We start from the raw sequence: 55,911 nt of genomic DNA on the forward strand, positions 1-55,911 counted from the left end.
CGCTCCATCGAGACGAGGCTCTCGCGCTGCTTCGAGATCAGGTCGCCGTGGCGCCCGAGCGCCCGCAGCGTGTCCTGGAGGGCTGTGTTGCGGGCGCTCGGATCGTCCTGCACCTCGAAGATCTTGGCTGAGAGCCGGTCGATGCGCTCGCCCTGGAGCTGAAGCACGTCGGCCGCGCGGTCGATCACCGCCTCGATCAGCCCGGCGAGGATGGTCTCGCCCGACGGCGTGACCGCCGGGCCGTTGCCCGTCGTCCGGCCGGCGCGCTGGGTGTACATCCGGAACGCCTGCGGCTCCTCGTAGCGCACGGTGACGAGCTTGCGGCCCTGCAGGATGAAGGTGATGCCGGCCAGCCCCGGGTCCTCGGAACCGCTGATCTTCGAGAGCACGCGGCCGGTCATGTAGCGGGCGCCGTCCTCGACGTAGAGCAGTTCGGACGGCTCGATGTCCTTCATCTCCTCGCGCGTCGGCACCTGCACGCCCATGAAGGCCTCGACCTTCATGTCCTCCTCGCGGCTCGGCCGGACCAGGTCGAGCCAGACCGTGTCGTCGGGGATCGCGTCCTGAAGGTCGAGGCCGCGGCGCTCCAGCAGCGTCTGGCCGGTGCCGGTCACCGGCTGGTGGATGAAGATCACGAAGGGCTGCTCGCAGGTCGGCGCTCAGTCGAGCGCGTGAGGCGGGGGCGGGCTTGCATCCGGCACGAAGAAGTCCGGCGCAAGGGGCACGCCCGCCGTGACGCGGTATTGCGCGAAACCGGTGACGCCGTTCTGCGACAGGAAGGTGTCGTCGATCAGGAACTGTCCGGTGATCTCCTGTGCCGGGGTCACGAACAGCGCGTGGGCGGCATCCGCGATGATCTCGGGCTTGCGGCTCGCGCGCATCAGCGCCTCGCCGCCGAGCAGGTTGTTGACCGCGGCGGTGGCGATGGTGGTGCGCGGCCACAGCGCGTTGACCGCGATGCCGCGTGGCCGCAACTCGCCCGCGAGCCCGAGCACGCACAGCGACATGCCGAACTTCGCCAGACTGTAGGCGAGATGCGGCGCAAACCACTTCTCCGCCATGTCCAGCGGCGGCGACAGCATCAGGATGTGCGGGTTTCCCGCCTTCTCCAGGTAGGGGATCGCGTATTTCGAGACCATGTAGGTGCCGCGCGTGTTGATCTGGTGCATCAGGTCGAACCGCTTCATCTCGGTCTGCACCGTAGGCGTCAGCGAGATGGCGCTGGCGTTGTTGACGACGATGTCGATCCCGCCGAACGTGTCCGCTGCGCGCGCGAACGCCTGCCGCACCGAATCCTCGTCGCGCACGTCGACCACCAGCGGCAGCGCCCGGCCGCCGGCCGCCTCGATCGCCGCGGCGGCGGTATGGATCGTGCCCGCGAGCTTCGGATGCGGCGTGTCGGTCTTGGCCGCGATCACCACGTTGGCCCCGTCGCGCGCCGCGCGCAGGCCGATGGCGAGCCCGATGCCGCGGGACGCGCCGGTGATGAACAGGGTCTTCTTCGACAGCGTGGCATTCATGGTCGTCCTCCTGTCATGGACGGAAATTCCGCGCGCATGTCCCCTCCCCTATGCGGGCTGCCATCCACCCATCTCGCGGCGCGTTCGCGCGATGCGTGGTTTCCCCTCCCCCGCAGAGGCTTACAGACGCGCACATCTCACCAGAGCCGGACGAAACACCACAGATCCACCCCCAACCCCGTCATTCCGGGGAGCGCCGGAGTTTATGTGAATCCGCAAGCCCGCAGAGGGTGGAGGGCTCCGCGAGGAACGGGGTTCTTTCGATCACATGGCGTGTCATATCGGGATCGTCATCCACCGATGCAAAACCGCTTCGGCTGCGTCCCGTCCGCATCGGTGAAGCCGTATTCGCCGGCGATGTCGCCGGCATGGACCACCTGCCCGGCCCGCGCCATCACGTCCGGATCGGCCGCGAGCGCCGCCAGCGCCCGGCCGGCGTAGATCGGGCTCTCGGTGGCGAGGTCCGCCTGGCCGAGGTCGCAGACGCGCTCGGTGCGGACGAAGCCCGGCGAGAGCGCGAGCGCGGTGACCCCGTGCGGGCGCAACTCCTCGGCCATGCAGAGCGCGAGGCGGTTCGTCGTCGCCTTGGCGAGGTCGTAGTAGATGTCGCCGAGATAGCCCTCTCGCGTGCCGAAGGAGACCAGCGCGATCAGGCCCGACTTCGCCGCGACCATGGCCGGCGCCACGGCGCGGGCGAGCAGCAGGCCGGGATAGGGGCCGACCCGCGCGAATCCGGAAAAGGACGCGGCCGAGCGCCGCCAGAACGGGGTGCCCCAGCCGGCGCCGTCCGGGTAACGCTCGCCGTCGTAGCCCTCGTTGCCGCCCCAGACGCTCGACACCGCCACGTCGATGCGCCCGAACCGGCGCAGCGCCCAGTGGACGAGTTCGTCGACGGCCCGCTCGCTGGTGTGGTCACAGAGGTAGTGATGGCCCTGGCCGCCGGCCGCGTCGACGTCGCGGCTGGCATCCTCGATCGATTCGGCGCGCATCTCGGTGCGCGGGCCGGTCTCGCTGGAGCGGGCGGTGACGATCACGGTCGCACCCGCCTCGCCCAAGGCTCGGGCGATGCCCCGCCCGACGCCCCGCGAGGCGCCGGCCACGAGGCAGATCGTCCGGCTGAGATCGGGCGTCGTCACGCCCGCGCGCCGGGCTTCGACCGGGCGAGGAACGCCCGGAACGCACCCTGCGCCTCCTCCGTGCGCAACTGCCGCTCGAAGGCCTCGGCCTCGGCGTCGAGCGCGGCCTCGACCAGGGCTTGGTCGCCGCGGATCAGCTTTCGCGAGGCAGCGCGTGCGCCCCGTGGCAGGGCGGCGAGCCGCGCGGCCTGCGCGCACGCATGCTCGAGCAGCATGCCGGAGGGCATCACGCCGTTGACGAGGCCGAGCGCCTCGGCCTCGTCCGCGCCGAACGGCTCCGACAGCAGCAGAAGCTCGGTCGCCTTCAGGCGCCCGACCCGGCGGGGCAGCAGGTAGCTGGAGGCCGCTTCCGGCACGAGGCCGAGTTCCACGAACGGCATCCGGAAGCGCGCCGCCGGGCTCGCGTAGACGAGGTCGCAGTGCAGCGTCAGCGTGGTGCCGATGCCCACCGCGATGCCGTCGACCGCCGCCACCATTGGCGTCTGCGTCCGCGCGAGCTGGCGGACGAAGCGCAGCGAGGGCGCCTCGGTGAACGGCATCTGCGCCCGCGACACGAAGTCGGCAATGTCGTTGCCGGCGCAGAAGATGCCCGGCAGGCCGGCGAAGACGACCGCGCCGACGGCCTCGGACCCGTCCGCCGAGACGAGCGCCGCGCGCAGGGCGTCGTACATGTCGCCGGTGAGCGCGTTCTTCTTCTCCGGCCGGTTCAGCGTGATCAGGCGGACGCCGTCCGCGCCGTCGGTGACCGCAACGTGCTCGCTCATCTCCGCCTCCCCTGCCACCGCGCCACCGTGCGCATCTCAACCTGCCAGCGCCGCCTCGGCGTCGTCCAGAAACCCGCCTCCGTCGATCACGACCTGCGCCAGCCCATCGGCGGCCGGCAGCAGGTTCTCGGCGAAGAACCGCGCCAGCGCGATCCGCGCGGCGTGCGCCGGGTCGATCTCGCCGGCCTTCAGAGCGGCGCGCGCGGCGAGCGCCGCGGTGGCAAGGCAGGCCGCGCCCTGCACCAGCCCGAACAGGCGGAGGTACGGGCTCGCCCCGGCGAGCGCCGCGTCCGGCCGGTTCGCCTTGAGCGCGGCAAGCTGGTGGCTCGTCGCCCGGTCGAGAGCCTCGATCCCGGCGCGCAGGCGCGCGGGGCTGTGGCCGAAGGCGGGGTCGGCTGCCTTGAGCAAGTGCTCGCCGACCTTGCGCATCGCCGCGATCTGCGCCCGCACGGTCGCGCCGCCGTCGAGCGGCAGCTTGCGGGTGGTGAGGTCGATCGCCTGGATGCCATTGGTGCCCTCGTAGATCCCGAGGATGCGAGAGTCGCGCATCAGTTGCGCCGCGCCGGTCTCCTCGACGAAGCCCATGCCGCCGTGCACCTGCACGCCGAGCGAAGTGACCTCGTTGGCGAGATCCGTAGCGAAGGCTTTTGCCACCGGCGTCAGCAGCGAGGCGCGATTCAGCGCCGCCTGCCCCTCGGGGCCCTCCGCCGCGTCAAGCGCCGCGGCGGTGAGGTAGCAGATGCCGCGGGCGGCGGCCGTGTAGGCCTTCATGGTCAGCAGCATGCGCCGCACGTCCGGGTGGGCGACGATCGGGCTCGTCTCGGCGGAGCCCGCGGCCTTCCCCTGCCGGCGCTCGCGCGCATGGGCCAGCGCCCGCTGCGTCGCGGCCTCCGCGACGCCGACGCCCTGGAGCCCGACGTTGAGGCGGGCGTTGTTCATCATCGTGAACATGCAGGCGAGGCCACGATGCTCCTCGCCGATCAGCCAGCCGGTGGCGCCGCCCCGGTCGCCGAAGGCTATCGAGCAGGTCGGCGAGGCGTGGATGCCGAGCTTGTGCTCGATCCCTGAGCAGCGCAGGTCGTTCTCCGACCCGTCCGGCAGCAGCTTCGGCACCAGGAAGAGCGAGATGCCGCGCGTCCCGGCGGGCGCGTCCTTCAGGCGGGCGAGCACGAGGTGGACGACGTTGTCCGCCATGTCGTGCGCGCCGTAGGTGATGTAGATCTTCGAGCCGGTGATCCGGTAGCTGCCGTCGCCCGCGGGCTCGGCGCGGGTGCGCAGGGCCGCGAGGTCGGAGCCGGCCTGCGGCTCGGTCAGGTTCATGGTCGCGGTCCACTCGCCGGAGACGAGTTTTCCGAGGTAGCGCGCCTTCAGGTCCTCCGAGCCGTGCGCCTGGAGCGCCGCGATGCCGCCGGCGGTGAGCAGCGGGCACAGGCCGAAGGCGAGGTTGGCGCCGTTCCACATCTCGGTGCAGGCGGCGTCGAGAACCTGCGGCAGGCCCTGGCCGCCGTGGTCGGGGTCGGCGGTGAGCCCGTTCCAGCCGCCGGCGGTGAACCGGCGGTAGGCATCGCGGAAGCCCGGCGCCGTGGTGACGACCCCCGCACTGAGCGTCGCGCCGTGCCGGTCGCCGACGCGGTTCAGGGGCGCGAGCACCGCGCCCGCGAGCCGGCCCGCCTCGGTGAGGATCGCCTCGGCATCCTCGGGCGACAGCGCGCCGGAGCCGTCGAGCCCGGCGACGTGGCGCAGGGTGAACACCATCTCGGACACGGGCGCGCGGTAGCTCATCGGCTCTCCTCCCGCCGGGCACGGTTCGATCCCGCGCCTCGGCGTCTCGTTTGACGGGCGGCGGGCCGCCGCGATAGGCCGGCGCACCCCGTGCGGACGGCATACGCCCGAACGGGGTGCGCCGTCACCGCCGGAGATGGTTTGGCTATGAACGACCGTCCGCCGATCCCGACCCGGCGGCTCGCCGGCGATGCCGCGGGCGTGGCGGAGGCGGCGCGGCTCCTCCGGGACGGCGCATGCGTCGCGTTCCCAACGGAGACCGTCTACGGGCTCGGCGCCGACGCCACCGACCCGGCGGCGGTCGCCGGGATCTTCGCGGCGAAGACGCGCCCGCGCCTCAATCCGCTCATCGCCCACCTGCCGGCCCGCGCCGCCGCGCAGGCGCAGGGCGCCTTCGACGTGCACGCGCTGCGGCTCGCAGAGGCGTTCTGGCCGGGCCCGCTGACCCTGGTGGTGCCGGCGAGCGCGGGCACCACCGTCTGCGACCTCGCCCGCGCTGGCCTGCCGAGCGTCGCGCTGCGGGTGCCGGGGAGCGGGCTCGCCCGCGATCTCCTGGGGATCGTCGGCCGCCCCGTCGCCGGCCCGTCGGCGAACCGCTCCGGCCGGGTCAGCCCGACCCGCGCCGGCCACGTGCTCGCGGACCTCGACGGCCGGATCGCGGCCGTGCTCGACGGCGGCGACACGTCGGTCGGCATCGAATCGACGGTGATCGCCTGTCTCGGCGGGCCGCCGCGCCTGCTCCGGCCGGGGGGCATCACCCGGGCGGCGATCGGCGCCGTGCTCGGGTTCGCGTTTGACGGGCAGGAACTTGGCGGGCAGGAACTCGGCCGGCCGAAAGATGCCGAAGCGGCGCGCCCGCTTGGACCGGGGCTGCTCGCCTCGCACTACGCGCCGCGTGCGCGCCTGCGGCTCGATGCGGCGGCGATCGAGGCGGGGGAGGCGGCGCTGCTGTTCGGGCCGGCCGAGCCCCTCGGGCTTGATGCCGCGCGCGCCGTCGTGAACCTCAGCGTCGGCGGCGACCTCGCGGAAGCGGCGGCTCGGTTGTTCGGGGCGTTACGCGACCTCGACGCCTCGGGGGCGGCGATGATCGCCGTCGCGCCGATCCCGTCCTCCGGTCTCGGCGAGGCGATCCTGGACCGGCTCGCGCGCGCCGCCGCGCCGCGCTGAAATATTTTCACGATTGCGCGGAACCGACCGGCCGCAGTTCCGTTGGATCATCACGAAGGCCAGTTCAGCCCCCAATGGCCTTTTTCCTTCCAAGGCTCGGAGCAATCCGAGCCTTTTTTCTTGTGCGCCGTCTCCAAATGCCGCCCGCGCTGCGGGAACGGGCGGCCCGCCAGTGTCCGGGAACCGGCCGCGAGCGGCGAGCCGGGGTCAGCCAACCTTGATCGCCGTGATCTCGACGTCGTGGCCGTTCACCTCCACGACGTCGCCGACGCTCTTGCCGGTGATCGCGCGGGCCAGCGGCGCGACGTAGGCGATCGAGCCCTTGTGCGGATCGGCCTCGTCCTCGCCGACGATGTGGAAGGTCTGGGGCGTGTCGTCCTCGCGCAGCACCGTCACCGTCGAGCCGAAATGCACGGTGTCGCCGGCGACCGTCTCGACGAGCTGCGCCGTGCCCTGGCGCGTCGTCCAGTAGCGCAGGTCGCGGGTGACGCGGGCGGTGTCGGCCTTGTCGTCGGGGCCGAGCTTGGCCGCCTCGGCCTGAAGGCGGGCGACCTCCGACTCGATCTGTTCGAGGCCGGCCGGGGTGACGAAGTTGGTGTGGGGGGAGATCGGGCGGTCGGGGAGGTCCTCGAAGGCTTCCCCGCCCTCCGTCTCGCGAACGAATGCTCTGCTCATGAAAGCAGGAATGCCGCGGCCCGGCCCACGGTTCCGTTTCCGGGCCTACGCGCCGCGAACGCCGACCGCCGGCGCGCTTCGAACCGGCGCCGCGCCGGATCGCCGAGGCCCGAGCAATCGGGCGGATCAGCCGACCTCGACCACCGTCCGCCCGCGCACCCTGCCCGCGAGGATGTCGTCGCCGAGCCGGCCCACCTCCGCGAGGCCGACCCGGTTCGTCATCGCCGCGAGCGTGTCGCGGTCGAGTTCGTTCGCGATCCGCGCCCAGGCCGCGCGGCGCTTCGGCTGCGGCGTCGTCACGCTGTTGATGCCCAGCAGCGACACGCCGCGCAGGATGAACGGGGCCACCGAGGTCGGCAGGTCCATGCCCTGCGCCAGCCCGCAGGCGGCGACCGCGCCATCCGATCTGGTCTGCGCCAGCACGTTGGCGAGCGTGGTCGAGCCCACCGCATCGATGGCCGCCGCCCAACGCTCCTTGGCCAGCGGCTTGCCGGGCTTGGCGAGGTCCGCGCGGTCGACGATCTCGGCGGCCCCAAGGCTCTTCAGGTACGAGGCCTCCTCCGGGCGCCCCGTCGAGGCCAGCACGTGCCAGCCGGCCCGCGCCAGCAGGGCGACGGCGACCGAGCCGACGCCGCCGGAGGCGCCGGTGACCAGCGCCGGGCCGTCGTCGGGCGTGAGGCCGTGCGCGTCGAGCGCCATCAGGCACAGCATCGCGGTGTAGCCGGCGGTGCCGACCGCCATCGCCTGCGCCGGCGAGAGACCGGCCGGCAGCGGCACCAGCCAGTCGCCCTTCACCCGCGCCCGCTCGGCATAAGCGCCGAGATGGGTCTCGCCGACGCCCCAGCCGGTGAGCACCACGGGATCGCCCGGCTGGTAGGCGGGGTGGTCCGAGGTCTCGACCACTCCGGAAAAATCGATGCCGGGGATCATCGGGAAGCGGCGCACCACCGGCGACCGGCCGGTCAGCGCGAGGCCGTCCTTGTAGTTCAGGCCGGAATGGGTGACGCGGACCGTGACGTCGCCGTCCATCAGGTCGGCCTCGTCGAAATCCGTGAAGGACAGGCTCTGGCCGCCCTCCTCCTTCTCGACGACCCACGCCTTGAACCGCGCCATCCGAGCCTCCCTGGTTCTCGGGGACCTGTGGCGAGGCGACGCGGAATCAAGCCGCCGGAGGGCGGGCCCCCGGCGGGTTCGGCGCACGGAACCTCAGTAGCCGTCGTAGATGCTGCCCGAGGAGAAGCCGAGGCCGACGCCGACATCGGCCGAACTGGCGCCGGCGATGCCCAGCGCGTCCGGGATCGAGCCGATGCGCGGGACGCCGTAGCCCGCGTCCTGGTAGCCGCCATGATAACCGCCGCCGTGGCCGTGACCGTATCCGCCGCCGACCGGCACCCAGCCCGAGCTGGCCGGGGCGACGAGGACGCGGCGGCTGACGCTGGCGTATTCGGGCGGGATCGTCTCGGGGATCGACTGGGCCGGCTGCACCAGCACGCGGCGGTGCTGCACCGCGTATTGCGGCGGCGTGTGGACCCAGCAGCCGATCAACTCGCCGTAGGGGCCGCGGCGGGTCGACCAGTGGCGGCCGCCGGGCGAGACCAGCACCTGCTCCGACACCGTGTCGTAGACCGGCGGGGTGGTGCGGTAGATCGTGCGGGGCGGGCGCACCAGCACGCTCTCCTGCACCGTGTCGTAGACCGGCGGGGTCGAGACGTGGCGGTAGCAGTCCGAGCCGTGGCAGCCGCCGGCCGTGGCCGGCCCGGCGACGAGGACGGCACCGGCGAAGGCGGCGAAGAGCATTGAGTTCCGGGCGACCGGCGCGGTCATGACGGCTTCCTCTGATACGCGGGACATGCGGGATGACGCGCTAAGGTCGCGCACATCTCGACGCCCAAGAGGCCGTCTGGTTGCTGTACAAGCAAGCGGTATTGAGAACGAAGGTAAAATTAACCCTCGATCCGAACTACGTAGTGACCGGCTACGTAAGTAAATTTTTGCTCACACCAGCATCACGATGCTTGCCGCCGCGTCTATCAGGTCTGCCCGCGCTTCAATTCGTAGAAGATGTGCCGGCCGATGACGTCCCTCCTGCGCAGACGCCGCGACCAGCCGGGCTTGACGGAGTCGGCATGGTAGTGCGTCGCCTCGCCGACCTCGGCGAGGTAGGTCCGACCCGCGATCACCGATTGCGCGACGCGCGTCGCGGTGGCCCAGGCGCCGGCATCGGTGATGCGCAGCGGCCTGCCCTCGCAGGCGAAGGAGAACTGGCAGCCCATGTAGCGGTGGCGGTTCTGGTAGACCACGCCGCAGACGTTGGCCGGATAGAGCCCGCTCTTCACGCGGTTCAGCACCACCTGCGCCACGGCGGCCTGGCCCGCCTCCGGCTCGCTGCGGGCCTCGAAGTAGACCGCCTCGGCGAGGCAGCGTTGCTCCTTGTCCATCGCGTCCGCCTCGATCAGGTCGGCGTAGCGGCGGCGGGCATCCTCGGGCGCCGACGGCACCACCGGCGGCTCCGGGCGGTCGGCGCGGAACGAGAAGCGCGGCAGCATCAGGCTCGCGGCGGCGACCTCGACCGGCGTCGCGTCGGCCGGCGCCGGCGTGGTCGAGGAGAGCGCCACGGCGCGGGGAACCGCGGGCGTCGAGCCGTCGAACCGGCGCTCGGGCTCGACGCTCGCGCCGTCGTCGGTGGTCGCACCCGCATAGGTGCCGCCGAGATCGGGCACCGGCACGAAACCGGCCTCGGGCTCCAGATCCGGTTTCCAGGTCGCGGCGCCCGGCGTCAGCAGCCCGGTGACGTTGCCGGCGAGTTCGGCAAACAGCAGGGAGGCTCCGGCCTCGCGCAGGGCCGGGACGATGCGCCCGTCGCCCTCGGGCGTCCGGCTTGACCCGAAGCTCGTCTCGGTTCCGGCGCTCGCCGTGAAGGAGACCAGCAGCGTGAGGCCGGTCAACCAGGGGGTGAAGGCGGTCCCGAGCCCGGTCAGGCCCGATCCGCGTCGTCCTCGTCTCGCGCCCACGCCGAACCGACCCGCACTCGAATAAGCCACGCACGACCATCCTTTCCCGACGTTCCGGTGGGAGGATGGCGGAGGCTGATTTATCGCCCGGTATGGTTGCGGGGCGGTTAAGGCGAACGCGTGGCGTCCACCTCGCGATGGCGAAGGGCATTCCGGTCGAGCACGGAACGCCCCTGATCCGCTCCAGCCCCGGAATGACGGCGGAGGGTTTTCCTTGATCTACGGGCCGGTGTGAAGGGCAGATGTGAATCTGCCGAAGCGCCGCAATCCGTCCGGTCGCGTGGGCGATCACGCCGCGCGGATCGCTTCGACCTCGAAGGTCGGCCCGCCCGGCCCCATCCGTTCGCGCACCACGATGCGGTCGTCCGGCGTGAGGATGCCGAGCGCCACGTCGCGGTCCGGCAGCACCACGGTCGTCGCCTTGTCGAGGTGGACGAGCACGTGGCGCTTCAGCGCGACCGAGGCCGCGGCCCAACGCTTCAACTGGCCGTAATAGGGCTCGCGCTTCCAGGCGTTCGGCTGACCGGGATCGACCTGCACGTTCATGTTGCGGCTCGTGGGATCGAGGCTGAGCACCATCTTGGCGCGCTCCGGCTTCCACTCGGGCCCGAGCCAGCTCTCGGTCATCCAGAGGCAGTGGAACGCGCGGCAATGGTCGGGACGCGTCGCGTGGATGGCGCAGCCGCGGCCGGCCTTGGTGTGGCAGCACCACTGGCCAGCGACGCTCTCGACGGCGGGCACGTCGTAGACCTTGCAGCACAGGGTGCAGGCGCCGCAGGCGCGGCCCGGCGCCGGGTGCGCGACGATGGTGGCGGGATCGGGCATCGCGATCGCGGATCGGTTACGGAATGCGCCCGGTAACGGCCGGCCGCGGTCTTGCCGGGGTACCTGAGCCCGCATCGGGCCGGTAGTGTGGCGAGACTCGCAGTTCTTCGTTTCACCGCGCTCTCGCGACGAACCGGCATGCCATGCCGTCGGAGAGCGCCCCAAAGCCCCGGGACCGCCGCATGCTCTCGAACCTCGCCACCCGCGACGTCGAAACCCTAATCCACCCCTACACCAACCTCGACGCGCACCGCGCGAATGGGCCGCTGGTGCTGGAGCGCGGCGAGGGCGTGCACGTCTACGACACCGAGGGGCGCCCCTACATCGAGGGCATGTCGGGGCTGTGGTGCACGGCGCTCGGCTACTCGAACGGCGAACTCGTCGAGGCCGCCCGCGCGCAGATGGCCAAGCTCCCGTTCACCCACCTGTTCTCCGGCCGCAGCCACGACCCGGCGATCGAGCTCGCCGAGGTGCTGAAGGAACTGATGCCGGTCCCGACCTCGAAGATCTTCTTCACCTCGTCGGGCTCGGAGGCCAACGACACCCAGGTCAAGCTGGCGTGGTACCTCAACAACGCGCTCGGCCGGCCGGCCAAGAAGAAGATCATCGGGCGGCAGCGCGGCTATCACGGCGTCACCATCGCCAGCGCCTCGATGACCGGGCTGCCGGCCAACCACAACGATTGGGACCTGCCGCTGCCGGGCTTCCTTCACGTCTCCTGCCCGCATCATTACCGCTTCGCGGAACGCGGCGAGAGCGAGGTCGCCTTCTCGCAGCGGCTCGCCGACGAGCTGGAGGCGACGATCCTGCGCGAGGGCCCCGACACGGTCGCCGCCTTCGTCGCCGAGCCGGTGATGGGCGCCGGCGGCGCGATCGTCCCGCCGGAGGGGTATTTCCCGGCGGTGCAGGCGGTGCTCGCCCGCTACGACGTGCGCTTCATCGTGGATGAAGTGATCTGCGGCTTCGGCCGGCTCGGCACGTGGTTCGGCAGCGAGGCGCTGGGCATCCGCCCCGACACGGTGTCCTTCGCCAAGGCGCTGACCTCGGGCTACGTCCCGCTCGGCGGCGTCAGCGTCGACGAGCCGCTCTACGAGGCGATGCGCGAGCAGAGCAGGAAGCTCGGCACGTTCGGCCACGGCACGACCTATTCCGGGCACCCGGTCGCCTGCGCCGTCGCGCTGAAGACCATCGAGATCTACCGGCGCGAGCGCATCGTCGAGGGGGTGGCGGCCAAGGCGCCGCACTTCCAGGCCCGGCTCTCGGCGCTGGCCGAGCACCCGATCGTCGGCGACGCCCGCGGCATCGGCCTGATCGGCGGCCTGGAGATCGTCGCCGACAAGGCGTCCCGCCGGCAATACGACCCGAAGGCCGGGGTCGCCGCCAGATGCGTCGCCTTCGCGCAAGCCGAGGGGCTGATCGTGCGTTTCCTGATGGGCGACCGCGTCGCCGTGTGCCCGCCGCTGATCATCGGCGCGGAAGAGATCGACGCCCTGTTCGATCGCCTGACCCGCGCGCTGGACCGCACCGCGGCCTGGATCGCCGCCGAGGGGCTTGCGGCGATGCCGGCGGCGTGACGCCTCGGTCGGCGTGGTCTTAACCCCGCGTTCAGATCGTTTGCATCTCTATCGTCCTATGCCGGCTCAGGAACCGGCGCACGAGAGGACATCGCCCGTCATCGCCGTACGGAACGGCGTGGGGGCAGGATGCGGCGGCCGCGCCGACGGCGACCGGACAGGACGGATTCCCATGGACCCGCGTGACGCGATGCAAGGCTCCGAGATGCAAGGCTCCGAGATTCAAGCTTCCGAGACGCAGGCCCCGACCTACGGGGCCGAGCGCCGGCAGATGGATCAGGCCGAGGCGCGCCACGGCTTCCGGCCTCTGGCGCTCCCGGCGCTCGCCGCCGCGGCCCAGACCGCCAAGCCCGCAACCAAGGCCGTCCCGCGCGCCGGCCGCACCGGCGTGCTCGCGATCGTGCACGAGGACGCGCCGATCGACTGAGACGGGTCGGACCGCGTATCGCTTCGGCGATCCGATTCAGGATTGCGCAACGGGTTCGCATCAAGCCTTCCGGGCGGCGCGCCGATCGCGCCGTGCTTTCGCCGGACTGGCCGGTCATGGGGCGCCGTCACCGCGTCCCGACGCGAACCCGAGGGCATCCCATGCTGATCCTGCCGAGCCGCAGGCAGGTGCTGACCGGCCTCAGTGGCGCGCTCGCGACGGCAACCCTGTCGACCGGCGCCTACGCCTTCGGCGTCGAGCCGTTGCACCGCCTCGTGGTGACGCGCTACGCGCCGACGCTGCCGGGCTGGACGCCGGACCTGTCGCTGCGGATCGCGGTGCTCGCAGACTTCCACGTCTGCGAGCCGTTCATGCCCCTTGACCGCGTCGCCGCGATCGTCGACGCGACGAACGCGCTCGCCCCCGACCTGATCCTGATGCTCGGCGACTACCCGGCCGCCGGCCGGATCGCATGGCGCAAGGTGGCGCTGTCCGATTTCGCCCGCGTGGTCGCAGGGCTGCGGGCGCCGCTCGGCATCCATTCGATCCTGGGCAACCACGACTGGTGGGACGATGCCGCCGCCCAGGCCGCCCGCGGCGGCGTGCCCGAGGCGCGCCGGGTTCTCGAAGCGGTCGGCATCCCGGTGTTGGAGAACGGCGCGCTGCGGCTCGCCAAGGACGGCCGCCCGTTCTGGATCGCCGGGCTCGGCGACCAGCAGCCGTTCCTGTTCGACGACGGCGGCCGCGACGACCTGCCCGCGACCCTGGCCGGGATCACCGACGACGCGCCGGTGATCCTGATGGCGCACGAGCCCGACATCTTCACCGCCGTGCCCGCGCGCGTCTCGCTGACGCTCGCGGGCCACACCCACGGCGGCCAGGTCCGGCTGTTCGGCCGTTCCCCGGCGATCCGCCCGGTCGGCGGTCACGATTATTCCTACGGTCACGTCGTGACCGACGGCCGCCACATGATCGTCTCGGGCGGCTTCGGCGTGAGCCGTCTGCCGATCCGCTTCGGCGTGCCGCCGGAGATCGTTCTTCTGGAACTCGGATCGCGCCCTGCGGCCGCCTGAGCGTCGAGATGCCCCGGACGCCGGCGCTCGCCGCGGCGCGCGGGCGCGCTAGGTTTGGTCGATGCGCGCGCTCCTCCTCGTGGCCCTTCTCCTCACCCCGCTCCCGGCGCTCGCCGACGAATGCGGCGACCTGATCGACCGGATCGTCGGCGAGACGGCGGCGACGCAGGCCGATCGCCGCAGCGACTACGCCAACTTCACCGCCGGCGACGGCACCACCCTGACGCTGTCCTGCGCCGCGCCGCAGCTCTCCTCGGTTGGCGCGCAGTTCCGCGGCGAGACGCCGCCGGACGCCTACTATGCCCTGTTCGGCAAGGCCGGACACGCCGTCACCGGCATCGACGCGGGCGTAATCGAGGCCGCGGCCCATACGGCGCGCGAGGCCGCGAGCCGGCTGCGCCACAGCAACGTCGACGCTGGCGGCGCCCGCGTCACCTGCTCGGTGTCGCGATCCGAGACCGGGGCGTTGACCATGTGCGCGGTGATCGAGCACAGCGACCGGAGCTGAGCGTGTCCGGACCTGCGGCGTCCGGGCCGATGGGCGGTCGGACCCAGCCGCGCCTCAGACGGCGTGACGGAACACCGTGTCGCCGTCGGTCGCGTGCGGGCCGGCCGTGAGCAGGTCGGCCGCGCAGCGGCAGGCGAGAAGGAGGCCGCCGGCGAGGGCGGCCAGCGCCAGCAGCAGCGGGTTGGCCAGCGGCGTGACCGCGAGGGCGAGCGCCGCCGCCGGAACGGCGATCGGCTGAAGACTGATGGCGATCGTCATGTCCGCGGCCTCGCCGGTATCGGGTCCAAGATGGCGCCGACGGTACGAACCGAAGATTGCGCGACTGTTTCCTGCGCCCGATCCGCCTGTTCCGCTGTGCGTCAGCGCACGCGGCCCGGGCCGGCTCTCCCGTTCTCCCGGCGCGTGCCATCGGCAGTCGAGGCCACGCCACGACCTGCCGGGCACGATGGCGCCATCGAGACCGTTGCGACCGGTCGTCGGCTCGGACGCGGAGCGGATGGGGCTAATCGTCGTCGGGCTCGCCCCGGTAGCGCCGCCGGGGCGCATCGTCGTCGTCGGGCCGGCGCGAGGGGCGGTCGTAGTCCCGGTCGCGTCCCCGGTAGCCGGACCGCTCGTCCGCGTCGCGATAGCCGCCGCCACCGCCGCGCCGGCCGTCGGCGAGGCGGGGCGCGTACCAGCAGCTCTTCTTCTGTCCCGGCGCCGGATCACCGAAGGTCTGGGCGTTGCACGGGATCGAGCCGCCCTGCGGGAACGGGCGTCCGTTGGTCTTGCCCGGCACGCCGTAATAGACGTTCGTCGGATGGGGCATCCGGCAGACGCCCCCGTCCTGGGCACAGGCGATCGTGTTGACCGTGTCGAGCTGCGCCGCGGCCGGCGCGGCGCCGACGAGGCAGGCGATGCCGAGGACGAGGGCGGTGGAGGCGAAGGGTCCGTAGGTCACGATCTCGATCTCCCTGGCGTTTCGCGCCCAGCGATAGCACCGCCGAAGCGGCGGCGTCTCGCGTTTGCGGCCGAGGCCAGGCCAGGACCGGAGACGGGGCCGAGACCGACCTGGTTCCCTAGAGCGTTTTCCATGATCTTCGGATCACGGAAAACGCTCTAACTCCTTGTGTGGTCGCATTTTCTTCACGCGATCCGGTATCCGCCTCGCTGGAAAATGCTCTAGGGGCGCGGGCCGGCTGCCCGCGGTACGACGCCTCAAAGCGGGATGTTGTCGTGCTTCTTCCAGGGCTGCTCCATCGCCTTGGTGCGCAGCATCCCCAGCGCCCGCGCGATGCGCTTGCGGGTGGAGTGCGGCATGATCACCTCGTCGATGTAGCCGCGCTCGGCCGCCGCGAACGGCGACAGGAAGCGGTCCTCGTATTCTCCGGTCCTAGCCGCGATCTTCGCGTCGTCCCCGATCTCACTGCGGAAGATGATCTCGACCGCCCCTTTGGCGCCCATCACTGCGATCTGCGCGGTCGGCCACGCGTAGTTCACGTCGGCGCCGACATGCTTGGAGGCCATCACGTCGTAGGCGCCGCCGAAGGCTTTGCGCGTGATGATCGTCACCAGCGGCACGGTCGCCTGGGAATAGGCGAACAGCAGCTTGGCGCCGTGCTTGATCAGGCCGCCGTATTCCTGCGCGGTGCCGGGCAGGAAGCCGGGCACGTCCACGAACGTGACGATCGGGATCGAAAACGCGTCGCAGAACCGCACGAAGCGCGCGGCTTTCCGCGAGGCGTCGGAATCGAGCACGCCCGCCAGCACCATCGGCTGGTTGGCGACGAACCCGACGGTGCGGCCCTCGATGCGGCCGAAGCCGGTCATGATGTTCCTGGCGTAGGCCGCCTGGATCTCGAAGAAGTCGCCCTCGTCGGCAACGCGGCGGATCAGTTCGCCCATGTCGTAGGGCTTGTTCGGGTTGTCCGGGATCAGGGTGTCGAGCGACTTGTCGAGGCGCAACGGGTCGTCGAAGCTCTCGATCTCCGGCACGCCGTCGATGTTGTTGGCCGGCAGGAAGTCGAGCAGGCGCCGGATCTGCAGGATCGCCTCGACGTCGTTCTCGAACGACCCGTCGGCGATCGAGGACTTGGTGGTGTGGACCTTGGCGCCGCCGAGCTCTTCCGCCGTGACCACCTCGTTGGTGACGGTCTTGACCACGTCGGGGCCGGTCACGAACATGTAGCTCGTGTCGCGCACCATGAAGATGAAGTCGGTCATCGCCGGCGAGTACACGTCGCCGCCCGCGCACGGCCCCATGATGACCGAGATCTGCGGGATCACGCCGGACGCCATGACGTTGCGTCGGAACACCTCGCCGTAGCCGCCGAGCGCGGCCACGCCCTCCTGGATGCGCGCGCCGCCGGCATCGAAGATGCCGATGATCGGCGCGCGCATCTTCAGCGCCATGTCCTGAACTTTTACGATCTTCTGCGCGTGGGCTTCGGACAGCGAGCCGCCGAACACCGTGAAATCCTTCGAGAACAGGAAGACGGTGCGGCCGTTGATCGTGCCCCAGCCGGTGACGACGCCGTCGCCGGGGACCTTCTGGAGCTCCATCCCGAAATCGGTCGAGCGGTGCTGCACGAACATGTCGAACTCCTCGAACGACCCGTGGTCGAGCAGGAGTTCGATGCGCTCGCGCGCCGTGAGCTTGCCGCGCTTGTGCTGGGCCTCGACGCGCCGCTCGCCGCCGCCGAGGCGGGCGAGCGCCCGGCGCGCTTCGAGCTTTTCCAGGATGTCCTTCATGTCCGGGGCGGCCCTGCCTCAAGCGTGCGACGGTTCGTTTCTTCCGCGGACTGTACCCAGAGATCAGGCTTGGCCGCCTAGAACCGTGATCGCCCTTAGCATGAGGTTCGGCGGTGGGGAATCGATGGTCGCACGCGCGAAAGCGCAGATTTCACAGCGTCATGGTCCGAAGCGTCAGGAACGGAGGCGCGCCCGGGCTCGACGCGGTGCGCTGACGATGGGCGGCGCCCGGCGCGCGATCCCGATCACCCGGTCTCAACCCGCCAACGCCGCCGCCTCCGCCGCCGCCACGAACTCCGCCTTCCGGAACGCCAGCCGCGACGCGGCATCCGCGTCCGCGCCCCAGATCGCGGCCTGATAGGTCTCATCGACATGGGCCGCGTCCCACGCCGCGTCCGCATCCAGGTGCCCGTGGAGCACGGCCAGCGCGATCAGCAGCGAGCCGGTCAGCGTCGTCAGGGTGTGGAGCGCGGCCAGCCGGAACGGGTCGTCGATCGCCGACACCGCCCGCCTCAGCGCCGCGACGGTGTCGGCAGGCTGATCCACGTGCATCACGCCCTCGCCGAGGATCAGCCGGACGCCGAGCGCGTCGTGCGCCCACGCGACCACCGGGTCCCAGGCGTCCGCCTGCGCCGCGACGAGGCGCTCCGGCGTGGCCGCCCGGTAGGCGACGAGGTCGGTACCGGCGTAAGTCCACAGGTCTTCGGCCACCGCGCCCATCCGCGGCGCGACGCCGTCGATCGCCGTGTTGACGAGCCGCGTGACCGGCATCCGCGACGGGTCGATGGTCTCGCCCTGCGCCGCCCATTCGGCCGCCAGCCGCTCGGCCAGCGCGAGGGTCGGGGCCGCCAGGGGGTTGCGGGCGGGCGTGTTGGCCGGGCGCCCGTCGAGCGTCAGGCGGAAGCCGCCCTCGCCTTCGGCGACGCCGGCGGCCTCGTAGAAACGCTTAGGCAGCACCGGCTTGCCGTGCTCGCGCACCGCCCGCATCGGGTCGGGGCGCGGGGTGTCGGAGGGCTGTCCCAGCCAGTCTCGCGTGACGTCGTCGCTCATGGGTGCGGAGATAGGCGATCGGACGGGGTTTCGCGAGGCCGGCGTCACCGCGGGCCGGGGCCGGGGAACAGGTCGGCCAGCGCCGCCGCGTTCTCGACCACCGCGACCGCGCCGGCGCCGAACAGGGCGCCTGCCGGATGGTAGCCCCAGGCGACGCCGATCGCCGCGGCGCCTGCGCTCACCGCCATCGCCATGTCGTAGGTGGTGTCGCCGACCATCACGGTCGATGCCGGGGCGGCGCCGGCCTCCGTCATCGCCTGGAGCAGCATGGCCGGGTCGGGTTTCGAGGGCGCGTCGTCGGCGGTCTGGATGGTGGCAAACCACCCGTCCCAGCCGTTGGCGGCGACCAGATGCTCGACGCCGCGCCGCGACTTGCCGGTGGCGATGCCCAGCCGCACGTCGTCACGGGCGTGCAGCCGGCCGATCAGGTCGCCCATACCGGGAAACAGCGGCTCCTCGTAAGCGGGGTCGAGGCGGAGCGCCTGGAACGCGCGCTTGTAGCTCTCGGAGAGCGCGTCCACCGGCCCGTCCTCGCCCACGAGCCGGCGGAACGCCTGCGGCAGGGACAGGCCGACCACCGACAGCGACGTGGCCCGGCTCGGTGCGGGCAGGCCGTGCTCGGCGAAGGCCGCCGCTTGCGCGGCGACGATGAGGTGCTGGCTGTCGACGAGGGTGCCGTCGACGTCGAACACGACGAGCTTCATGGCGCGGGACGCCGCCTCACGGCTTGCGCTCGGCCGGGACGGCGGCGGACCTCGGCGGCTGCACCGCCGGCTGCGCGCCTTGCTGTATCCCTTGCTGGGTTCCTTGCTGTGTCCCCGGCTGGACGCCTTGCTGGGTCCGCGGCCGATCGTAGCCGAGCTTGCACCGGATCAAGAAGCGGCGGCGCTTGCCTCCGCGGAGCCCACGCTGGTGGGATGCCCGGTTGCAGGCGGCGTAGGAGGGCCGGCGCCTGTCGCTGCCGCGGGCCGTCGGCGCGCCCGCCCGCCCGACCGCGGCCTGCGGGCCCTGTGCGGTAGGCGGGGCTGCGGCCGCGAGCGTTGCGGGTCCGATCAGGCCGAGGGCGGCGAGGCAGGCCAGCGTCGTGAGCTTCATGTCGAGGAGGTCTCACCGCGAGGACCAAGGGCAGCGGCGCGGCCGCCGATCCGCGTCGCCGAGAATATGAGCCTCGCCGCGCACTTGCCAAGGCGCGGCCGAACACGGCAAGCCCGCCTCGGACGTGGCAAGACTACCCCGAACACGGCAAGCCCGCCTCGAACGCGGCAAGCCCGCCTCGAACCCGAAGGCTCTAGCCTCACGCCTCCGGCGCGTCGACGATCGGGTCGTAGCGGGCGGCGTCGAAGCCGAGCAGGTTCCAGCTCTGCGCCATGTGCGGCGGCAGCGGCGCGCTGACGTCGATCGGCTTGCCCGTGCGCGGGTGCGGGATCACGATGCGGCGCGCCAGCAGGTGGAGCCGGTTCTGGATGCCGCCGGGCAGCGCCCAGTTCTCGATCGAGAAGTATTTCGGGTCGCCGACGATCGGGTGGCCGATATGCGCCGCATGCGCGCGCAACTGGTGGGTGCGCCCCGTCACCGGCTTGAACGACAGCCACGACAGCTTCTGCGCCGCCTGATCGACCATCGCGTAGTAGGTCAGCGCGTGGCTCGCCCCTTCCTCGCCGTGCTGGGCGATGCGCATGCGGGCATCCGCGTCCGTGGGTTCCTCCTTGACAAGGTAGGTCGAGACCCGGCCCTGGGGCACCCGCGGCACGCCGGAGGCGAGCGCCCAGTAGATTTTCCGCGCCGCGCGCGAGCGAAAGCTCTTGGCCAGCGTCGCCGCCGCGACCCGGGTCTTGGCGACGACGAGGCAGCCGGCCGTGTCCTTGTCGAGGCGGTGGACGAGGCGCGGCTTCTGGCCGTCCGGGCCGGCCAGCGCCTCGAGCAGCCCGTCGACGTGGCGGACCGTGCCCGAGCCGCCCTGCACTGCGAGGCCGAAGGGCTTGTTCAGCACCATCATGTCCGCGTCTTCGTAGAGGATCAGCGAGCGGATGAAGTCGGCATCATTCTGGTCGCGCACCGGGTTGCGCGGCCGGTCGGCCGGCTGGTCGAGCTTGAGCGGCGGCACCCGCACCGCCATGCCCGGCTCCAGCCGGTCGTTGGGCTTGGCCCTGCCGCCGTCGACCCGCAGCTCGCCCTTGCGGACGATGCTCTGGACGCGGGCGAAGGGAAGCTGCGGGAAGCGCGCGGTGAGGAAGCGGTCGATCCGCATCCCGGCCTCGTCGGCCTCGACGGTCAGCGTCTGCACGCCGGAGGCGAGCGTCGCCGAGGCCGCCGCGCGCTGCTGGCGCCGGGTCGGGCCTTCGGGCTCGGCCGGAGCCGCGGGCGCAGTCTCGGCGCGCCGCGCGCGGGACGGCTGGGTGGCGGCGGGTTCGGCGAAGGCAGGTTTGACGAAGGCGGATTTGGCCGGCGTCGCACGCGGCGGGCGCGCCGGCGCCCGGCTCGGACGCGGCGCCTCGCGGGAGGCATCCGCGTCGCCCCAGGGTGAACGTTCGGTCGCGTCGTCGCCGCGCAGGCGCGCCGCGCGCTGGGCCGCCTCCAACGCCGAGGTGCGCGGGCCGGTGCCGGCGCGCTCCGGCCGGCCGAAGCGGAGCTTGGCGGGTCCTCCGGCGCGGGGCCCGCGGCTCGCGCCCTTGCCGGCCGGCGGCCTGTCCGCGGGAGGCCGGCCCGAGCCCTTTCCCGAACTCTTGCCCGAGCCCTTGCCGGGCCCCTTGCCGGCCGGACCGCCGCGGCGTGGTGGATTGCCTGTCATGCGCCGGCGTTAGCACCCGCCCGCACCGGCGACAATTCGCGCGTCCGGCGGCCCTGGCCGGCGCCGCAGCTCAGGCCGCCCGCCGGATCGCCTCGATCGTCAGGCCGATCCCGACCGAGCCGAAGGTGTCGCCCGCGACCACGCGGGCCCCGGGCAGGCAGGCGGTCAGACCCGCCCGGACATGCGGCAGGCCGGTCGAGCCGCCCGTGAGGAACAGCGCGTCGATCGCCTCCGCCCTCAGCCCGGCCTGGGCGAGGCAGCGTCCGACCCGCTCGGATATGCGGGCCGCCAGCATGGCGGTGTGCGCGACGAGGGCGGCACGGTCGATGGCGGCGGAGAGGCCCGGCTCGACCCAGCCGAGGTCGATCTCCGACGCGCCGCCGTCCGAGGCGGCGATCTTCGCGCCCTCGACGGCGATCGCCAGCGAATGCCCGCGCTCCAGCTCGATCACCGTGCGCAGCCGCGCGATCAGCTCGGGCCTGGCCCCGTCGCGGAAAATCTCGGCGATCTCGCGCAGCGTCCTGGCGTTGTAGAGCCGGTTGATGCTCGACCACGTGGCGAGGTCGTGGAAATAGGCGTTCGGGACCGACAGCTCCGGCCGCCTCATCGGGCTGCCCAGCCCGAGCAGCGGCATCACCGTGCCGAGGCTGAGGACGCGGTCGAAGTCGGTGCCGCCGATGCGCACGCCGTCGTTGGCCAGGATGTCGTCGGCGCGCTCCGCCCGGGCGTGGCGCTCGGGCGACAGGCGCACGATCGAGAAGTCCGAGGTGCCGCCGCCGATGTCGGCGATCAGCGCGATCTCCTCCCTCGTGACGCTCCGCTCGTGGTCCAGCGCGGCTGCGATCGGCTCGTACTGGAACGAGACGTGGCGGAAGCCGATGCCCTCCGCGATCGCGCGCAGCGTCTCCTCGGCCCGGCGGTCGCCCGCCGCGTCGCCGTCGACGAAATGCACCGGTCGCCCGTGCACCACCGTGTCGAAGCTCGCGCCGGCCGCGTCCTCCGCCCGCGCCTTCACCGCGGCGAGGTAGCGTCCGATCACGTCGCGAAAGCGGATGCGCCCGCGTCCGACCGGCGTGGTCTCCTCGATCAGCCCGGAGCCGAGCACCGACTTGAGGCTGCGCATCATCCGGCCCGGAATGCCCTGGACGTAGGCGTCTGTCGCCGCCCGCCCGATCACCGGCTCGCGGTTCGGCTCGAAGAAGATCGCGCTCGGGATCGTGACGTGCCGGTCCTCCAGGGGAACGAGCTGCGGGCCGGCCGCGCCGAGGTGCCCGAGGGTGGTGTTCGAGGTGCCGAAATCGAGGCCGCAGGCCGCCATCGGGGTCTGGTCTTTCGCGGATGTGCGTGGGGGCGGCTGCCCTACAGGCTGCCGCCTGCCCGGTCCAGGTCCGATACCGCGATCAGTCCTGCCCGCGCCGTTCGCGCCGCAGGCGCTCCCAGTTCGCGAGCCGGTCGCGGTAGCGGCCCTCCATCCCGCGTTCGCTCGGCTCGTAGAAGTGCTGGCGCCCGAGGGTGTCGGGCCAGTAATCCTGGCCCGAGAACGCGTCCGGCTCGTCGTGGTCGTAGCGGTAGCCCTCGCCGTAGCCGAGCCGCTTCATCAGCTTGGTCGAGCCGTTGAGGATGGTGCGCGGCGGCGGCAGCGAGCCGTGCGCCTTGGCGATCCGCGTCGCCGCCTTGTACGCCGCGTAGGCGGCGTTCGATTTCGGCGCGCAGGCGAGGTAGATCGCCGCCTGCGCCAGCGCCAGCTCGCCCTCGGGGCTGCCGAGGAAGTCGAAGGCGTCCTTGGCCGCGTTGGCGATCACCAGCGCCTGCGGGTCGGCGAGCCCGATATCCTCCACCGCCATCCGCACGAGGCGGCGGGCGATGAACAGCCGGTCCTCGCCGCCGTCGAGCATCCGGCAGAGGTAGTACAGCGCCGCGTCCGGGTCCGAGCCGCGCACCGTCTTGTGCAGCGCGCTGATCAGGTTGTAGTGGCCCTCCTGCGCCTTGTCGTAGATCGGCGCGCGCCGCTGGACGATCGTCTGAAGCGTCTCGGCATCGAAGGTCTCGTCGGGGCCGGCCGAGCGCCAGACCTCCTCGGCGAGCGTCAGCGCAGCCCGCCCGTCGCCGTCGGCCATGCGCACGAGGACGCCGCGGGCCGCCTCGGTCAGCGGCAGGGTCCGCCCGGTCAGGTCCTCGGCCCGCGCGATCAGCTTGGCGACCGCTGCGTCGTCGAGGGAGCGGAACAGCAGCACGCGGGCCCGCGACAGCAGCGCGGCGTTCAGCTCGAAGGACGGGTTCTCGGTGGTGGCGCCGACGAGCGTCACCGTCCCGTCCTCCATCACCGGCAGGACTGCGTCGAGCTGCGCCCGGTTGAAGCGGTGGATCTCGTCCACGAACAGCAGCGTGCCCCGGCCCCCCGCCCGGCGCCCGCGCGCGGCCTCGAACACCTTGCGCAGATCCGGCACGCCGGAGAAGATCGCCGAGATCTGCTCGAAATGCAGCTCGGTCTCGCGGGCGAGCAGCCGCGCCACGGTGGTCTTGCCGGTGCCGGGCGGTCCCCAGAACACCAGCGAGCCGAAGCTCCCGCCCCGCAGGAGCCGCGTCAGCGCGCCGTCCGGCCCGGTGAGGTGCTCCTGGCCGACCACCTCGGCGAGCGTGCCCGGCCGCAGGCGGTCGGCGAGCGGGCGGGGTGCCGACGCGTCGAGGCCGGCGGTTGCGAACAGGTCGGACATGCCCGCATCAACACCGCCCACGCCGCGCTCCGCAAGCCCGGGCGCGCCGGAGGGTGGTCCCCGCCGGCCCGCATATCGGGTTCGCCGCGGACGCCGATCCCGGGCGCCGTCCTGCGGCCCGGCCCGGCATGGTGCCCGTGCGACGACCGCGCGTGAGACTCTCTTAACGCCCGCCGTGCTCCCGTGCTTACGATCGGGGGAGCGTTCGATGGCGGGCAGGCGCGGCACCTGGGGCGAGGGCGAGCTCTACGAGGCGCTGTGCCTGCTGACGACCGGCGCCTGCCTGTGGATCATCGGCGCGCAGTTCCAGGTCTTCTCGCGCCTGAACGCCTTCATCCAGGCCCACGACCTCTCCGACCCGTTCATGCTCCTGGCGCTGATGAGCCTGGCGGTGTTCGCAGCCAGCCTGCGCAAGTCGCTGCTGCTTCGCTCGGCGATCGCCGAGCGGGACGCGATGACGGCCGAGGCCGCGGCGGTGGCGCGCCACGACGTGCTCACGGGGCTGGCCAACCGCCGCCTGTTCCTCGAGAGCGTGGAGTGCCGGCGCGCCGCGGCGGGCCTCGAGCCCGCGCAGGCCGTGCTGCTGGTCGATCTCGACCGCTTCAAGCCGGTCAACGACCTCTACGGGCATGCGGCGGGCAATACGGTCCTCTGCACGGTGGCCGAGCGCCTGAGCGCCCTGCTGCCCGTCTCCGGCCTCGCCGCCCGGCTCGGCGGCGACGAGTTCGCGATGCTGGTCCCGCTCGACGGCGGGAGCGACGGCCTCGGGCGCCTCGCGCAGGCGGTGATCGCGACGATTTCCGTGCCGATCCGGTGGCAGGGCAACGAACTCAAGGTCGGCGCGACCATCGGCATCGCCCCGATCTCGGCCGATCAGGCCGACGCCGACGTGGTGCTGCACGCGGCCGACCTCGCCATGGACCAGGGCAAGAAGGACGGCCGCGGCGTGTTCCGCGTGTTCCGAAGCGCCATGGACCTCGAACTCAAGGCGCGCGCGCAGCTCGAAACCGAGCTGCGCGCGGCGATCCGGCGGGGCGAGATCGAGCCGTTCTACCAGCCGGTGGTGACGCTGCCGGGGAAGGTGCTGATCGGCGTCGAAATCCTGGCCCGCTGGCGCCATCCCGTCCGCGGCCTGCTCGCGCCGGCCCACTTCATCGGGATCGCCGAGGAGACCGGCCTGATCTCCGAACTCAGCATGAGGCTGCTGCGCCAAGCCTGCCTCGACGCCCGCGCCTGGCCCGACCATTTCCAGCTCGCCATCAACATCGCGCCGCAGCAGTTCCAGGACCGCCGGCTGTGCGAGCGCATCCTCGCGATCCTGACCGAGACCGGGTTCGCGCCGAGCCGCCTGGAGGTCGAGATCACCGAGACCGCCCTGGTGCAGGACCTGGAAGCGGCGCGCGACACCCTGACCGCGCTCCAGAGCGTCGGCGTGCGCATCGCGCTCGACGATTTCGGCACGGGCTATTCGAGCCTGTACCACCTGCGCGAGCTGAAGTTCGACAAGCTCAAGATCGACCGCACCTACGTCGACACCATCACCGTGAGCGCCGAGCGCGCCAAGCTTGTCGACGCGATCATCAAGCTCGGCGCCAGCCTCGGCCTCGTCACGACCGCCGAGGGCATCGAGACGGATGCCAGCGTCGACTGGCTCTCCGACCAGGGCTGCGACTACGGCCAGGGCTACCTCTTCGGCGCCCCGATGCCGAAGGATGCGATCACCGCACTGATCGAGCGGCCGGCAGAGACGTTCCCGGCCTCCGCCCGGAAGGCGGCGTGAGGCCGGACCTGCCGGTCACGACCGGGGCGGCACCGTGCGGGGGGCACGGTTCGGCCAGGCCTGCAACCCCGGCATACGGGATGCCGCACGTCCGATCTATCCTCCGAACACCGAGGTCAGCACCGCGCCGCCGCGGTTGATCGCGATCTCCCAGGTGTTCTGCGTGCTGCGGGTGGCGCGGTCGACGTCCTTGGTGGTGGCGACCGGCAGGCCGTTGATCGACACGACCATGTCGCCCTTCTGCAGGCCGGCCCGGGCCGCGAAGGAGTTCTCGTCCACCGCCTGCACCGCGACGCCGTCGCTCGCGAAATCCATCAGCATCTCCTCGGCGACCGCGGGCGAGGTGTTGACCAGCGTCGCGCCCAGGAACGGCGAGCGGGTGCGGACCTTGAGCACGTCGCGGGGCCGCGTCTCGGGGGCGGGCGTCAGCTTGACCGGCACGGTCGAGCGCCCGCTGCCGCGCAGGAGGCCGAACTTGGTCTGCCCGGTGATCCCCTTGAGCGCGAAGCGGTAGCCGAAGGCCTCCGGGTCGTCGACGCTCTGCCCGTCGACGGTGAGGATCAGGTCGCCGCGCTTCAGCCCCGCCTCGTCGGCCGGGCTCTTGGCCTGGAGGCTCGCCACCAGCACGCCGGTCGGGTGGTCGAGGCCCATGCTCTCGGCGATGTCCGGCGTCACGCTCTGCACCCGCGCGCCGAGCCAGGGCCTGCGCACGGTGGTGGCCCCGTTCCTGGCGGTCTCGACCACCGCCTTCACCATGCTCGCGGGGATGGCGAAGCCGATGCCGTGGCTGCCGCCCGATTGCGAGTAGATCGCGGTGTTGATGCCCATCAGCCGGCCCTGGAGGTCGACCAGGGCGCCGCCGGAATTGCCCGGGTTGATCGCCGCATCCGTCTGGATGAAGAACTGGTAGTCCGAGGAGCCGACCTGCGTGCGCGCGAGCGCCGAGACGATGCCCTGCGTCACCGTCTGGCCGACGCCGAACGGGTTGCCGATCGCCATCACGAAGTCGCCGACCTCGAGGCTCTCCGAATCGCCGAACGGCATCGGGATCAGGCCGCCGGCCGGGTTCCTGATCTTGACCACGGCGAGGTCGGTGCGGGGATCGCGCAGCACGATCGTCGCCTCGAACTCCCGCCGGTCGGCGAGCGCGACGCGGACCTCGTTCATGTTGTCGATGACGTGGTTGTTGGTGATGACGAGGCCGCTCTCGTCCACGATCACCCCGGAGCCGAGGGATTTCTGCGCCCGCTCGCCGGGCGCCGCGCCCTGGCCGCGCCCCTCCTCGCCGAAGAACCGGCGCATGAACTCGTCCATGGCGCTGGTGCGGGCGTTGGGGCGCTTGTCGATGTGCGAGGCGTAGACGTTGACCACCGAGGGCGCCGCCCGCTTCACCACCGGCGCGAAGGAGAGCTGAACCTCGGCCCTTGCGCTCGGCACCGTCCTGGCGGGCGGCGCGTCGGCGCTCTTCGCCATCTGGGCCGCGGCAGGCGCCGCGGCGAGGAGGCATGCGGCGACGGCCAGGGTGATCGGGGCGGACGGACGAGGCATGGACGGCTCCGGCAGCGGCGGCGTCAGGCTTCCGGCCGCCCCGATCGCGGGGGTCGGGCCGGAACCGAGGCGCGATGCCGGCCTGTCTATCGCGGGCGAAGGCGGCAGGCGAGGGCCCGATCCTCGGGCGCCCGGGCGAGCGCCCGCAAGCGTCGAGGAGCGCCGGCAAATCCGCGCTCGGCCGGCCGGCATGAGGAAGCGCACCTCGAAGCGGGCCATGTCACCCCGAAAACCGCTCGCGCCGCAGGTCCGCAATCCGTCCCGGTCCAGCCGGGTCGGGAGCGGACCGGAGCGCCGGGAGGTTTCAGGCGTCCTTCTTCTTCCGGGGGCCGCGGGTCTTCTTCGCCGGCGCGTCCTCGGAGGCGGCGGGCTCCTCGGAGGCCACGGCCTCGGGCTCGGCGGCCTTCGCCACGTTCTTGCGCCGCTGCTGCCCGAGGCCCAGCGCGCGCGCGAGTTCGGATCGCTGCTCCGAATAGCTCTGCGAGGTCATCGGATAGTCGGGCGGAAGGCCCCACTTGGCGCGATACTGCTCCGGCGACAGGCCGCGCAGGGTGAGGTGCCGGCGAAGCGTCTTGTACTGCTTTCCGTCCTCGAAGCTGATCAGGTAGTCCGGCGACACCGAGCGGCGGATCTCCGCGGCGGTCGCCTTGGGCGGCCCGGCATCGACCGCCGCTCCGTTGGCGCCCGAAACGCCCATGATCGCCTCGTGCACATCGCTGAGGAGCTTGGGCAGTTCGATGCTCTGGACGTGATTGTTGCTGACATAGGCCGACACGATGTCGGCGGTCAGCGTGATGAAGCGGGCCTTGTCGGTCTCGGGGTCGGTCATGGTCTTGATGCCATCGCTCTGACGCTGGAGTGATAGTGCGACCGTAAGCTCAGCGTCCGCATTCGGCAAGTTGGTTCGACCGTTCTCCGCCGAAAACTTAGGAAATAAAAGGGGAACGGGCGTAGTGCGTCACGATTCTTTGAACAAGAACCTCGGCGGACGCGGGAAACGGACGGGAATGCGCGGCGGCGGGACGTCGATTGCGCGCAATCCGCCTATTCGACGCGGGTGGTCATGACCCGCGCCTTGTGGTGGCCGGGCTCAGGCGCCGACGGTCTCGCGCAGGATGCCGAAGGCGCCGCTGCCTGCAGGGCGTGCGGTGTCGATGCCGGTACGGATGTCGGGATCGGCGTCAGCCGGCGCGCGGGAACGGGTCGTGAGGTGGCCGGCGGAGAGACGAGCCCGGCGCGGATCGCGGGTGCCGAGGCTGACGATAAGCGCGTCGACCTTGCGGGATCGGCAAAGCGATCGGGGGATGCGCCGGTGCCAGGAATGCGTCGCGCCGCGACTTTGGGCATGGGCGATGGCGGGCGTCGGGCGCATCCTGTGCTCCGGCTCCGAATCCGCAGGGCGAAAGCGGAGTCGAACCAGAGGCTTGCGCGGAAGTTGGCTGGGGCGCCAGGATTCGAACCTGGGAATGGCGGTACCAAAAACCGCTGCCTTACCACTTGGCGACGCCCCACCAGAGGACGGCGCTGTCTAGACGCGGATGTGCGGACAGGCAACAGGCTTGGCGTCGCGGCGGGAGACGGACGGCATGGGCGGGACAGTGGCGATCGTGACCGGGGCGGGCTCCGGGCTCGGGCGCGCCGTGGCCCTGGCGCTGGGCCGAGCCGGCTACGCCGTCGTGCTGGCCGGCCGGCGGCGCGATCCCCTCGATGCGGTCGCCGCCGAGATCGACAATGCGCTCGCTGTCGAGACCGACGTCACCGATCCGGCCTCGGTCGACCGGCTCTTCGCCCGCGTGGCCGCCGTGCATGGCCGCCTCGACCTGCTGTTCAACAATGCCGGCATCTTCACGCCCGCCGCGCCCGTCGACGCGGTCCGCCTGGCGGATTGGCGAGCCAGCCTCGACACCAACCTCACCGGTGCGTTCCTGTGCACGCAGGGCGCGTTCCGGATGATGAAGGCGCAGGTCCCCCGCGGCGGCCGGATCATCAACAACGGCTCGGTCTCGGCCCAGGTCCCGCGCCCGCATTCGGCGCCCTATGCCGCGACCAAGCACGCGATGACCGGGCTGACCCGCGCGACCTCCCTCGACGGCCGACCCCACGACATCGCCTGCGGCCAGATCGACGTCGGCAACGCCGCGACCGAGATGACGCAGGGGTTCGCCGCCGGGGTCCGGCAGGCCGACGGATCGCTGAAGCAGGAGCCCATGATGGCGGCGCGGCACGTCGCCGACGCGGTGGTCTACATGGCGGGCCTGCCGCTCTCGGCCAACGTGCAGTTCCTGACGCTGACGGCGACGACGATGCCCTATATCGGCCGCGGCTGAGCCGTTCGCGCAGCGGTTTTTGCCAAGCGGCCCCGCGCGGCCTAGAGGGAGGCGAAGGGCCGGATGCTCCGGTTCGCCGGCCCCGGCCCTTCACCGAATGCGAAAGGGACCCGCGCGCGGGTTCGAGAGCCGTTGTCCATGCTGATGCAGCCGCAGACGAAGATCGAGGCGGACCCGGTGGCGCGGCGGCGCACCTTCGCGATCATCTCGCACCCGGATGCCGGCAAGACCACGCTGACCGAGAAGCTGCTGCTGTTCGGCGGCGCGATCCAGCTCGCGGGCGAGGTCAAGGCCAAGCGCAACCGCGTCTCGACCCGCTCCGACTGGATGGGCATCGAGCGCGAGCGCGGCATCTCGGTGGTCACCTCGGTGATGACCTTCGAGTACGGGCCGTGCGTGTTCAACCTGCTCGACACGCCCGGCCACGAGGACTTTTCCGAGGACACCTACCGCACCCTGACGGCGGTCGATTCGGCCGTGATGGTCATCGATGCCGCCAAGGGCATCGAGGCGCGCACGCGAAAACTGTTCGAGGTGTGCCGCTTGCGCGACATCCCGATCGTCACCTTCGTGAACAAGCTCGACCGCGAGGCGCGCGAGCCGTTCGCGCTGCTCGACGAGATCGAGAAGACCCTGGCGCTCGACGTCGCGCCCGTCACCTGGCCGATCGGGCGCGGACGCAACTTCGCCGGCACCTACGAACTCGGCGGCGGCCGAGTGCGCCGGCTCGACGCGGCGGACGATGCCGGCACCGTGCCGGTGACGGGGTTCGCCGACCCGCTGTTCGACACGCTGCTGACCGAGAACGGCGAGGCGGATGCGTGGCGCGAGGAGGTGGAACTGGCCGAGGGCGGGCTGAAGCGATTCGACCTCGCCGCCTTCCGCGAGGGCCATCTCTCGCCGGTGTTCTTCGGCTCGGCGCTGCGCAACTTCGGCGTGCGCGACCTCATCGACGGGCTCGCCCGCTTCGCGCCGCCGCCGCGGGGCCAGGATTGCGACAAGCGCACCGTCGCGCCCAACGAGCCGAAGATGACCGGCTTCGTGTTCAAGATCCAGGCGAACATGGACCCGAACCACCGCGATCGCATCGCCTTCATGCGGGTGTGTTCCGGAAAACTGAACAGAGGGATGAAAGCCCGGCTGGTGCGCACCGGCAAGCCGATCTCGCTCTCCGCGCCGCAGTTCTTCTTCGCACAGGACCGCGCCATCGCCGACGAGGCGTTCGCGGGCGACGTGGTCGGCATCCCCAACCACGGGACGCTGCGCATCGGCGACACGCTCACCGAGGGCGAGGACATCGTCTTCCGCGGCGTACCGAGCTTCGCGCCCGAACTGCTGCGGCGGATCAAGCTCACCGACGCGATGAAGGCCAAGAAGCTGCGCGAGGCGCTCCAGCAGATGGGCGAGGAGGGCGTGGTCCAGGTGTTCGTGCCGCAGGACGGGTCTGGCGCCATCGTCGGCGTCGTCGGCGCGCTCCAGCTCGACGTGCTGAAGGAGCGGCTCCAGGGCGAGTACGGCCTGCCGATCGACTACGACGCCACCCGCTTCACGGTCTGCCGCTGGGTGTCGTCGGAATCCGAGGCCGACCTCGACGCGTTCGTGGCCTCGCACGGCTCGGCGATGGCGAGGGACCTCGACGGGGCGCCGGTCTTCATGGCGACCACCGCCTTCTCGCTGCGCTACGAAGAGGAGCGTTACCCGGCGGTGCGCTTTGCCGACATCAAGGACTACCAGAAGCGCGCGGCCTGAGGGATCAGGACTTTCCGAGCATCGGGAAGTCGATGGACAGCGTCGATTCCGCGGCCATCGGCGCCTCGCGCTTGCGCGGCTTCCGATTGAGCACCTGCTTCAGCTTGCTTTTCAGCACCGTCATGTCGAACGGCTTGAGGATGAAGGCGTCGGCCCCCGCCTGGTGGGCGACGTTGATGTCCTCGAAGTCGAACGACGCCTCGGTCAGGATGAAGGGGGTGTTCATCAGGTCGTCGTCGGAGCGGATCTCGCGCAGCAGCGCGATCCCGTCCATCGGCTCCATGTCGAGATCGGCGATCACCAGGGCGTACTTGCGCAGGCGCAGGAGCTCGAGGGCCTCGGGACCGCTGGTGACGCCCTCGACGTTCGGGAAGCCGATGCGGTTCATCAGCATCACGACGAGGCGCAGGAGCTTCTCCTGATCGTCGACGACGAGGATGGGTGGCGTCTCGCTCATGGTGTCGTCTTTGGCCTGAAGCGGTCTGGCGCGGTCTTGCGCGAAGTCTGCGCGCGATCCGTGAACAAACTGCTCTCAGCCGGCCCCCAGCGCGCCCGCCCCGTGCGGTGGGGCATGCACGGAGGTCGGACGGTCAGATGAACAGGTGGTCGATGCCCTGCTTCGACATCTCGTCGGCCTGCAACGCGAGCGCGAGGGCGTGGATCGCGCCGGCCCTCGGCGTCCCGCGCTGGAGCATCGGCAGCAGGTTGGCCTTGGCGAAGTGGACCTCGTTCGGGCCCGAGCGGATGCTGCTGCGGCAGGAGTTGACGAACGCGCGCTTGGCGATCTCGCGCCACTCGCAGATCTGCACGTCGCGGTGCCGCTGGTCCTCGGCGATGCGGTTGAAGGTCTCGTGCACGGAGGTGCGCTCGCCCTCGATCACCTGGGCGGCGAAGGTCTGCTCGACGACGAGGAAGCTCGTGATCACCGAGAATTCGTTCTTCTTCTGGGCGTGGCGCGTGATCTCGCCGATCTGCCCGGCGCGGATCTGCACGTCCGAGGACAGGGCAAGCCTGGAGAAGTAGATCAGGTGGACGAGGCTCGTCCGCTTGGCACGCATCACCGGACGACGTCCTCCCAGAAACGCCCACCGTCCTAACCGGACATCGATAAGGGCCCGTAAACGGTGCCGCGCCCGGCAGAAGCTGCCGGGCGCCCGCGTGCGGGTGGGTGGATTCCTGCCGCAGCATCCAGCGACATATCAATGACATCAACGGTTTGGGCGTGGCATGGCGGTTGCTGCCACCTTCCGAACGGGCGACCGGCACGCGGGTGCGGCGCAAGCGGGAAAGACGGCGCGTCATGGATATCTTCACGGCGTTGCAGACGGCGGTCTCCGGGCTCAAGGCCCAGTCCTACGCCATCGACAACATCTCCGGGAACATCGCCAACTCCCAGACCACCGGCTACAAGCGCATCGATACGAGCTTCGTCGACCTGTTGGCCGAGCAGACGCCCAAGCACGAGGTCGCCGGCACGGTGCTGGCGCAGTCTCAGCTCACCAACACCCTCCAGGGCAACATCGCTGCGACCGGCGTCGCCACCAACATGGCGGTGAACGGCAACGGCCTCTTCACGGTGCAGACCAAGACCGGCGACGCCAACGGGCAGAGCACGTTCTCCGGCACGCCGCTCTACACCCGCCGCGGCGATTTCAGCCCCGACAAGGACGGCTACCTCGTCAACGGTGCCGGCGGCTACCTCCAGGGCCAGAACTACGACCCGTCGACGGGCCAAGTCACCAGCGCCGGCGCGATCAGGATCGCCAACCGGACGCTGGCGGCCAGGCAGACCACCGCGATCACCTACGGCGCGAACCTGCCGACGACGCCCGCGACCGTCGCGTCCGGCACGACGCGCTCCGCGCTCTACGCCCCGGCCGACACCGGCGCGCTCGTCACCGCGACCGACGGCACGGCGACGGCGGGCCGGCAGGTCGCGGCGACCGCCGCCGCGGACTTCTTCGCCAGCAGCATCTCGGGCCCGGCGGTGACGGCCTACACCGCGACCGGTGCGCCGGTGAGCGTCAACACGCGCTGGGCCAAGATCCAGGATGCCAACGCCACCACGCCGGCGATCTGGAACCTGTTCTACGCCGCCGACAGCACGGCCTCCGCCGACAAGAGCGCCTGGACCAATGCCGGCACCGGCTTCACCTTCGACAACACCGGCCAGCTCATCCAGCCCGCGGGCGGCAAGGCGACGATCGCCGGCCTCACCATCGACGGCACCAACCTCGGCAACGTCGACCTGCTGTTCGACAAGACGACGCTGACGCAATACGCCACCGCCTCGGGCACGGTGACGACGAACACGCTCACCCAGAACGGCTACGCGGCCGGCACGCTCAACGACGTCGCGGTGACGAACGACGGCCGGATCGTCGGCGCGTTCTCGAACGGCTCCTCGGTGACGCTGGCCTCGGTCGGCATCGCCCGCTTCGTGAACCCGGACGGGCTGAAGCCGCTCTCGAACGGGAACTACGCGCAGACGATCGATTCCGGCGTGCCGCTCGCCGGCCTCGACGGATCGACCCTCGTGGGCGCCAGCGTCGAGGCCTCGAACACCGACATCGCCGGCGAATTCTCGAAAATGATCGTCACCCAGCAGGCTTATTCGGCCAACACCAGGGTGATGTCGACGGCCCAGACGATGATGTCGGACCTGCTCAACGTCATCCGCTGACGACGGGCGGCGCGCTTTCGAGGGCGGCGAAGGAGGATCGTAGACGGACATGGCCCTGAACGCCCTCCAGACGGCCGCGGCCGGGCTCAAGGCGACGCAGACCGCCATCGGCGTGGTCTCGCAGAACGTCGCCAACGCGGGCACCGCCGGCTACGTCAGGCGGACGGTGAGTTCGGTCGCCTCCGGGATCGGCAATTCGGGGGTCGCGACCGGCACCATCACCCGCAGCTTCGACGCCGCCGCCCTGAAGCAGCTCCGCCTGGAGAGCGCCGGCGCGGCCTATACCGGCACGAAGTCCGACATCGCGGCGCAGGTCGACACGCTGTTCGGCACGCCCGGCAGCGCGACGGCGCTGGACGGCCTCGTCAACACGTTCACGCAATCGCTGCAGACGCTCGCGGCCAACCCGACCTCGGCGGCGGCCCGCGGCAGCGTGGTCGAGGCGGCCTCCGCGCTCGCGGGCAGCGTCAACGCCATCGCGCGCGGCGTGCAGGATCTGCGCAGCGGCATCGAGGCGAGCCTCGGCACCGAGACCGCGAGCGCGGGCGCGCTGCTCTCGGGGATCGCCGGCCTGAACGTGAAGATCCAGTCGATCACCGACGACGCCACCAAGGCCGACCTGCAGGACCAGCGCGACCAGCAGATCACGCAGCTCTCGACTTACATGGACGTCCAGACGGTGGAGCAGCGCGACGGCAGCGTCACGGTGTCGACGCGGTCCGGCGTGACCCTCGTCGATCGCGCCAGCGCCGCCGCCCTCGTCTTCGACGGACGCGGGACGCTGAACGCCAACGCGGCCTACGCCGCCGACGCCGCGGTGCGCAGCGTCGGCACCATCACCGCGACGACGCCGGGCGGCGGCCGGATCGACCTCGGCGAGCCCGGCGTGCTGCGCTCGGGCTCGATCGCGGCCGGGCTCGACCTGCGGGACACGACGCTGCCGCAGGTCCAGCGCCAGCTCGACGACCTCGCGGCGGGCCTCGCCGGCGCGCTCACAGACAGGACCGCGACCGGCACGGTCGGCGGCACCGGCGCCGCCGCCGACCTCGCCGGCATCCAGGCCGGCAACACCCTGACGCTGCCGGTGACGGCCCCGGACGGCTCGGTGCGCAACGTCATCCTGATCGCCTCGAACAGCGCCACCGCCGGCATCGACCCGGCCGCGGCCGACGACGGCACCGCCTTCGCCCAGACCTTCGACATCTCGGGCGGGCCCTCGACCTACGCGGCCAAGGTCCAGCAGGCGCTCGACGGCCTGTCGGCCCGCGCGCGCGCGCAGGGCTACAGGAACGTCCCGGCGCTGACCGCCAGCGGCGTCGGCGGCGTCGTCACGGTGAGCGGCACCGGCGGCTTCCGCGTCACGGGCGCCAGCGCGACGATCACCGTGCCGACCAGCGCAAGCGACCTGTCGAGCGGCTACCCGCAGCTCGCGCTGTTCGTCGACGGCTCGGGCAAGGGCCTGTTCACGGGATCGTTCGACGCGGGCTCGCAACGGACGGGCTTCGCGCAGCGGATTACCGTCAACCCGGCGGTGAGCGCCGACACCGCCGCGCTGACGGCGTCCGGCACCACGCGGCCGGGCGCGGAATCGACCCGCGCGCAGTTCGTCTACGACGCGCTGACCGCTGACCGGCAGACCTTCTCGTCCTCGAGCGGCATCGGCGGCATCGCGGCGCCCTACACGGCCAGCGTGACGGGCTTCGCGCAGGACGTCATCGCCGCGCAAGGGGCTGCGGCGAGCAGCGCGGCAAGCCTCGATTCGGGCCAGGGCATCGCCCTTTCCACCGCCCAGGGCCGGTTCTCGAAGAGCGCCGGCGTCAGCGTCGACGAGGAGATGGCGAACCTGATCGCGCTCCAGACCGCCTACAGCGCCAACGCCCGGGTGCTGACCGCCGCCCGCGACATGCTCGACACCCTGCTCCGGATCTGAGGGCGCGCCGGCGCCCGTCCCTCCCGCGTCACGCGCTTCGTTAACGCGAACCGCGCACATTCCGCCCGAAAGCGCGCCCGACCATGACGACGATCCGCCCCTACGCCGCCGGCCGCTACACCGTCGACAAGGCGACCTCGCAGATCCTCGCGCTGAAGAGCCAGCTCGACACCCTGTCGACGCAGCTCTCCACCGGCCGGACGGCGGAGACCTATGCCGGCCTCGGCGCCGGCCGGACCACGAGCCTCACGGCACGGGCCACGCTGAGCGCGCTCGACGGCTACGACGCGGGCATCGCCTCCGCGCAGACGCGGGTGTCGATCGCCTCCACGAGCCTGCAACAGGTCGCCACCCTGACCGCGGACCTGCGGACCGGCCTCACGGCGAGCCCGCGCGACGGCGCCGGGGCCGCCGCGACCGCGAAGCTCGGCCTGAACAGCCTCGACGGCGCGCTCGACGCCCTGAACCAGAGCGCGGCGGGACAATACCTGTTCGGCGGCCGCGCCAGCGAGACCGAGCCGGTGCGGTCGAGCAGCATCATCCTCAACGGTGACGCCGCGAGCACGCCGAGGCAGGATGGGCTGGTGACGCTGGTCGCCGAGCAGAAGGCGGCCGATCTCGGCACGGACGGCCTCGGGCGGCTCGAACTCGGCGCGACGCGCGCGAGCAACACCTTCTCGCTCTCCGAGGACACCGCCGACGCCACCGGCGAGACCCGTGCCAATTTCGGCTTCCGCATCGCCGCGGCGCCGACGACGACCGGCGCGCTCACCGCGACCGCGGACGCGACGCACGCGGCCAGAGCCGCGACCGTGACGGCCCTCGATCACGCGCCCGTAAGCGGCGAGCGTTTCCGCGTGAGCGTCAACCTCGCGGACGGCAGCCAGAAGAGCTACGACCTCACCGCCCGCTCGCCGATCCCGGCCGGCTCCACCGACAGCTTCGGGGTCTTCGGCACCGCCGCCGCGGCGGCGGCGGGCCTCAACGCCTTCGCGGCGGCGCAGGGCGGCACCGTCGCGAGCGTCCAGAGCGGCAGCACCCCGACGCTGACCGCGACCTATGGCGGCGGCGACTACGCGTCCTACGACATCGGCCTCTCGGGCCAGCCGGCGGCGGGCGACAGCATCACCGTCCGGCTCGCGCTGCACGACGGCACCACGATGAGCCTCACGCTGACCGCGCAGACGGCCGCCTCCGCCGTCTCGAACGCCGGCTTCACCATCGGCGCGGATGCGGCCGCGACCACCGCCAACCTGAAGGACGCCCTGGCGGCCGCGTTGAAGGACGCCGCCGGCGGCGCGCTCTCGGCGAGTTCCACGACGCGCGCCGCGGAGGACTTCTTTTCCGCCTCGACGGCGTCCGGCCAGGCACCCAAGCGCATCGACACCTCCGGCACGACGCCGACCTACAGGGACGCCGCCTCGACCACCACCGTGATCTGGTACCAGGGCGATGAGGCGGACGTCGACGCGCGCTCCACCGCCATCGTCCGGACCGGCACGATCCGCGAGATCGCAGTCGGCGCGCAGGCCAACGAGGTGCCGATCCAGAAGGCGCTCGCGGGCTTCGCCGCGCTGGCGGTCGACGGTCTCGCCGATCCCGCCGCGACCACGCCGACGAACCGATTCCCGGCCCTGGCGAGCCGTGCCTACGATCTCCTGGGGAAAGCCTCGACCGAGCCGAGCCTGCAGGCGATCGCCATCGATTTCGGCCTCGCATCCAGCGCCCTCTCGAACGCGAAGTCGCAGAACGCGGCCAGCCGCGCCACATTGCAGAACGCGGTCGACGGCGTGGAGAGCGCACCGATCGAGGAGGTCGCCGCCAAGCTGCTCGAAGTCCAGAACCGGCTCCAGGCGAGCTACCAGATCACGTCGTCGCTCTCGAAGCTGTCGCTCGTCAACTACCTCGGCTGATCCATGGGCTGACGCGCCGTCGCGGCGAAGGCCATCGGTTGATCGCCGTCGCCGCGTCGGCCTATGGTCGATGCGCAGGCCGGTCGGGGGAGGACATCGTGGGGCGTCGCGTCGGGCCGAGCCTGATCCTTGCCGGGATTTTCGCGGCCGGCCCGTGCCACGCGCGGGATATCGCCAAGGCACCGGTCGCCGGTGCCGGCACGCCCTGTCCCGGCTACGGCGCCGGCTTCGTCCGCCTGCCCGGAAGCCCGATCTGCACCCGCGTGTCGGGCCGCGTCGCCGCCGGCGCGGACCTGCGCGCCGGCCAGGGCGGCACGGTCGCGGCGCCGGCGGTCGCCGGGCGCTTCACCATCGACACCCGAACCGAGTCCGATCTCGGCCCTGTCAGGACCTTCGTGCGGATCGGAAACGCGCGGCGCTGACGCTCACAGGCTCCGCGACAGCACCAGCGGCCCGCTCGCCGCGCCGCGTCCATAGGGCGAGGGCGACCGGGACGGCGCACCGTAGACGGTCGGCGTGCGGGCGCGGCCGAGGTCGTCGGCGAGCGACTTGATCAGCCCCTCCGAGACCGTCCGCGCGGTGGCGAGCACCATCTGGTTGGTCTCGACCGCGGCGGCGAAGCGGCGGTGGGCCGCCCGCAACGCCTCGACCCCGGCTGGTGCGAAGCGGGCGAGCGCGACCGCGTTCGCCTTGGCCGCCTCCAGGCCCCGGAGATAGGCGCCGACGAGCGCGCCCTTGGCCTCGGATTCCGCCAGCCCCTCGCGCAGACGCCCGGCGCGGACATGGCCGCTCTCGGCCGCGAGCACGGCCTCCAGCGCCTGCATCGCGGACATCACCGCCTGGACGAGGGCGTCGGCGCCAGCCCGGTCGGCGACGCGCAGCGTCGGATCAGGCTGCATGGGCCGCCCCGTTCACGGCGCCGGTCGCGGCTCCCTGCATCTTCATCATCTCCGAGAACACCTGGTTGGCGATGCCGACGCCGCCGCTCTTCACGATCTGGCTGGCGTATTCCTTGGTGAGCATCGAGCGGTAGACGCCGCCGCCGGTGCCGTTCTCGCCCATCGGCCCGTCGGTCCCCTCCGACTGCGTCAGCCGGTCGAGGGAGGATTCGAGGAACATCGACTCGAACTCGGTCGCGGTCTTGCGCGCCTTCTTCGTGGCCGCGTCGGAGGCGGCCTGAGCGGTCTTCGAGACCGTGTCGGCGACGGTGCCGGCGATGGCCTTGCCGACGCCCATGGCGGCGGTCGCGGCGAAGGTTGCGAGGGGGAGCATGTCAGGATCTCCGGATGTCGGGAGGGTGGGGCATCACATCAGTTCGATGTCGGCCTGGAGCGCGCCTGCGGCCTTGATCGCCTGGAGGATCGAGATCAGGTCGCGGGGGCCGACGCCGAGCGCGTTGAGGCCGTCGACGAGGTCGCGCAGGCTCACGCCTTCCTTGACCAGCGCCAGCTTGTTGCCGTCGCCGGTGTCCACCTTCACGCCGGTGCGCGGCACCATCGTGGTGCGCCCGTTCGAGAGCGGGGCCGGCTGGCTCACCTGCGGCTGCTCGGTGATGGTGACGGTGAGGTTGCCCTGGGCGATCGCCACGGTGGAGACGCGCACGTCGCGGCCCATCACGATGATGCCCGAGCGCTCGTCGACCACGACCCGCGCCGTCTGGTCGGGCTCGACCTTGAGCTGCTCGATCTCGGTGATCAGGCGGATCATGTTGCCGTTGTACTTGGCCGGGATCTGGATCGTGACCGTGGCCGGGTCCGTCGGCTCGGCAGTGTCGGCGCCCATGAAGTCGTTGATCGCGGACGCGATCCGCTTCGAGGTGGTGAAGTCGGGGTTCCTCAGCGACAGGCGCAGCGAGCGCGCGTCGGTGAGCTTGAAGGCGATCTCGCGCTCGATGTTGGCGCCGTTGGCGATGCGGCCGTTGGTCGGCACGCCGCGGGTGATCTTGGCCGCGTCGCCTTCCGCCGAGAAGCCGGCGATGGCCACCGAGCCCTGCGCCAGCGCATAGACCTCGCCGTCGGCGCCGAGCAGCGGCGTGACGAGCAGCGTGCCGCCCTGGAGCGACTTCGCGTCGCCGAGCGACGAGACGGTGACGTCGATGCGCGTGCCCTGCGCCGCGAACGGCGGCAGGCTCGCCGTCACCATCACTGCGGCGAGGTTCTGGGTCCGCATCGTGGCGCCGCGGGTGTTGACGCCGAGGCGCTCCAGCATCGCCTGCAGCGACTGCTTGGTGAACGGGATGTTGTTCAGGGTGTCGCCGGTGCCGTTGAGGCCGACGACGATGCCGTAGCCGACGAGCTGGTTGGCGCGCACGCCCTCGATCTGCGCGAGGTCCTTCACCCGCGACAGCGCCAGCACCGGCACGGCGCCGCCGACGACGAGCGCGAGCGCCAGGACGAGGCGCAGGGCGTTCCGGATCGTGGCGTGGCGCTGATGCATGCCGGGCTTTTCGGGATGGCGGACCGCCTTCCTCCTGCCAGCCGCGTGCCAGCCTCTGCACGATACTAACTGCATGACACAAAAAGATTTTTTCGAGCATGGCCGGCAGCCGGGCCGGCTCCGGCATCTCCCGTTCCGTGCCGACCCGGCAAGTTCTGCCGGGGCGTTTACGCACGGTTAACCATGCCGGACCGAGGGTCGGCTTGGGCGGCTTGCGCGCCGTGGGAGCCCTCGAAGCGATGCGTGTCGAGAACCGTCCGGGCGCCTTCGGACTGAGCGCCCTCGGGCCCGGCCGCAAGCTCGAGGCCGGCCCCAGCTTCAGCGTCGGCGCCGAGCCCGCGAACGCCCGCGTGGGTGCGACGGCCGCGGCCGCGACGCTGGCCGGCCTCGACGCGGTGCTGCTGCTCCAGGGCGAGCCCGACACGCCGTCCGAGCGCCGCCGACGCTCGGCGCGGCGCGGCCACGACCTCCTCGACGGCCTCGACCGGCTCAAGGTCTCGCTGCTGTCCGGCCGGGTCGCGACCCACGAACTGCTGGCCATCGCCGGGCGGCTGTCCGAACGGGCGGAGACCACCGGAGATCCGCGCCTCGACGGTCTGATCGCGGATATCGAGCTGCGCGCGGCGGTCGAGCTGGCCAAGGTGGAGGCGGCCCGCGGAGCCTGAGGCCGGCGCGCGGCGATCGACTGTGATCGCCGGGCCGGAAGAGCTGTTCGGCGCCGGTCTGCATTGTATCGTCCGGCCGGCCGGCGTCTGACCTATTGCCGAGTCAAACCGTCGGGCTGTATGACCGGGCTCGCGAATACCGCCGAGTTCCGCATGCACGCCGTCCGTACCCTCGCGCTCTCACTCGGCCTGCTGCTGGCGGCGCTCGGCTGTGCGGACACCGCGGCGGCCGCGGCCCGATCGGCCCTGATCATCGCCAACGCCGCCTATCCCGACAGCGATGCGGTGCTGCCGGGTCCGGTGCCCGACGGCCGTGCGCTCGCAGACGCGCTGAAGCGCAGCGGGTTCACCGTCGAGTTCGGCGAGAACCTCGCCCGGGACGCGATGCAGGCGGCGATCGATCGCTTCCAGCGCGGGGTCGAGCCCGACGGGATCGCCCTGGTGTTCTTCGGCGGCTACGGCATCCAGGTCGGCAAGCGGAACTACCTCATTCCGGTCGATGCCCGGGTCTGGAGCGAGGCGGACGTGGCCCGCGACGGCATTTCGGTCGACGACATCCTCGACGGGCTCGGCAAGCGGGGTCCGAGCGCCCGGGTGCTGGTCCTCGACGCCTCGCGGCGCAACCCGTTCGAGCGCCGGTTCCGCAGCTTCTCGACGGGGCTGGCGCCGGTCTCCCCGGCCCCCGGCCTGCTCGCGATCTCCGCGACGGCGGCGGGCGGCGTGCTGAACGAGGCCGGGATCACCCGCAGCCCGTTCGTGGCCGAACTGGTTCGCCAGATCGGCGTCGCCGACCAGGATGCCGAGCAGGCCTTCACCGCCTGCCGCGACGCGATGGGCAAGCGCGCGCGCGGCGGTCCGGCGCCGGCCCTGGTCTCGCAGCTCGACGAGCCGTTCTCGTTCGACCCCGACCGGCCGAAGGCGGCGCGCCGCCCGGAGGCGAGACCGTCCGAGGCTTCGGTGCCGGACAAGGCTGCGAAAGATACGGCTGCGAAGGATGTGGCTCTGAAGGATGTGGCTCCGAAGGATACGGTCGCGAAGGAACCGGCCGACGGCGAAGCCGCCGCCCGCCAGCAGGCGGTCCGGGAGGAGGCCGACCGGGAGAAGGCACGCCAGGATCGGGCCGGCAAGGACAGGATCGCCGCCGACGCGAGGGCAGCCGAGGAACGCGCCGCGCTCGATCGATCGAAGACGGATCAGGCAGCCAAGGATCAGGCGGCCAAGGATCAGGCAGCCAAGGATCAGATGGCCAAGGATCAGATGGCCAAGGATCAGATGGCCAAGGATCAGATGGCCAGGGAGCAGGCTGCGAGCGATCGGGCCGCCCGCGATCGGGCTGCGGCGGAAGCGGAATCCGACGATTTCGCCTCCGCGCGCGCGAAGGGCACCAGGGCGGCCTACGAGGCGTTCCTGACACGGCATCCGGAGGGCGCGCTGGCCGACAGGGCACGCACCGAGATCGCGGCGCTCGCGCCGACGGAGCGCAAGGACGCGGGGGATCGCCAGCGGCAGGCCGATCTCGACGCGCGGATCGCCAGGGACCCCCGCGACGAGGCGGCCTATTACGAGCGCGGGCAATACCACGCCCAGCGCGGCGATGCCGCGGCGGCGATCGCCGACTTCGATCAGGCCATCCGACTCAACCCGCTCAACCCGGAAGCCTACAACAACCGCTGCTGGATGCGGGCGATGGCCGACGCGCTGAAGCCCGCGCTCGCCGACTGCAACCAGGCGCTGAAGCTCCGTCCCGGCTTCGCCGACGCCCTGGACAGCCGCGGCCTCGTCAACCTCAAGGCGGGCGCGTTCCGCGCCGCCGTGTCGGACTACGACGCGGTGCTGCGGCTCGATCCCGGCCGCAGCTCGGCGCTCTACGGGCGCGGCGTCGCCCGCACGCGCCTCGGCGAGAAGGCCCTCGGCAGCCGCGATCTTGCAAGCGCGCTCCAGCTCAACCCGGCCCTCGACAGGGAATTCACCGAGTACGGCCTGCGCTGACCGGCGCGGGACTTCGGCGCGGACGGTGGCGGGCCCCTCGTCCGGAGCGTCTTTCCGGCAATGACCTGCACAGGCTGCACGGATTGCCGCCGTTCGCGTGTCGATCCGCACGCCTGTCCGTATCGAAAGCTGTCATGCCGTGTTGATCGGCGGCTGTCGCCGTGTGAAGAAAGCTCAGCGGCTCTAGGCTCCGCGGAGCGACTTGGAGGCTCACATGTTCGGTACTTCGGGCAATACGAGACGACTCCTCGGACTGGGCGCGATGGGGCTGCTGCTGCTCGGTCGGCCCGTGATCGCGGAGGACGTCAGCGAGGCGCAGATCCTCAAGGCGCTGTCCGCGCCGGCGCCGCAGCGGACGCGCAGCCTGTCGGTCGGCGCGCAGGCCCCGGCTACCCCGCCGGCGGACGCCGCCTTCGTCGATTCGCTGCGCAACAAGCCGACCCGCTCGCTGTCGATGGGCGAGCGGCAGAAGCTCGACGTCGTGGCGGCGGAGAAGCCCCAGATCGACCTCGCGATGGAGTTCGACGTCAACTCCGACGCGTTGCGCGGCGAGGCGCTCGTCACCGCGAACAAGCTCGGCAAGGCGCTCTCGAACAGCGCGATGCAGGGTCAGACGTTCGTCATCGCCGGCCACACCGACGCGAAGGGCTCGGACAGCGCCAACCAGAGCCTGTCGGAGCGGCGCGCCGAATCGGTGCGCCGCTTCCTCGTGAACACCTATCAGATCCCAGAATCCAACCTGATCAGCGTCGGCTACGGCAAGGCGCACCTGAAGAACCAGGCCGATCCCCTCGCCCGCGAGAACCGCCGGGTGCAGGCCGTGAACCTGCTCCAGGTCAAGACCGCCGGGCGCTGAACCTCCGTCGCGCCGTCCCGCCCTTCCGAAGGGAGGGCGGGACGGCCACGGCCCCTTGAGACGAGCGAACCGGACGCAATCGACCGCCATGCGCGACCACCCGACCCGATCCCGTCGCAGCCGACTCGGACCGCTCGCGGTCGCGACGATGCTGTCGGCCGTCATCGGGCCGGCCGCGGCGGAGAGCACGCCGGAGGGGACGAGCGTGCTCGGCGTGCGCGCGGGTTCGGCCTGTCTCAGGGAGACGGTGCGCGTCACCGGCTTCGCGCTTCCCCGTGAGGAGAGCGGCGCGAGCCTGCCCTTCGACGGCTACCGGATCACCGAGATCCTGGCCGGCGAGGGCGATACCGTCACCAGCGGGCAGGAACTCCTGAAGGCGGTGCGCCAGCCGGACGCCTCGGCCGCGCAGCGCCCGCCCGGCCTCGAAACGGTCTCGGTGCGCGCGCCGATCGCCGGGCGGATCACCCGGCTGTCCGCCCGCATCGGCGCGGTGACCGGCGCGGGACCGGCGCCGCCGCCCGGCCCCGGCGGGATGCCGGAGCCGATGGTGCGCATCATGGGCGAGGCCGGCATCGATCTGCTGATCGACGTGCCGAGCCCCTACGCCGCCAAGATCCGCATGGGCGCCTCCGCCCGGGTCGTCCCCGACGACGGCCCGGAGATCCGCGGCACGGTGCGGGTCGCGGTGAGCGAGGTCGATCCGAAGACCCAGCTCGGCCGCGCCCGCCTCACCCTCGATCCGCCCACCGCCCTGCGTCCGGGCCAGTTCGCCAGCGCGGTGATCGAGACCGCGCGCGATTGCGGCCTCTCGGTCCCGCGCTCGGCCGTCAGCTACCCGAACGGCGTGCCGACCGTGCAGGTCCTGAACGGCACCGCGGTCGAGACGCGCAGCATCCGCACCGGCCTGATCGACGAATCCAACGTCCAGGTCCGCGAGGGCCTGTCGGACGGCGAGCCGGTCGTCGCCGATACCGGGACGGCGCTGCGCGCCGGCGACCGGGTCACGCCGGTGATCTCCGGCCCGGTGATCTCCGGCAAGGCGGGAACCGCGCGCTGATGTCGCTTAACGTCTCCTCGCTCGCGATCAAGCGGCCGCTGCCCTCGGTCGTCGCCTCGATCATCCTGCTGGCGCTCGGCTGGGCGAGCTTCACCCGCCTGCCGGTGACGCGGCTGCCGTCGGCCGACATCCCGCTGGTCTCGGTGGTGGTGGCGCAGTTCGGCGCGGCGCCCGCTGAGATCGAGACGCAGGTGACCAAGACCGTCGAGGACGGGGTCTCGGGCGTCGAGGGCGTGCGCCACATCGCGTCCTCGGTCACCGACGGGCTCTCGGTGACGACGATCGCCTTCCGGCTGGAGAGCAACACCGACCGGGCGCTGAACGACGTCAAGGACGCGGTCACCCGCATCCGCGCGAACCTGCCCCAGAGCGTGCAGGAGCCGCTGATCCAGCGCGTCGACGTGGTCGGCCTGCCGATCGTCACCTACGCCGCGACCGCGCCGGGCAAGAGCCCGGAGCAGGTCTCGTGGTTCATGGAGAACACCGTCAAGCGCTCCCTCCAGGACGTGAAGGGCGTGGCCGAGGTGGCGGTGATCGGCGGCGTCACCCGCGAGATCCTGGTCTCGCTGGATCCCGACCGGCTCCAGGCGTTCGGGCTGACCGCCGTGGACGTGAGCCGGCGGCTGTCGGGCACCAACGTCACGGTGACGGGCGGGCGCGCCGAGATCGGCGGCCGCGAGCAGGCGATCCGCACGCTGGCCTCGGCCAGGACGCTCGACGACCTCGCCGGCACGATGATCACCCTGCCCACCGGCGGGCAGGTGCGGCTCGCCGACCTCGGCCTCGTCACCGACAGCTTCGCCGACCGGCGCACCTTCGCGCGCCTCAACGGCGAGCCGGTGGTGGCGATCGGGATCAAGCGGGCGCAGGGAGCGAGCGACGTGGTGGTGGCGAAAGCCGTCGAGGCCCGCGTCGCGCAGATCAAGGCCGAGAACCCCGAGTTCGACCTCAAGCTGATCGATTCGTCGGTCGAGTTCACGCTCGGCAACTACGACGCGGCGATCCACACCCTGTTCGAGGGCGCGTTCCTGGCCGTCGTCATCGTGTTCCTGTTCCTGCGGGATTTACGCGCCACGGTGATCGTCGCGGTGTCGCTGCCGCTGTCGATCTTCCCGGCCTTCTGGGCGATGGACGCGCTCGGCTTCTCGCTGAACCTCGTCAGCTTCCTCGCGATCACGCTGTCGACCGGCATCCTCGTCGACGATTCGATCGTCGAGATCGAGAACATCGCCCGCCACATGAAGATGGGCAAGCCCGCGCTCCAGGCGGCGATGGACGCCGCCGACGAGATCGGGCTCGCGGTGATCGCGATCTCGCTCACCATCATCGCGATCTTCGCGCCCGCGAGCTTCATGTCCGGCATCGCCGGGCAGTTCTTCAAGCAGTTCGGCATCACGGTGGCGGTGCAGGTGTTCTTCTCGCTGCTGGCCGCGCGCTTCGTCACGCCGATGCTGGCGGCCTACATCATGAAGCCGCACCATGCGGTCGAGAAGCCGCCGGGGCCGGTGCTGCGGGCCTATACCCGCCTCGTGACACTGTCGGTCCGATTCTACCCCATCACGGTGGTGATCGGGCTGCTGTTCTTCGCCGCCTCGATCGCCTCGATCGGCCTGTTGTCGAAGGGCTTCCTGCCGGCGCAGGACACCTCCCGTTCGGTGATGGCGCTGGAACTTCCCCCCGGTTCGCAGCTCTCCGAGACTGAGAAGGTCACCGAGGACGTGGTCGCGGTGATCCGCGGCCTGCCGGAGGTGCGCAGCGTGTTCGTGGACGGCGGCCGGGTGCCGAAGGAGCCGATCGAGTCGCGGCGCGCCTCGTTCATCGTCAACTACACCGCCAAGGGCGAGCGTTCGATCACGCAGCGCGACCTCGAACGCGAGATCGGCCGCCGCCTGCGGGCGGTGCCCGACATCCGCTTCTACTTCGTGGACGAGAACGGCCTGCGCGCGATCTCGCTCGTCGTGCGCGGCGCCGACCCGCGCATCGTCGCCAACGTCGCCAACGAGCTCGCCGGCCAGATGCGGCGCCTGCCGACGGTGGCCAACGTCATCTCCGGCACGACGCTCGACCGGCCGGAACTCCAGATCCGGCCGCATCTCGACCTCGCCGCGCGGCTCGGCATCTCGCCGACGCTGCTCGCCGAGACGATCCGCGTCGCGACCATCGGCGATGTCGGGCCGGCGCTCGCCAAGTTCGACGCGGGCGACCGCCTCGTGCCGGTCCGCGTGCAGCTCGACGACCGGGCGCGCGTCGACCGCGGCGTGCTGGAGCAGGTGCGCGTGCCCAAGGGCGGCGGCGGCAGCATCCCGCTTTCCGCCATCGCCGACCTCGACTTCCAGCAGGGCCCGACCAACATCAGCCGCTACGACCGCAAGCGCCAGGCGACGGTGGCCTGCGACCTCGTCGCCAACGCAGCACTTGGCGACGTGCTGAAATCGATCGATGCGCTGCCGGTAATGAAGTCCCTGCCCAAGGGCGTCACCGTCGATCAGGGCGGCGATGCCGAGAGCCTGAACGAACTCGCCGACGGCTTCGCCAAGGCGATGAGCGCCGGCCTGATGATGGTCTACGCCGTGCTGGTGCTGCTGTTCGGCTCGTTCCTGCTGCCGATCACCATCCTGTTCTCGCTGCCGCTCTCCCTCGGCGGCGCGGTCTTCGCGCTGATGATCTCGGGCAAGCAGCTCACCACGCCGGTGTGGATCGGCATCCTGATGCTGATGGGGATCGTGACCAAGAACGCGATCATGCTGGTCGACTTCGCGGTCGAATCGATCCGCCACGGCGTGGCGCGCGACGCGGCGATCATCGATGCCGGCCAGAAGCGGGCGCGGCCGATCGTGATGACTACGATCGCCATGGTCGCCGGGATGCTGCCCTCGGCGCTCGCCTTCGGCATCGGCGGCGAGTTCCGCTCGCCGATGGCGCTCGCCGTGATCGGCGGGCTGATCTTCTCGACGCTGCTGTCGCTGGTCTTCGTGCCGGCGGTGTTCGTGCTCGTCTCGGAACTCTCCGACCGCGCGATGCGCGGCCTTCGCCGGCTTGGCTCGCTCGGCGCCCGCCGCTCGCGCAAGCCCGTGTCCACTCCACCGGAGACAGCGATGCCGCCGGGCCTCGGGCCGGCCGGGCCGCCGGTCTGAGGGGGTCCCACGGTGGGGGGCCCCGCGATCACCGCCCGCGCGGCGTCCTGCCGACCTCCGCCGGGTCGCGGACCACGACCGGCTCGACCTGATCGCCCTCACGCAGGAACGCGCCGGCGCGGACCACCACGAGGTCGGCTTCGGAGAGGCCCGATCGGATCTCGGCGTTGCCGCCGGACAGGAGCCCGACCGAGACCTGCCGCGCCTCGACCCGCGTCCCGTCGACGATGTGGACGATGGTGCCGTCCGGCTCGTACTGGACCGCCGAATAGGGCACCCCGACGCCGCAGCGCCGCCCGACCGTGACGAGCCCGCGCGCGAAGGTCCCGATCCGCGCGTCCGGCGTCGCCGTCAGCGCGATCCGGACGCGCCCGACCTGCACCGCGGCCTCCGCGCCGGTCTCGATCCGCCGCACGGTGCCCGCGATCTCGGGCAGGCCGAGCGGCCGCACCGCCACCGCCTGGCCCGGCTTGATCCGCGCGAGGTCGGCGAGCGGCACCTCGGCGTTCAGTTCGATCGCGCCGCCGGCGACGATGTCGAACAGCGCCCCCTGCCGCGGCGAGGCCGGCTGTCCGAGCACCGCGCGGCTGCGCAGGACCATCCCGGCGACCGGCGCCCGGACCGCGACCGCGTTGCCCGCATCCGCCGGCCCCTCCAGGGGACCGAGCCGGGCCAGCACCTGGCCCGCGCCGACCGCGTCGAGCGGGTTCGCCAGCACCTGCGTGACCTTGAAGCCCTCGCGCTCGGGTCCGACCTCGACCTGCTCGCGGGCGTCGAGCGTGCCGGTGACCGCGACGCGGTCGGAGAAGCACAGGTTGCGCGCCGGCCGCACGCTCACCGGCAGGGCGGCGAGGCGCGTCGCGTCCGTGTCCTCGGCGCGGACATCGGCGGCCGCCGCGACGAGGAGGACGGCGAGGCACGCGGCGGCGCGGCGGCGGGACGCGCGCGGTCGGCCGGTCGGACCAAGCAGGCTCGCGTTGGCAGACCAACGCTTCGCCCGCTTGGGTCCTTGGCTTATCGCAGGTTTTTTTCGCAAAACCGCGGGGCACTTTTGCGAAACCTGCCTAGAGCCTGCGGTCATGAGGGCGAATCGCTTCCGATCGTGGGAACCATCAGGGTCGCTGCCGGCGCGGCGGGCCGGCCTTCGGCAGGATGGAATCGAGCAGCCCGCCGAGACCGCCGCCCTCGGTTCCGAGGATGCCGCCGCCGAGGTTCTGCAGGCCCTGGATCGCGCTCGCCGGGTCCCGCGCGAGGCCGGAGAAGTCGGCCGAGACGGCCGGATCGGCCCAGGGACCGGAGATGCGGATCGGCACGTCGAGACGCCCGCCCGAGCCCGGCACCACCTTCAGCGGCTTGAGGCGGATGTCGAGGCTGCGGCCGATCAGGTCGATACTGCCGACGCCCTCGGTATCGAGGAGGCCGGTCTTCAGGCGGAGGTCGTTGGTCACCGCCTGCCCGTCGGCGACCGCGACGGTGCCGCCGAGCACGTCGAGGCGCGTGGCGAGACCGCCGCCGGACCCGCCGAGGAAGCCGGCCGCGCGGGCGAGATCGAGCCCGTCGATCCGCCCGTCGGCCACCGAGAATTCGCCCGCGCCCGCGGCCGAGCGGAGCAGGTCGGCGGTCCGTGTTCCCGTCGCCTGGAGGTCGAGCCGGGCGGTGCCGGTGCCGTCGAGCCCCTGGATGCCGGCGACATCGGCCAGCAGCGGGCGCACCCGCACCCCGTTCAGCGACAGGCCGATCTGGTGCCGGCCCGCGCCGGCGGCGTCCGGCCCGAGGACGTAGCGGCCCCGCGCGCTTCCCGCGTAGAGCGCGGCCGAGACCAGGGCGGCATCGAGGCTCCCGCCCTTCACCCGCGCGGTCAGGGCGACGCCGCTCAGCGCCACCGGCCCGAGCGCGAGGCGCGCGATGGCGAGATCCGCGCTCGCATCGAACAGGCGGAACCACGCGACCTGCGGGAGCGCGTCCGCCGGAACGGCGACGGACAGCATCTCGCCATCCCCCCGCGGCGCGGAGCCGTCCTCACCGGTGAGGGCGAGGGCATCGAGACGGAGGGCCGCGACGAGACGGGGCTTGCCCGCCCGCTCCACGGCGAGGCTCCCGGTGAACGGGGCGCGGTCGATGCTGCCGACGATCGCGTCGAGGCGGAGCACGGCCGGCGCGAGGCGCGCCGAGGCCGTCGCGGCGATCCGTGGGCCGGTGCCCGGGTTCAGCGTGAGGCGGACCGGCCGCGCCGCGTCCGCCCCGGGCGGATCGGCCTCCAACACGGCACGGGTGCCGGCGAGATCGAGGTCGAGCCGGATGGCGGGCGGCGGAGCATCCGCGGCGAGATCGTAGGCGAGGTCGACGGTCCGGATCGCGACCGTCAGACCATCCCCGGAGGCGGCGGGTTGCGCCAGCGCGCCGCCGGCCACGATGCGGATCGAGGAGGGCCGCAGCGCGCCCGGCTCCGGCCTCGCCTCGGAGCCCGGCGCGGGGCCGCCCGGCGGCGATGCGAGCGGCAGGCGGACCGTGACGTCCTCCGCGAACGCGCTTCCCGAGCCGGCCTGTCCGAGAAGCAGCGCCACCGGCACGGCGATCCGCAGCCGCCGCATCGTCGCGCCCAAACCCTCGGATCCCGTCCCGACCCGCACCTCGCCGAGGACGAGGCCGGGCGCGGGATCGAGCGTGGGAGCGAGACTGCCGATCCGCCAGGGCTGGCCGGTTTCCACTGACAGCCGACGTTCCAGCGCCGCCTTCACCCGATCGTTCAGGACGGGCCACGCTGCGGCGATGGCGAGGGCTGCGAGCGCGAGCCCAAGGGCACCGATCGGGAGGATTCGAAGCCGCATGGTTGGACGATCGACAGGCTATCCGGCCATGGTTCGCGGCGAAACACGCGTCCTGACGCCGGAAACCTGTTTAGACGCCGGCTCGTGAGCACAGTCAAGCTGTGGCTTCCGAGGGGTTTGGAGCCGTCCCCGATCCGACGGGACCAGCGACGGCGCTAGTGGTCGAAATCTAACGGATAGAACCCATGCCCTGGGTCCGCTTCCAACCCTTAGCGGAAGGATGAGCTGGCTCCCCCAGCGTCCGGATTGAGACATAACGGACCCCAGTAAGCTCCTAAGGAGACGGCATGGACTCACTTCGAACCGCCCTATCGTATGTCGTTGGTCCCCTCCTGATCGATCTTCCAGATCGAGACGTTATGGTCTGCGGCACATGTTTCATCGTTGCCGCGATGGGCGAGTACGCGATTGGGGTGACTGCGACGCACGCAGTCCAATACGCTACGGCGCAGGACACTCCGTCCAGGGTAGCGCCTCACCCTTCCTCCGTTTTCCAGTTCGACGAGACCCGAAAGGAATGGCGGAAGGTAAAAATCATAACTCACGTCAAGCATGACGACGTGCCGCCGTTCATGAGCTACGCGCTTGAAGCCGCTCAGGGATATTCAAGATCAGATGTCGACGTCTGTTTTTTGCTCCTGAAGGCTGAGGAGCAGCCTACCTTGGAGATTAGGCGGCGGATCGGGCTTCTGTCGGAGCCGCCAAGTGTCGGAGATAAAGTCCTCGTAGTTGGCTACTTCGACAGCGAGGCAAAAGCCTCTCACAAGATCGCAGTAGGTGGAGGTGCAGCCTTCATAGCTGTCAACGCGAAATTTCAGTGCGTTGAGGCTTCTGTGACCGACGTGTACCATGACGGGGTCCGTCACCTAAAGTTTCCCTGCTTTCAGGTCAGCACACCGTTCTACTCAGGTATGAGCGGGGGTTGTGTGCTGAAAGAGAAAGATGGGCAGTGGTTGGCCTGCGGAGTTGTTTGCAGCGACTTCAACTTTGGGGACGACGCCTCCGGTGAGCACGCCCTAGCCGCGCAACTTTGGCCTGCGCTCTTCACCTCCCTGGGGGAGACAAGAAAGTACGCCTACCACGACGAGAATGGGGGCTTGGTTGAGAGAGATGTTAAGGTCATCTACGACTTCGTTGACGCAGGTGCGATCACCGACCTCTCAGATGCGCTTCAGCACGTCTCGCGCTCTGACCAGGTGGCGAGCAAGTTTCCACTCAGGTGGGTTTAACCTTTGGAGAGGCCCGACCGTTCGTCCGAGAACGACGAAGCAGACATGCTGGAGTCTGGGTCCGCTTTCCACCCATCGCGGATGTTCGTGGTGGGTACGGAGCGTCAGGTTTCTACCACTAGCTTCCGCCGCGGCGATCCGGCCCGTCATCCGTCCCGCTCTCCGTCGGCGCCGCCACGGCCCGGGCCGCCTCGGCCTTCAGCTCGCGCTCGGCGAGGAGCCAGAACGCGATGTCGAGCCCGTCGGGCCGATGGTTCCGCTCCCAGATCTCCCGCGCGCGCTCGCGGATCTGATCGAACGTGATGTCGGTGGCCGCAGTCATCGCTCGCTTCCTTCGTCGTCGGGACCGACATCGGGTCCGGCCCGCCCGCCCGTCCCGGCCCGCCCGTCGTGGCCGAGCCGGATCTCCCGTCCGCAATCCGCCCGCGGTCGGGTGAACCGCGCTTGGGAACGGGTTTACAACACCTGCGACAGGAACCGCCGCGTCCGCTCGTCCTGTGCTGCCGAGAACAGGCGGGCTGGCGGTCCGTGCTCGACGATCACGCCGCCGTCGGTGAAGTAGACGTGGTCGGCGATCTCGCGGGCGAAGTTCATCTCGTGGGTGACGAGCAGGCAGGTCATGCCGTCCTCGGCCAGTTCGCGGATCGTGGCCAGCACCTCCTTGACGGTCTCCGGATCGAGCGCCGCGGTGACCTCGTCGAACAGCATCACGTCGGGCCGCATCGCCAGCGAGCGGGCGATGGCGACGCGCTGCTGCTGGCCGCCCGAAAGCTCGCCCGGATAGGCGTCCTCCTTGCCCGAGAGCCGCACCTTGGCCATCAGCGCGCGGGCGCGCACCTCGACCTCGCGCCTGTCCTGGCTGAGCACGTGGATCGGCGCCATCATCACGTTCTGCAAGGCGGTCTTGTGCGGGAACAGGTTGTACTGCTGGAATACCATGCCGACCTTGCGGCGCAGGGCCAGCGTGTCGAGCTTCGGGTCGGCGACTTCGATGCCGGCGACGCGGATCGTGCCGGAGGTGACCGGCACCAGCGCGTTGATGCAGCGGATCAGCGTCGACTTGCCCGAGCCGGACGGGCCGATGATGCAGATCACCTCGCCCCTGCGCACGTCGAGGCTGATGCCCTTCAGCACCTCCACCGTGCCGAAGGATTTTCGCACGTCGACGAGCTGGACGATCGGCGGGTCGGAGGTCGAGGCCGGGGACATCGGGGTCTCAGCGGATCTGGAAGCGGCGTTCGAGGCGCTCGGTCCAGCGGGTGATCGGGTAGCAGTAGAGGAAGAAGCACAGCAGCGCGAAACCGTAGAGAGGTGCGAACAGCTCGGGCCGGCCGCCCTCGGCCGCGTGCACCTGCGCCGTCAGCGTCAGCATCTCCGAGACGCCGACGATCGAGGCCTGGACGGTGGCCATCGCCACCAGCGCGTAGACGTTCATCCACGGCGGCAGCATGCGCTTGACGCATTGCGGCAGGATGATCCGCCACAGGATCTGGCGGCGGGTGAAGGCCAGCGACTCGGCCGCCTCCCACTGCGTGTCGGGCACGGACCGGACCGCGCCGCGCACGATCTCGGCGACGTTGGCCATCACGGGAAGCGAGAAGCCGAGCGTCGCCTTCACCCAGTCGGGCAGCGGGACGCGGATGCCGAACAGCGTGACCTGGAACGGCACCAGGAACATCACGAAGAACAGCAGCACCAGCCACGGCGCGTTGCGGAAGAACTGCGTGACCGCCCACGCGGCCCGCGCGACGATGCGGCGCCCGGCCAGCATCGCGAGGCCGAGGAAGGTGCCGGCCGCCGTACCGATCAGCATCGCCAGCAGCGAGATCGCGATGTTGAAGGCAAAGCCCGAGAGCAGCAGCGGCGCCCACTTCACGATCACCGCCAGGGCCGAGAGCCGCACCGCGTCGCCCTGCGCCAGCGCCGCCGAGGCGGTGAGCGCCGTGCCGACGCAGAGAAGCGCGCCGTGCCGCGGGCTCGGGCGAAGGCCGAGCCGCGTACGCGAGAGCGTGAACGGCAGCAGCACCGGCAAGGCGCCGGGGACCCGCTCGCCCGTCATCGCCCGTAGCCCGGGATGCGCAGCGCCCGCTCCCAGCGATGCATGACCCACACGAGCCCGCCCACGAGGAGGCCGTAGGTGCAAAGCAACACGACCATCATCTCGAGCACGTTCTGCGATTCCGACCAGATCTGCTTGACCGCGTAGAGCGTCTCGGGAACCGCGATCGCGTAGGCGAGCGTCGTGGTCTTCAGCAGGTTGACGAGGTTGTTGTTGAGCGCGGGCAGGCAGACGCGCAGCGCCAGCGGCAGCACCACGTGGCGATACGCCTTCCAGCGGGTGTAGCCCAGCGCCTCGGCCGCCTCGACGGTGGTCCTGGGCACCGCCTCGATGCCGGAGCGGAAGATCTCGACGTTGAAGGCGGCGGCAAACAGCGACAGCGAGACGATCGCCCATTGCACGTTGCCGAGCAGCGGCTCGCGCAGGCCCGAGGCGGTCCCGGCCGCCGGCAGCAGCGTGCCGAGGCCGAAATAGAAGAAGAAGATCTGCACCAGCGGCGGCGTGTTGCGGAACACGACCACGAAGCCGTTGACCAGCCCGCGCAGGGTCCGCGACGGGCTGCCCTGGAGCAGCGCGCCGAGTGCGCCGAGGACGAGGCTCAGCGCGATCGTGACGAGGCCGAGCAGCAGCGTCATGCGCAGGCCGGAGACGTAGCGGTGCCAGTCGTAGGCATCGTAGAACACGGTGAAGTTGAGGCCGGTGGTGTCGTAGAGACGCTGGAACCAGTCCGGCACGACGTGCATCGCTACGAACCCCGCCGGCCGCTCACAGACGTCGTCTCAGTTCGTGCCGGCCTTGGCCTTCTCGTGCATCGCCTTGGAATACTCCGTCGGCGTGATGCCCCACGTCTTCTCCGCCTCGACGATCAGGCCGGTCTTCATCCAGTCCTTCGTCGTCGCCTCCAGCAGGGCCTGGAGCGTGGCGTTGCCGGGCGCCACCGCCATGATCCACGGGGCTTCGAGCACGCCCTTGAGCGGCATCGCGTAATCGGCCTTCCACTCCTCGTCGAGCATCTTCCCCTGGATGAAGGTCTGATCGTAGACGTAGCCGATGCAGTTGCCCTGCTTCATCGCGAAAAGCGGCTTCTCGGAGCCGTCGAAGGCGACGATCTCGGCGCCGTAGGTCCGGGCAATGTCCTTGTTGTACCACGCGCCCGAGGTGCCGCAGACCGGCTTGCCCTTCAGCTCGTTCCAGTCCTTGATGCCGGCCTTCTTGGCGAGCATCACGTTGACGTAGTCGGAATAGTACGGCGGATCGATCGCCTGCACGACGCGGCGGCGCTCCGGCTTGTCCGACAGCGTCGCGATCAGCATGTCGACCTTGCCCTGTTGCAGGAATTCCAGCCGGTTCGACGAGACCACGGGCACCAGTTCGAGCTTCACGCCGAGGCGCTTGGCGACGTCGGCGGCCAGATCCGGCTCGATGCCGATGATCCGCCCCGTGGGGTCGCGGAAGCCGAAAGGCCGGTAATCGGCCTTCACGCCGACGACGAGGGTGCCGCGCTGCTTGATCGCCTCGACGCCGTCCGCAGCCGTGGCGATACCCGGCAGGGCGAGCGCGCCGGAAAGGATCAGGGCACGAACCGTCTTGGACATGGGATCACACCGTTTCATGCATCGCGGAAGGACGAGCATACGCGCTCGTGAGGCAATCCGCACGCCACGCGCGTGGCTCAGCGGAAGCGCGCGAGCGAAAACGGCGCGAGGTCGATCGCGCTCGCCCCCGTCGCGACCCATTCGGCCACCGCCTTGCCGATGCCCGCGGAGTGCTTGAAGCCGTGGCCGGAGCAGGCCGAGACCACGTGGATGCGGTCGTGCTCGGGGTGCCGGTCGATGATGAAGCCGCGATCCGGGGTGACCGTGTAGAGGCAGGCGGCGGCCTGCGCGACCCGCGGCGTCGTACCGGCGAACCGACCCTCGACGTGGCGGCGGTACATCTGCGCCGATTCCGCCGGGCTCACGATCCGGTCGAGGGCGTCGGCGGT

General features: G+C 71.2%; 52 protein-coding genes and 1 tRNA gene (1 of these 53 only partly in view). 18 read left to right on the plus strand and 35 right to left on the minus strand.

Annotation, left to right across the window (positions count from 1 at the left end; translation table 11 throughout):
* The 5 genes from ACFE86_RS01610 to ACFE86_RS01630 all read right to left on the minus strand — a co-directional run.
* Positions 1–635, minus strand: a 635-nt coding sequence (locus ACFE86_RS01610) for a CorA family divalent cation transporter (protein WP_375453582.1), incomplete at its 3' end; no start/stop codon positions are given.
* Between the two features lie 24 nt (positions 636–659).
* Complete coding sequence (locus ACFE86_RS01615; protein WP_375453583.1) at positions 660–1,520, minus strand: SDR family oxidoreductase; 861 nt, start codon at positions 1,518–1,520, stop codon at positions 660–662.
* Positions 1,521–1,810: 290 nt separating this feature from the next.
* On the minus strand, positions 1,811–2,620 hold the full coding sequence (locus ACFE86_RS01620) for an SDR family NAD(P)-dependent oxidoreductase (RefSeq protein WP_375453638.1): 810 nt from the start codon (positions 2,618–2,620) through the stop codon (positions 1,811–1,813).
* A 32-nt stretch (positions 2,621–2,652) separates the two neighbouring features.
* Positions 2,653–3,420 carry an enoyl-CoA hydratase-related protein gene (locus ACFE86_RS01625; RefSeq protein WP_375453584.1) on the minus strand — a complete coding sequence of 256 codons (768 nt, stop codon included), beginning with the start codon at positions 3,418–3,420 and terminating at the stop codon, positions 2,653–2,655.
* A 36-nt stretch (positions 3,421–3,456) separates the two neighbouring features.
* Entirely contained in the window at positions 3,457–5,202 is a 1,746-nt protein-coding gene (locus tag ACFE86_RS01630; protein ID WP_375453585.1) for an acyl-CoA dehydrogenase, read from the minus strand.
* 147 nt (positions 5,203–5,349) lie between these two features.
* On the opposite strand from ACFE86_RS01630, the gene ACFE86_RS01635 reads away from it, so the two are divergent.
* A complete protein-coding gene (locus ACFE86_RS01635) occupies positions 5,350–6,369 on the plus strand; it encodes an L-threonylcarbamoyladenylate synthase (RefSeq protein WP_375453586.1) in 1,020 nt (339 codons plus the stop codon).
* A 207-nt stretch (positions 6,370–6,576) separates the two neighbouring features.
* Here the strand turns inward: ACFE86_RS01635 and greA are convergent, their stop codons facing one another.
* The 5 genes from greA to ACFE86_RS01660 form a co-directional block, all read right to left on the minus strand.
* A complete protein-coding gene (gene greA / locus ACFE86_RS01640) occupies positions 6,577–7,044 on the minus strand; it encodes a transcription elongation factor GreA (protein ID WP_375453587.1) in 468 nt (155 codons plus the stop codon).
* Positions 7,045–7,170: 126 nt separating this feature from the next.
* On the minus strand, positions 7,171–8,157 hold the full coding sequence (locus ACFE86_RS01645; protein WP_375453588.1) for an MDR family oxidoreductase: 987 nt from the start codon (positions 8,155–8,157) through the stop codon (positions 7,171–7,173).
* Between the two features lie 93 nt (positions 8,158–8,250).
* Entirely contained in the window at positions 8,251–8,868 is a 618-nt protein-coding gene (locus tag ACFE86_RS01650; RefSeq protein WP_375453589.1) for a hypothetical protein, read from the minus strand.
* A gap of 206 nt (positions 8,869–9,074) precedes the next feature.
* Positions 9,075–9,989, minus strand: a complete 915-nt coding sequence (locus tag ACFE86_RS01655) for a cell wall hydrolase (protein WP_375453639.1) — start codon at positions 9,987–9,989, stop codon at positions 9,075–9,077.
* Between the two features lie 354 nt (positions 9,990–10,343).
* Positions 10,344–10,880 (minus strand): hypothetical protein, encoded by a 537-nt coding sequence (locus ACFE86_RS01660; protein WP_375453590.1) that lies wholly within the window; start codon positions 10,878–10,880, stop codon positions 10,344–10,346.
* A 182-nt stretch (positions 10,881–11,062) separates the two neighbouring features.
* On the opposite strand from ACFE86_RS01660, the gene ACFE86_RS01665 reads away from it, so the two are divergent.
* From ACFE86_RS01665 to ACFE86_RS01680, 4 genes are all read left to right on the plus strand, one after another.
* Positions 11,063–12,454: an aminotransferase gene (locus ACFE86_RS01665; RefSeq protein WP_375453591.1), complete on the plus strand. Its 1,392-nt coding sequence runs from the start codon at positions 11,063–11,065 to the stop codon at positions 12,452–12,454.
* A 172-nt stretch (positions 12,455–12,626) separates the two neighbouring features.
* A complete protein-coding gene (locus tag ACFE86_RS01670; RefSeq protein ID WP_375453592.1) occupies positions 12,627–12,881 on the plus strand; it encodes a hypothetical protein in 255 nt (84 codons plus the stop codon).
* 161 nt (positions 12,882–13,042) lie between these two features.
* Positions 13,043–13,954, plus strand: coding sequence for a metallophosphoesterase (locus tag ACFE86_RS01675; protein WP_375453593.1), 912 nt, complete (start codon positions 13,043–13,045; stop codon positions 13,952–13,954).
* 61 nt (positions 13,955–14,015) lie between these two features.
* The gene (locus ACFE86_RS01680) at positions 14,016–14,462 is read left to right on the plus strand and encodes an ABC transporter ATPase (RefSeq protein ID WP_375453594.1); all 447 of its coding nucleotides are present in this window, start codon (positions 14,016–14,018) and stop codon (positions 14,460–14,462) included.
* Positions 14,463–14,516: 54 nt separating this feature from the next.
* On the opposite strand, the gene ACFE86_RS01685 is transcribed toward ACFE86_RS01680, so the two are convergent.
* From ACFE86_RS01685 to ACFE86_RS01720, 8 genes are all read right to left on the minus strand, one after another.
* Positions 14,517–14,720 (minus strand): hypothetical protein, encoded by a 204-nt coding sequence (locus tag ACFE86_RS01685; RefSeq protein ID WP_375453595.1) that lies wholly within the window; start codon positions 14,718–14,720, stop codon positions 14,517–14,519.
* Positions 14,721–14,964: 244 nt separating this feature from the next.
* Positions 14,965–15,402 carry a hypothetical protein gene (locus tag ACFE86_RS01690; protein ID WP_375453596.1) on the minus strand — a complete coding sequence of 146 codons (438 nt, stop codon included), beginning with the start codon at positions 15,400–15,402 and terminating at the stop codon, positions 14,965–14,967.
* A gap of 257 nt (positions 15,403–15,659) precedes the next feature.
* Positions 15,660–17,192 carry an acyl-CoA carboxylase subunit beta gene (locus tag ACFE86_RS01695; RefSeq protein WP_375453597.1) on the minus strand — a complete coding sequence of 511 codons (1,533 nt, stop codon included), beginning with the start codon at positions 17,190–17,192 and terminating at the stop codon, positions 15,660–15,662.
* A gap of 255 nt (positions 17,193–17,447) precedes the next feature.
* Positions 17,448–18,242 carry an ATP12 family chaperone protein gene (locus tag ACFE86_RS01700; RefSeq protein WP_375453598.1) on the minus strand — a complete coding sequence of 265 codons (795 nt, stop codon included), beginning with the start codon at positions 18,240–18,242 and terminating at the stop codon, positions 17,448–17,450.
* A 44-nt stretch (positions 18,243–18,286) separates the two neighbouring features.
* The gene (locus tag ACFE86_RS01705) at positions 18,287–18,946 is read right to left on the minus strand and encodes an HAD-IA family hydrolase (RefSeq protein ID WP_375453599.1); all 660 of its coding nucleotides are present in this window, start codon (positions 18,944–18,946) and stop codon (positions 18,287–18,289) included.
* A gap of 590 nt (positions 18,947–19,536) precedes the next feature.
* The gene (locus ACFE86_RS01710; protein ID WP_375453600.1) at positions 19,537–21,030 is read right to left on the minus strand and encodes an RluA family pseudouridine synthase; all 1,494 of its coding nucleotides are present in this window, start codon (positions 21,028–21,030) and stop codon (positions 19,537–19,539) included.
* A gap of 70 nt (positions 21,031–21,100) precedes the next feature.
* Entirely contained in the window at positions 21,101–22,348 is a 1,248-nt protein-coding gene (locus ACFE86_RS01715; RefSeq protein WP_375453601.1) for an Hsp70 family protein, read from the minus strand.
* A gap of 82 nt (positions 22,349–22,430) precedes the next feature.
* On the minus strand, positions 22,431–23,744 hold the full coding sequence (locus tag ACFE86_RS01720) for a replication-associated recombination protein A (protein WP_375453602.1): 1,314 nt from the start codon (positions 23,742–23,744) through the stop codon (positions 22,431–22,433).
* Between the two features lie 208 nt (positions 23,745–23,952).
* Here ACFE86_RS01720 and ACFE86_RS01725 point away from each other — a divergent pair, with 208 nt between their 5' ends.
* Complete coding sequence (locus ACFE86_RS01725; protein WP_375453603.1) at positions 23,953–25,524, plus strand: putative bifunctional diguanylate cyclase/phosphodiesterase; 1,572 nt, start codon at positions 23,953–23,955, stop codon at positions 25,522–25,524.
* A 96-nt stretch (positions 25,525–25,620) separates the two neighbouring features.
* Here the strand turns inward: ACFE86_RS01725 and ACFE86_RS01730 are convergent, their stop codons facing one another.
* The 4 genes from ACFE86_RS01730 to ACFE86_RS01745 form a co-directional block, all read right to left on the minus strand.
* Positions 25,621–27,072, minus strand: coding sequence for a Do family serine endopeptidase (locus ACFE86_RS01730; RefSeq protein ID WP_375453604.1), 1,452 nt, complete (start codon positions 27,070–27,072; stop codon positions 25,621–25,623).
* 304 nt (positions 27,073–27,376) lie between these two features.
* On the minus strand, positions 27,377–27,901 hold the full coding sequence (locus ACFE86_RS01735; protein ID WP_375453605.1) for a MucR family transcriptional regulator: 525 nt from the start codon (positions 27,899–27,901) through the stop codon (positions 27,377–27,379).
* A 261-nt stretch (positions 27,902–28,162) separates the two neighbouring features.
* Positions 28,163–28,444: a DUF6538 domain-containing protein gene (locus tag ACFE86_RS01740; RefSeq protein WP_375453606.1), complete on the minus strand. Its 282-nt coding sequence runs from the start codon at positions 28,442–28,444 to the stop codon at positions 28,163–28,165.
* Positions 28,445–28,508: 64 nt separating this feature from the next.
* Positions 28,509–28,583: transfer RNA gene (locus tag ACFE86_RS01745), tRNA-Gln, on the minus strand.
* 75 nt (positions 28,584–28,658) lie between these two features.
* Between ACFE86_RS01745 and ACFE86_RS01750 the strand changes: the two genes are divergently transcribed.
* Complete coding sequence (locus ACFE86_RS01750) at positions 28,659–29,399, plus strand: SDR family oxidoreductase (protein WP_375453607.1); 741 nt, start codon at positions 28,659–28,661, stop codon at positions 29,397–29,399.
* A gap of 138 nt (positions 29,400–29,537) precedes the next feature.
* Positions 29,538–31,148 (plus strand): peptide chain release factor 3, encoded by a 1,611-nt coding sequence (locus tag ACFE86_RS01755; RefSeq protein ID WP_375453608.1) that lies wholly within the window; start codon positions 29,538–29,540, stop codon positions 31,146–31,148.
* Between the two features lie 4 nt (positions 31,149–31,152).
* Here ACFE86_RS01755 and ACFE86_RS01760 read toward each other — a convergent pair whose 3' ends face one another.
* Complete coding sequence (locus tag ACFE86_RS01760; RefSeq protein WP_375453609.1) at positions 31,153–31,605, minus strand: response regulator; 453 nt, start codon at positions 31,603–31,605, stop codon at positions 31,153–31,155.
* Positions 31,606–31,738: 133 nt separating this feature from the next.
* Positions 31,739–32,206: a BLUF domain-containing protein gene (locus ACFE86_RS01765; RefSeq protein WP_375453610.1), complete on the minus strand. Its 468-nt coding sequence runs from the start codon at positions 32,204–32,206 to the stop codon at positions 31,739–31,741.
* A gap of 242 nt (positions 32,207–32,448) precedes the next feature.
* Here ACFE86_RS01765 and ACFE86_RS01770 point away from each other — a divergent pair, with 242 nt between their 5' ends.
* The 4 genes from ACFE86_RS01770 (at position 32,449) to ACFE86_RS01785 (ending at position 38,096) form a co-directional block, all read left to right on the plus strand.
* On the plus strand, positions 32,449–33,831 hold the full coding sequence (locus ACFE86_RS01770; protein ID WP_375453611.1) for a flagellar hook protein FlgE: 1,383 nt from the start codon (positions 32,449–32,451) through the stop codon (positions 33,829–33,831).
* Between the two features lie 49 nt (positions 33,832–33,880).
* Complete coding sequence (flgK, locus tag ACFE86_RS01775; protein ID WP_375453612.1) at positions 33,881–35,761, plus strand: flagellar hook-associated protein FlgK; 1,881 nt, start codon at positions 33,881–33,883, stop codon at positions 35,759–35,761.
* An 83-nt stretch (positions 35,762–35,844) separates the two neighbouring features.
* Positions 35,845–37,674, plus strand: a complete 1,830-nt coding sequence (locus ACFE86_RS01780) for a hypothetical protein (RefSeq protein WP_375453613.1) — start codon at positions 35,845–35,847, stop codon at positions 37,672–37,674.
* A gap of 98 nt (positions 37,675–37,772) precedes the next feature.
* Positions 37,773–38,096 (plus strand): porin, encoded by a 324-nt coding sequence (locus ACFE86_RS01785; RefSeq protein WP_375453614.1) that lies wholly within the window; start codon positions 37,773–37,775, stop codon positions 38,094–38,096.
* Positions 38,097–38,099: 3 nt separating this feature from the next.
* Here the strand turns inward: ACFE86_RS01785 and ACFE86_RS01790 are convergent, their stop codons facing one another.
* Genes ACFE86_RS01790 through ACFE86_RS01800 form a run of 3 tightly spaced genes read right to left on the minus strand, consistent with a single transcriptional unit; the run spans position 38,100 to position 40,110 of the window.
* Entirely contained in the window at positions 38,100–38,573 is a 474-nt protein-coding gene (locus ACFE86_RS01790) for a hypothetical protein (protein WP_375453615.1), read from the minus strand.
* A complete protein-coding gene (locus ACFE86_RS01795) occupies positions 38,563–38,946 on the minus strand; it encodes a rod-binding protein (RefSeq protein WP_375453616.1) in 384 nt (127 codons plus the stop codon). The genes ACFE86_RS01790 and ACFE86_RS01795 overlap by 11 nt, the downstream gene beginning before the upstream one ends.
* A gap of 33 nt (positions 38,947–38,979) precedes the next feature.
* Positions 38,980–40,110: a flagellar basal body P-ring protein FlgI gene (locus tag ACFE86_RS01800; RefSeq protein WP_375453617.1), complete on the minus strand. Its 1,131-nt coding sequence runs from the start codon at positions 40,108–40,110 to the stop codon at positions 38,980–38,982.
* Between the two features lie 239 nt (positions 40,111–40,349).
* Here ACFE86_RS01800 and ACFE86_RS01805 point away from each other — a divergent pair, with 239 nt between their 5' ends.
* The 5 genes from ACFE86_RS01805 (at position 40,350) to ACFE86_RS01825 (ending at position 47,811) form a co-directional block, all read left to right on the plus strand.
* Positions 40,350–40,775: a flagellar assembly protein FliX gene (locus ACFE86_RS01805; RefSeq protein ID WP_375453618.1), complete on the plus strand. Its 426-nt coding sequence runs from the start codon at positions 40,350–40,352 to the stop codon at positions 40,773–40,775.
* Positions 40,776–40,928: 153 nt separating this feature from the next.
* Positions 40,929–42,764: a caspase family protein gene (locus tag ACFE86_RS01810; protein ID WP_375453619.1), complete on the plus strand. Its 1,836-nt coding sequence runs from the start codon at positions 40,929–40,931 to the stop codon at positions 42,762–42,764.
* 214 nt (positions 42,765–42,978) lie between these two features.
* A complete protein-coding gene (locus ACFE86_RS01815) occupies positions 42,979–43,620 on the plus strand; it encodes an OmpA family protein (RefSeq protein ID WP_375453620.1) in 642 nt (213 codons plus the stop codon).
* 148 nt (positions 43,621–43,768) lie between these two features.
* Positions 43,769–44,677, plus strand: a complete 909-nt coding sequence (locus tag ACFE86_RS01820; protein WP_375453621.1) for an efflux RND transporter periplasmic adaptor subunit — start codon at positions 43,769–43,771, stop codon at positions 44,675–44,677.
* Positions 44,677–47,811: an efflux RND transporter permease subunit gene (locus tag ACFE86_RS01825; protein WP_375453622.1), complete on the plus strand. Its 3,135-nt coding sequence runs from the start codon at positions 44,677–44,679 to the stop codon at positions 47,809–47,811. Before ACFE86_RS01820 ends, ACFE86_RS01825 begins: the two co-directional genes overlap by 1 nt.
* 28 nt (positions 47,812–47,839) lie before the next feature.
* Here the strand turns inward: ACFE86_RS01825 and ACFE86_RS01830 are convergent, their stop codons facing one another.
* Together ACFE86_RS01830 and ACFE86_RS01835 are read right to left on the minus strand one after the other, a co-directional pair.
* A complete protein-coding gene (locus ACFE86_RS01830; protein WP_375453623.1) occupies positions 47,840–48,649 on the minus strand; it encodes an efflux RND transporter periplasmic adaptor subunit in 810 nt (269 codons plus the stop codon).
* Between the two features lie 274 nt (positions 48,650–48,923).
* Positions 48,924–50,639 (minus strand): AsmA family protein, encoded by a 1,716-nt coding sequence (locus ACFE86_RS01835; RefSeq protein WP_375453624.1) that lies wholly within the window; start codon positions 50,637–50,639, stop codon positions 48,924–48,926.
* A gap of 287 nt (positions 50,640–50,926) precedes the next feature.
* Here ACFE86_RS01835 and ACFE86_RS01840 point away from each other — a divergent pair, with 287 nt between their 5' ends.
* Positions 50,927–51,868 (plus strand): trypsin-like peptidase domain-containing protein, encoded by a 942-nt coding sequence (locus ACFE86_RS01840; protein ID WP_375453625.1) that lies wholly within the window; start codon positions 50,927–50,929, stop codon positions 51,866–51,868.
* Positions 51,869–51,986: 118 nt separating this feature from the next.
* Here ACFE86_RS01840 and ACFE86_RS01845 read toward each other — a convergent pair whose 3' ends face one another.
* From ACFE86_RS01845 to solA, 6 genes are all read right to left on the minus strand, one after another.
* On the minus strand, positions 51,987–52,190 hold the full coding sequence (locus ACFE86_RS01845; RefSeq protein ID WP_375453626.1) for a DUF2934 domain-containing protein: 204 nt from the start codon (positions 52,188–52,190) through the stop codon (positions 51,987–51,989).
* A gap of 134 nt (positions 52,191–52,324) precedes the next feature.
* Positions 52,325–53,077, minus strand: coding sequence for an amino acid ABC transporter ATP-binding protein (locus ACFE86_RS01850; protein WP_375453627.1), 753 nt, complete (start codon positions 53,075–53,077; stop codon positions 52,325–52,327).
* 7 nt (positions 53,078–53,084) lie between these two features.
* Positions 53,085–53,927, minus strand: a complete 843-nt coding sequence (locus ACFE86_RS01855; RefSeq protein WP_375453628.1) for an amino acid ABC transporter permease — start codon at positions 53,925–53,927, stop codon at positions 53,085–53,087.
* Complete coding sequence (locus tag ACFE86_RS01860) at positions 53,924–54,670, minus strand: amino acid ABC transporter permease (RefSeq protein WP_375453629.1); 747 nt, start codon at positions 54,668–54,670, stop codon at positions 53,924–53,926. The genes ACFE86_RS01855 and ACFE86_RS01860 overlap by 4 nt, the downstream gene beginning before the upstream one ends.
* A gap of 36 nt (positions 54,671–54,706) precedes the next feature.
* Entirely contained in the window at positions 54,707–55,522 is an 816-nt protein-coding gene (locus tag ACFE86_RS01865; protein ID WP_375453630.1) for a transporter substrate-binding domain-containing protein, read from the minus strand.
* A gap of 77 nt (positions 55,523–55,599) precedes the next feature.
* A protein-coding gene (solA, locus tag ACFE86_RS01870) for an N-methyl-L-tryptophan oxidase (protein ID WP_375453631.1) crosses the window boundary here: on the minus strand, positions 55,600–55,911 show its end. It continues 858 nt past the right edge of the window; the window shows 312 of its 1,170 coding nt (coding positions 859–1,170); the start codon falls outside the window, past its right edge — the gene reads right to left on this strand; its stop codon occupies positions 55,600–55,602.

The organism is uncultured Methylobacterium sp., from assembly GCF_964244095.1.
GTDB lineage: Bacteria > Pseudomonadota > Alphaproteobacteria > Rhizobiales > Beijerinckiaceae > Methylobacterium.

Bases quoted from the DNA above. Each gene is read 5' to 3' on its own strand.
- ACFE86_RS01615 (WP_375453583.1), bottom strand. From the start codon at position 1,520: ATGAATGCCACGCTGTCGAAGAAGACCCTGTTCATCACCGGCGCGTCC.
- ACFE86_RS01625 (WP_375453584.1), bottom strand. From the start codon at position 3,420: ATGAGCGAGCACGTTGCGGTCACCGACGGCGCGGACGGCGTCCGCCTG.
- ACFE86_RS01630 (WP_375453585.1), bottom strand. From the start codon at position 5,202: ATGAGCTACCGCGCGCCCGTGTCCGAGATGGTGTTCACCCTGCGCCAC.
- ACFE86_RS01635 (WP_375453586.1), top strand. From the start codon at position 5,350: ATGAACGACCGTCCGCCGATCCCGACCCGGCGGCTCGCCGGCGATGCC.
- greA (WP_375453587.1), bottom strand. From the start codon at position 7,044: ATGAGCAGAGCATTCGTTCGCGAGACGGAGGGCGGGGAAGCCTTCGAG.
- ACFE86_RS01645 (WP_375453588.1), bottom strand. From the start codon at position 8,157: ATGGCGCGGTTCAAGGCGTGGGTCGTCGAGAAGGAGGAGGGCGGCCAG.
- ACFE86_RS01650 (WP_375453589.1), bottom strand. From the start codon at position 8,868: ATGACCGCGCCGGTCGCCCGGAACTCAATGCTCTTCGCCGCCTTCGCC.
- ACFE86_RS01660 (WP_375453590.1), bottom strand. From the start codon at position 10,880: ATGCCCGATCCCGCCACCATCGTCGCGCACCCGGCGCCGGGCCGCGCC.
- ACFE86_RS01665 (WP_375453591.1), top strand. From the start codon at position 11,063: ATGCTCTCGAACCTCGCCACCCGCGACGTCGAAACCCTAATCCACCCC.
- ACFE86_RS01670 (WP_375453592.1), top strand. From the start codon at position 12,627: ATGGACCCGCGTGACGCGATGCAAGGCTCCGAGATGCAAGGCTCCGAG.
- ACFE86_RS01675 (WP_375453593.1), top strand. From the start codon at position 13,043: ATGCTGATCCTGCCGAGCCGCAGGCAGGTGCTGACCGGCCTCAGTGGC.
- ACFE86_RS01680 (WP_375453594.1), top strand. From the start codon at position 14,016: ATGCGCGCGCTCCTCCTCGTGGCCCTTCTCCTCACCCCGCTCCCGGCG.
- ACFE86_RS01685 (WP_375453595.1), bottom strand. From the start codon at position 14,720: ATGACGATCGCCATCAGTCTTCAGCCGATCGCCGTTCCGGCGGCGGCG.
- ACFE86_RS01695 (WP_375453597.1), bottom strand. From the start codon at position 17,192: ATGAAGGACATCCTGGAAAAGCTCGAAGCGCGCCGGGCGCTCGCCCGC.
- ACFE86_RS01700 (WP_375453598.1), bottom strand. From the start codon at position 18,242: ATGAGCGACGACGTCACGCGAGACTGGCTGGGACAGCCCTCCGACACC.
- ACFE86_RS01705 (WP_375453599.1), bottom strand. From the start codon at position 18,946: ATGAAGCTCGTCGTGTTCGACGTCGACGGCACCCTCGTCGACAGCCAG.
- ACFE86_RS01710 (WP_375453600.1), bottom strand. From the start codon at position 21,030: ATGACAGGCAATCCACCACGCCGCGGCGGTCCGGCCGGCAAGGGGCCC.
- ACFE86_RS01715 (WP_375453601.1), bottom strand. From the start codon at position 22,348: ATGGCGGCCTGCGGCCTCGATTTCGGCACCTCGAACACCACCCTCGGG.
- ACFE86_RS01720 (WP_375453602.1), bottom strand. From the start codon at position 23,744: ATGTCCGACCTGTTCGCAACCGCCGGCCTCGACGCGTCGGCACCCCGC.
- ACFE86_RS01725 (WP_375453603.1), top strand. From the start codon at position 23,953: ATGGCGGGCAGGCGCGGCACCTGGGGCGAGGGCGAGCTCTACGAGGCG.
- ACFE86_RS01730 (WP_375453604.1), bottom strand. From the start codon at position 27,072: ATGCCTCGTCCGTCCGCCCCGATCACCCTGGCCGTCGCCGCATGCCTC.
- ACFE86_RS01735 (WP_375453605.1), bottom strand. From the start codon at position 27,901: ATGACCGACCCCGAGACCGACAAGGCCCGCTTCATCACGCTGACCGCC.
- ACFE86_RS01740 (WP_375453606.1), bottom strand. From the start codon at position 28,444: ATGCGCCCGACGCCCGCCATCGCCCATGCCCAAAGTCGCGGCGCGACG.
- ACFE86_RS01750 (WP_375453607.1), top strand. From the start codon at position 28,659: ATGGGCGGGACAGTGGCGATCGTGACCGGGGCGGGCTCCGGGCTCGGG.
- ACFE86_RS01755 (WP_375453608.1), top strand. From the start codon at position 29,538: ATGCTGATGCAGCCGCAGACGAAGATCGAGGCGGACCCGGTGGCGCGG.
- ACFE86_RS01760 (WP_375453609.1), bottom strand. From the start codon at position 31,605: ATGAGCGAGACGCCACCCATCCTCGTCGTCGACGATCAGGAGAAGCTC.
- ACFE86_RS01765 (WP_375453610.1), bottom strand. From the start codon at position 32,206: ATGCGTGCCAAGCGGACGAGCCTCGTCCACCTGATCTACTTCTCCAGG.
- ACFE86_RS01770 (WP_375453611.1), top strand. From the start codon at position 32,449: ATGGATATCTTCACGGCGTTGCAGACGGCGGTCTCCGGGCTCAAGGCC.
- flgK (WP_375453612.1), top strand. From the start codon at position 33,881: ATGGCCCTGAACGCCCTCCAGACGGCCGCGGCCGGGCTCAAGGCGACG.
- ACFE86_RS01780 (WP_375453613.1), top strand. From the start codon at position 35,845: ATGACGACGATCCGCCCCTACGCCGCCGGCCGCTACACCGTCGACAAG.
- ACFE86_RS01790 (WP_375453615.1), bottom strand. From the start codon at position 38,573: ATGCAGCCTGATCCGACGCTGCGCGTCGCCGACCGGGCTGGCGCCGAC.
- ACFE86_RS01795 (WP_375453616.1), bottom strand. From the start codon at position 38,946: ATGCTCCCCCTCGCAACCTTCGCCGCGACCGCCGCCATGGGCGTCGGC.
- ACFE86_RS01800 (WP_375453617.1), bottom strand. From the start codon at position 40,110: ATGCATCAGCGCCACGCCACGATCCGGAACGCCCTGCGCCTCGTCCTG.
- ACFE86_RS01805 (WP_375453618.1), top strand. From the start codon at position 40,350: ATGCGTGTCGAGAACCGTCCGGGCGCCTTCGGACTGAGCGCCCTCGGG.
- ACFE86_RS01810 (WP_375453619.1), top strand. From the start codon at position 40,929: ATGCACGCCGTCCGTACCCTCGCGCTCTCACTCGGCCTGCTGCTGGCG.
- ACFE86_RS01815 (WP_375453620.1), top strand. From the start codon at position 42,979: ATGTTCGGTACTTCGGGCAATACGAGACGACTCCTCGGACTGGGCGCG.
- ACFE86_RS01820 (WP_375453621.1), top strand. From the start codon at position 43,769: ATGCTGTCGGCCGTCATCGGGCCGGCCGCGGCGGAGAGCACGCCGGAG.
- ACFE86_RS01825 (WP_375453622.1), top strand. From the start codon at position 44,677: ATGTCGCTTAACGTCTCCTCGCTCGCGATCAAGCGGCCGCTGCCCTCG.
- ACFE86_RS01835 (WP_375453624.1), bottom strand. From the start codon at position 50,639: ATGCGGCTTCGAATCCTCCCGATCGGTGCCCTTGGGCTCGCGCTCGCA.
- ACFE86_RS01840 (WP_375453625.1), top strand. From the start codon at position 50,927: ATGGACTCACTTCGAACCGCCCTATCGTATGTCGTTGGTCCCCTCCTG.
- ACFE86_RS01845 (WP_375453626.1), bottom strand. From the start codon at position 52,190: ATGACTGCGGCCACCGACATCACGTTCGATCAGATCCGCGAGCGCGCG.
- ACFE86_RS01850 (WP_375453627.1), bottom strand. From the start codon at position 53,077: ATGTCCCCGGCCTCGACCTCCGACCCGCCGATCGTCCAGCTCGTCGAC.
- ACFE86_RS01855 (WP_375453628.1), bottom strand. From the start codon at position 53,927: ATGACGGGCGAGCGGGTCCCCGGCGCCTTGCCGGTGCTGCTGCCGTTC.
- ACFE86_RS01860 (WP_375453629.1), bottom strand. From the start codon at position 54,670: ATGCACGTCGTGCCGGACTGGTTCCAGCGTCTCTACGACACCACCGGC.
- ACFE86_RS01865 (WP_375453630.1), bottom strand. From the start codon at position 55,522: ATGTCCAAGACGGTTCGTGCCCTGATCCTTTCCGGCGCGCTCGCCCTG.